This window comes from Salipiger marinus (assembly GCF_035481585.1).
GTDB lineage: Bacteria > Pseudomonadota > Alphaproteobacteria > Rhodobacterales > Rhodobacteraceae > Salipiger > Salipiger marinus.
This window is the reverse complement of the sequence record NZ_JAYKSL010000011.1, coordinates 1-50,501: the sequence shown is the minus strand read 5'-3', so window position 1 is coordinate 50,501 and position 50,501 is coordinate 1. Positions and strand designations below refer to the sequence as shown.

Annotated in this window: 79 protein-coding genes and 1 tRNA gene (1 of these 80 running past the window's edge); 52 read left to right on the top strand and 28 right to left on the bottom strand. The window is 65.6% G+C overall.

Going from position 1 to position 50,501, the window contains the following annotated elements; genetic code table 11:
* A protein-coding gene (gene coaD / locus VK682_RS15365) for a pantetheine-phosphate adenylyltransferase (RefSeq protein ID WP_089851346.1) crosses the window boundary here: on the top strand, nt 1–244 show its 3' portion. 254 nt of this gene lie to the left of the window's left edge; only the last 244 of its 498 coding nucleotides appear in the window; the start codon falls outside the window, past its left edge; it ends in the stop codon at nt 242–244.
* Nucleotides 245–247: 3 nt separating this feature from the next.
* Here coaD and VK682_RS15360 read toward each other — a convergent pair whose 3' ends face one another.
* A complete protein-coding gene (locus tag VK682_RS15360) occupies nt 248–397 on the bottom strand; it encodes a glyceraldehyde-3-phosphate dehydrogenase (protein ID WP_089851344.1) in 150 nt (49 codons plus the stop codon).
* 190 nt (nt 398–587) lie between these two features.
* Between VK682_RS15360 and VK682_RS15355 the strand changes: the two genes are divergently transcribed.
* Entirely contained in the window at nt 588–809 is a 222-nt protein-coding gene (locus VK682_RS15355) for a hypothetical protein (RefSeq protein WP_230794580.1), read from the top strand.
* Nucleotides 810–865: 56 nt separating this feature from the next.
* On the opposite strand, the gene gap is transcribed toward VK682_RS15355, so the two are convergent.
* From gap to VK682_RS15335, 4 genes are all read right to left on the bottom strand, one after another.
* Nucleotides 866–1,867, bottom strand: coding sequence for a type I glyceraldehyde-3-phosphate dehydrogenase (gap, locus tag VK682_RS15350; protein WP_089851341.1), 1,002 nt, complete (start codon nt 1,865–1,867; stop codon nt 866–868).
* Nucleotides 1,868–1,952: 85 nt separating this feature from the next.
* A complete protein-coding gene (locus tag VK682_RS15345) occupies nt 1,953–2,096 on the bottom strand; it encodes a hypothetical protein (protein ID WP_230794581.1) in 144 nt (47 codons plus the stop codon).
* 99 nt (nt 2,097–2,195) lie between these two features.
* Nucleotides 2,196–2,660: a disulfide bond formation protein B gene (locus VK682_RS15340; RefSeq protein ID WP_089851339.1), complete on the bottom strand. Its 465-nt coding sequence runs from the start codon at nt 2,658–2,660 to the stop codon at nt 2,196–2,198.
* A 2-nt stretch (nt 2,661–2,662) separates the two neighbouring features.
* Nucleotides 2,663–3,241, bottom strand: a complete 579-nt coding sequence (locus VK682_RS15335) for a YqaA family protein (protein WP_230794582.1) — start codon at nt 3,239–3,241, stop codon at nt 2,663–2,665.
* A gap of 187 nt (nt 3,242–3,428) precedes the next feature.
* Between VK682_RS15335 and VK682_RS15330 the strand changes: the two genes are divergently transcribed.
* A tRNA-Leu gene (locus tag VK682_RS15330) sits at nt 3,429–3,512 on the top strand.
* Between the two features lie 656 nt (nt 3,513–4,168).
* Here the strand turns inward: VK682_RS15330 and VK682_RS15325 are convergent.
* From VK682_RS15325 to VK682_RS15245, 17 genes are all read right to left on the bottom strand, one after another.
* Nucleotides 4,169–5,530 (bottom strand): PRC-barrel domain-containing protein, encoded by a 1,362-nt coding sequence (locus VK682_RS15325; RefSeq protein WP_230794583.1) that lies wholly within the window; start codon nt 5,528–5,530, stop codon nt 4,169–4,171.
* A 475-nt stretch (nt 5,531–6,005) separates the two neighbouring features.
* Nucleotides 6,006–7,118, bottom strand: a complete 1,113-nt coding sequence (locus VK682_RS15320; RefSeq protein ID WP_165616846.1) for a site-specific integrase — start codon at nt 7,116–7,118, stop codon at nt 6,006–6,008.
* Complete coding sequence (locus tag VK682_RS15315) at nt 7,105–7,308, bottom strand: DNA-binding protein (RefSeq protein WP_324782197.1); 204 nt, start codon at nt 7,306–7,308, stop codon at nt 7,105–7,107. The genes VK682_RS15320 and VK682_RS15315 overlap by 14 nt, the downstream gene beginning before the upstream one ends.
* A gap of 84 nt (nt 7,309–7,392) precedes the next feature.
* A complete protein-coding gene (locus VK682_RS15310) occupies nt 7,393–7,641 on the bottom strand; it encodes a hypothetical protein (RefSeq protein WP_324782196.1) in 249 nt (82 codons plus the stop codon).
* Nucleotides 7,638–7,991, bottom strand: a complete 354-nt coding sequence (locus VK682_RS15305; protein ID WP_324782195.1) for a hypothetical protein — start codon at nt 7,989–7,991, stop codon at nt 7,638–7,640. Before VK682_RS15305 ends, VK682_RS15310 begins: the two co-directional genes overlap by 4 nt.
* A complete protein-coding gene (locus tag VK682_RS15300) occupies nt 7,988–8,500 on the bottom strand; it encodes a hypothetical protein (protein ID WP_324782194.1) in 513 nt (170 codons plus the stop codon). The genes VK682_RS15305 and VK682_RS15300 overlap by 4 nt, the downstream gene beginning before the upstream one ends.
* 14 nt (nt 8,501–8,514) lie before the next feature.
* A complete protein-coding gene (locus VK682_RS15295; protein ID WP_324782193.1) occupies nt 8,515–8,913 on the bottom strand; it encodes an ASCH domain-containing protein in 399 nt (132 codons plus the stop codon).
* Nucleotides 8,910–9,047: a hypothetical protein gene (locus VK682_RS15290; protein WP_324782192.1), complete on the bottom strand. Its 138-nt coding sequence runs from the start codon at nt 9,045–9,047 to the stop codon at nt 8,910–8,912. Before VK682_RS15290 ends, VK682_RS15295 begins: the two co-directional genes overlap by 4 nt.
* A 95-nt stretch (nt 9,048–9,142) precedes the next feature.
* Nucleotides 9,143–9,364, bottom strand: coding sequence for a hypothetical protein (locus VK682_RS15285; RefSeq protein WP_324782191.1), 222 nt, complete (start codon nt 9,362–9,364; stop codon nt 9,143–9,145).
* A complete protein-coding gene (locus VK682_RS15280) occupies nt 9,361–10,464 on the bottom strand; it encodes an AAA family ATPase (RefSeq protein ID WP_324782190.1) in 1,104 nt (367 codons plus the stop codon). The genes VK682_RS15285 and VK682_RS15280 overlap by 4 nt, the downstream gene beginning before the upstream one ends.
* An 11-nt stretch (nt 10,465–10,475) precedes the next feature.
* Nucleotides 10,476–11,426: a PD-(D/E)XK nuclease-like domain-containing protein gene (locus tag VK682_RS15275; protein ID WP_324782189.1), complete on the bottom strand. Its 951-nt coding sequence runs from the start codon at nt 11,424–11,426 to the stop codon at nt 10,476–10,478.
* 4 nt (nt 11,427–11,430) lie between these two features.
* Nucleotides 11,431–11,568: a hypothetical protein gene (locus VK682_RS15270; RefSeq protein WP_324782188.1), complete on the bottom strand. Its 138-nt coding sequence runs from the start codon at nt 11,566–11,568 to the stop codon at nt 11,431–11,433.
* Nucleotides 11,565–12,824, bottom strand: coding sequence for a hypothetical protein (locus VK682_RS15265; RefSeq protein ID WP_324782187.1), 1,260 nt, complete (start codon nt 12,822–12,824; stop codon nt 11,565–11,567). Before VK682_RS15265 ends, VK682_RS15270 begins: the two co-directional genes overlap by 4 nt.
* The gene (locus VK682_RS15260) at nt 12,824–13,144 is read right to left on the bottom strand and encodes a hypothetical protein (RefSeq protein WP_324782186.1); all 321 of its coding nucleotides are present in this window, start codon (nt 13,142–13,144) and stop codon (nt 12,824–12,826) included. The genes VK682_RS15265 and VK682_RS15260 overlap by 1 nt, the downstream gene beginning before the upstream one ends.
* The gene (locus VK682_RS15255) at nt 13,141–13,296 is read right to left on the bottom strand and encodes a hypothetical protein (protein WP_324782185.1); all 156 of its coding nucleotides are present in this window, start codon (nt 13,294–13,296) and stop codon (nt 13,141–13,143) included. Before VK682_RS15255 ends, VK682_RS15260 begins: the two co-directional genes overlap by 4 nt.
* A gap of 3 nt (nt 13,297–13,299) precedes the next feature.
* The gene (locus tag VK682_RS15250) at nt 13,300–13,629 is read right to left on the bottom strand and encodes a hypothetical protein (protein WP_230796797.1); all 330 of its coding nucleotides are present in this window, start codon (nt 13,627–13,629) and stop codon (nt 13,300–13,302) included.
* Entirely contained in the window at nt 13,629–13,847 is a 219-nt protein-coding gene (locus tag VK682_RS15245) for a hypothetical protein (RefSeq protein WP_230796795.1), read from the bottom strand. The genes VK682_RS15250 and VK682_RS15245 overlap by 1 nt, the downstream gene beginning before the upstream one ends.
* A gap of 181 nt (nt 13,848–14,028) precedes the next feature.
* On the opposite strand from VK682_RS15245, the gene VK682_RS15240 reads away from it, so the two are divergent.
* A complete protein-coding gene (locus tag VK682_RS15240; RefSeq protein ID WP_324782184.1) occupies nt 14,029–14,343 on the top strand; it encodes a hypothetical protein in 315 nt (104 codons plus the stop codon).
* Nucleotides 14,344–14,797: 454 nt separating this feature from the next.
* On the opposite strand, the gene VK682_RS15235 is transcribed toward VK682_RS15240, so the two are convergent.
* A complete protein-coding gene (locus tag VK682_RS15235; RefSeq protein ID WP_324782183.1) occupies nt 14,798–15,073 on the bottom strand; it encodes a helix-turn-helix domain-containing protein in 276 nt (91 codons plus the stop codon).
* A gap of 89 nt (nt 15,074–15,162) precedes the next feature.
* Between VK682_RS15235 and VK682_RS15230 the strand changes: the two genes are divergently transcribed.
* From VK682_RS15230 to VK682_RS27370, 33 genes are all read left to right on the top strand, one after another.
* A complete protein-coding gene (locus VK682_RS15230; protein ID WP_324782182.1) occupies nt 15,163–15,426 on the top strand; it encodes a helix-turn-helix domain-containing protein in 264 nt (87 codons plus the stop codon).
* Nucleotides 15,427–16,136: 710 nt separating this feature from the next.
* The gene (locus tag VK682_RS15225) at nt 16,137–16,595 is read left to right on the top strand and encodes an Lrp/AsnC family transcriptional regulator (RefSeq protein ID WP_324782181.1); all 459 of its coding nucleotides are present in this window, start codon (nt 16,137–16,139) and stop codon (nt 16,593–16,595) included.
* On the top strand, nt 16,592–16,855 hold the full coding sequence (locus tag VK682_RS15220) for a hypothetical protein (protein WP_324782180.1): 264 nt from the start codon (nt 16,592–16,594) through the stop codon (nt 16,853–16,855). The genes VK682_RS15225 and VK682_RS15220 overlap by 4 nt, the downstream gene beginning before the upstream one ends.
* A complete protein-coding gene (locus VK682_RS15215; protein WP_324782179.1) occupies nt 16,852–17,313 on the top strand; it encodes a crossover junction endodeoxyribonuclease RuvC in 462 nt (153 codons plus the stop codon). The genes VK682_RS15220 and VK682_RS15215 overlap by 4 nt, the downstream gene beginning before the upstream one ends.
* Entirely contained in the window at nt 17,310–17,567 is a 258-nt protein-coding gene (locus VK682_RS15210; protein ID WP_324782178.1) for a hypothetical protein, read from the top strand. The genes VK682_RS15215 and VK682_RS15210 overlap by 4 nt, the downstream gene beginning before the upstream one ends.
* Nucleotides 17,564–17,725, top strand: a complete 162-nt coding sequence (locus VK682_RS15205) for a hypothetical protein (RefSeq protein ID WP_324782177.1) — start codon at nt 17,564–17,566, stop codon at nt 17,723–17,725. The genes VK682_RS15210 and VK682_RS15205 overlap by 4 nt, the downstream gene beginning before the upstream one ends.
* A gap of 66 nt (nt 17,726–17,791) precedes the next feature.
* Nucleotides 17,792–19,192 (top strand): replicative DNA helicase, encoded by a 1,401-nt coding sequence (locus VK682_RS15200; protein WP_324782176.1) that lies wholly within the window; start codon nt 17,792–17,794, stop codon nt 19,190–19,192.
* Complete coding sequence (locus VK682_RS15195; protein ID WP_324782175.1) at nt 19,189–20,010, top strand: helix-turn-helix domain-containing protein; 822 nt, start codon at nt 19,189–19,191, stop codon at nt 20,008–20,010. Before VK682_RS15200 ends, VK682_RS15195 begins: the two co-directional genes overlap by 4 nt.
* Before the next feature lie 130 nt (nt 20,011–20,140).
* The gene (locus VK682_RS15190; protein WP_324782174.1) at nt 20,141–20,347 is read left to right on the top strand and encodes a hypothetical protein; all 207 of its coding nucleotides are present in this window, start codon (nt 20,141–20,143) and stop codon (nt 20,345–20,347) included.
* Nucleotides 20,344–20,835 (top strand): hypothetical protein, encoded by a 492-nt coding sequence (locus VK682_RS15185; protein WP_324782173.1) that lies wholly within the window; start codon nt 20,344–20,346, stop codon nt 20,833–20,835. Before VK682_RS15190 ends, VK682_RS15185 begins: the two co-directional genes overlap by 4 nt.
* The gene (locus tag VK682_RS15180; RefSeq protein ID WP_324782172.1) at nt 20,832–21,050 is read left to right on the top strand and encodes a hypothetical protein; all 219 of its coding nucleotides are present in this window, start codon (nt 20,832–20,834) and stop codon (nt 21,048–21,050) included. The genes VK682_RS15185 and VK682_RS15180 overlap by 4 nt, the downstream gene beginning before the upstream one ends.
* Nucleotides 21,047–21,394: a hypothetical protein gene (locus VK682_RS15175; RefSeq protein ID WP_324782171.1), complete on the top strand. Its 348-nt coding sequence runs from the start codon at nt 21,047–21,049 to the stop codon at nt 21,392–21,394. The genes VK682_RS15180 and VK682_RS15175 overlap by 4 nt, the downstream gene beginning before the upstream one ends.
* Entirely contained in the window at nt 21,391–21,732 is a 342-nt protein-coding gene (locus tag VK682_RS15170; RefSeq protein WP_324782170.1) for a hypothetical protein, read from the top strand. The genes VK682_RS15175 and VK682_RS15170 overlap by 4 nt, the downstream gene beginning before the upstream one ends.
* Nucleotides 21,729–21,977 carry a hypothetical protein gene (locus VK682_RS15165; RefSeq protein WP_324782169.1) on the top strand — a complete coding sequence of 83 codons (249 nt, stop codon included), beginning with the start codon at nt 21,729–21,731 and terminating at the stop codon, nt 21,975–21,977. The genes VK682_RS15170 and VK682_RS15165 overlap by 4 nt, the downstream gene beginning before the upstream one ends.
* Entirely contained in the window at nt 21,974–22,273 is a 300-nt protein-coding gene (locus VK682_RS15160; RefSeq protein WP_324782168.1) for a hypothetical protein, read from the top strand. Before VK682_RS15165 ends, VK682_RS15160 begins: the two co-directional genes overlap by 4 nt.
* Nucleotides 22,270–22,866, top strand: a complete 597-nt coding sequence (gene nusG, locus VK682_RS15155; protein WP_324782167.1) for a transcription termination/antitermination protein NusG — start codon at nt 22,270–22,272, stop codon at nt 22,864–22,866. Before VK682_RS15160 ends, nusG begins: the two co-directional genes overlap by 4 nt.
* A gap of 155 nt (nt 22,867–23,021) precedes the next feature.
* Complete coding sequence (locus VK682_RS15150) at nt 23,022–23,534, top strand: terminase small subunit (RefSeq protein WP_324782166.1); 513 nt, start codon at nt 23,022–23,024, stop codon at nt 23,532–23,534.
* Nucleotides 23,521–24,915, top strand: a complete 1,395-nt coding sequence (terL, locus tag VK682_RS15145; protein ID WP_324782165.1) for a phage terminase large subunit — start codon at nt 23,521–23,523, stop codon at nt 24,913–24,915. The genes VK682_RS15150 and terL overlap by 14 nt, the downstream gene beginning before the upstream one ends.
* Before the next feature lie 37 nt (nt 24,916–24,952).
* Nucleotides 24,953–26,359, top strand: a complete 1,407-nt coding sequence (locus VK682_RS15140; protein WP_324782164.1) for a DUF4055 domain-containing protein — start codon at nt 24,953–24,955, stop codon at nt 26,357–26,359.
* Between the two features lie 90 nt (nt 26,360–26,449).
* Nucleotides 26,450–27,214, top strand: coding sequence for a DUF6651 domain-containing protein (locus VK682_RS15135; RefSeq protein WP_324782163.1), 765 nt, complete (start codon nt 26,450–26,452; stop codon nt 27,212–27,214).
* 105 nt (nt 27,215–27,319) lie between these two features.
* Nucleotides 27,320–28,477: a major capsid protein gene (locus VK682_RS15130; RefSeq protein ID WP_324782162.1), complete on the top strand. Its 1,158-nt coding sequence runs from the start codon at nt 27,320–27,322 to the stop codon at nt 28,475–28,477.
* 67 nt (nt 28,478–28,544) lie between these two features.
* Nucleotides 28,545–28,787, top strand: coding sequence for a hypothetical protein (locus tag VK682_RS15125; protein WP_324782161.1), 243 nt, complete (start codon nt 28,545–28,547; stop codon nt 28,785–28,787).
* Nucleotide 28,788: 1 nt separating this feature from the next.
* Nucleotides 28,789–29,340 (top strand): DnaT-like ssDNA-binding protein, encoded by a 552-nt coding sequence (locus VK682_RS15120; RefSeq protein ID WP_324782160.1) that lies wholly within the window; start codon nt 28,789–28,791, stop codon nt 29,338–29,340.
* Complete coding sequence (locus VK682_RS15115; RefSeq protein WP_324782159.1) at nt 29,337–29,585, top strand: hypothetical protein; 249 nt, start codon at nt 29,337–29,339, stop codon at nt 29,583–29,585. Before VK682_RS15120 ends, VK682_RS15115 begins: the two co-directional genes overlap by 4 nt.
* Nucleotides 29,582–29,941: a hypothetical protein gene (locus VK682_RS15110; protein ID WP_324782158.1), complete on the top strand. Its 360-nt coding sequence runs from the start codon at nt 29,582–29,584 to the stop codon at nt 29,939–29,941. Before VK682_RS15115 ends, VK682_RS15110 begins: the two co-directional genes overlap by 4 nt.
* Nucleotides 29,938–30,102, top strand: a complete 165-nt coding sequence (locus VK682_RS15105) for a hypothetical protein (protein ID WP_230796758.1) — start codon at nt 29,938–29,940, stop codon at nt 30,100–30,102. Before VK682_RS15110 ends, VK682_RS15105 begins: the two co-directional genes overlap by 4 nt.
* Nucleotides 30,103–30,120: 18 nt before the next feature.
* A complete protein-coding gene (locus VK682_RS15100; protein WP_324782157.1) occupies nt 30,121–31,167 on the top strand; it encodes a phage minor head protein in 1,047 nt (348 codons plus the stop codon).
* Nucleotides 31,164–31,571: a hypothetical protein gene (locus tag VK682_RS15095; RefSeq protein WP_324782156.1), complete on the top strand. Its 408-nt coding sequence runs from the start codon at nt 31,164–31,166 to the stop codon at nt 31,569–31,571. Before VK682_RS15100 ends, VK682_RS15095 begins: the two co-directional genes overlap by 4 nt.
* Nucleotides 31,568–32,020 (top strand): phage tail terminator-like protein, encoded by a 453-nt coding sequence (locus VK682_RS15090; protein ID WP_324782155.1) that lies wholly within the window; start codon nt 31,568–31,570, stop codon nt 32,018–32,020. Before VK682_RS15095 ends, VK682_RS15090 begins: the two co-directional genes overlap by 4 nt.
* 9 nt (nt 32,021–32,029) lie before the next feature.
* The gene (locus VK682_RS15085) at nt 32,030–32,968 is read left to right on the top strand and encodes a phage tail tube protein (RefSeq protein ID WP_324782154.1); all 939 of its coding nucleotides are present in this window, start codon (nt 32,030–32,032) and stop codon (nt 32,966–32,968) included.
* Nucleotides 32,968–33,147 (top strand): hypothetical protein, encoded by a 180-nt coding sequence (locus VK682_RS15080; protein ID WP_324782153.1) that lies wholly within the window; start codon nt 32,968–32,970, stop codon nt 33,145–33,147. The genes VK682_RS15085 and VK682_RS15080 overlap by 1 nt, the downstream gene beginning before the upstream one ends.
* Nucleotides 33,122–33,610, top strand: coding sequence for a hypothetical protein (locus VK682_RS15075; protein ID WP_324782152.1), 489 nt, complete (start codon nt 33,122–33,124; stop codon nt 33,608–33,610). The genes VK682_RS15080 and VK682_RS15075 overlap by 26 nt, the downstream gene beginning before the upstream one ends.
* Nucleotides 33,607–33,912 carry a phage tail assembly chaperone gene (locus VK682_RS27370; RefSeq protein WP_425262619.1) on the top strand — a complete coding sequence of 102 codons (306 nt, stop codon included), beginning with the start codon at nt 33,607–33,609 and terminating at the stop codon, nt 33,910–33,912. The genes VK682_RS15075 and VK682_RS27370 overlap by 4 nt, the downstream gene beginning before the upstream one ends.
* Here VK682_RS27370 and VK682_RS15065 read toward each other — a convergent pair.
* The 4 genes from VK682_RS15065 to VK682_RS15050 form a co-directional block, all read right to left on the bottom strand.
* Nucleotides 33,909–34,121, bottom strand: a complete 213-nt coding sequence (locus VK682_RS15065) for a hypothetical protein (RefSeq protein ID WP_324782150.1) — start codon at nt 34,119–34,121, stop codon at nt 33,909–33,911. The genes VK682_RS27370 and VK682_RS15065 overlap by 4 nt on opposite strands.
* On the bottom strand, nt 34,118–34,495 hold the full coding sequence (locus VK682_RS15060) for a helix-turn-helix domain-containing protein (protein ID WP_324782149.1): 378 nt from the start codon (nt 34,493–34,495) through the stop codon (nt 34,118–34,120). Before VK682_RS15060 ends, VK682_RS15065 begins: the two co-directional genes overlap by 4 nt.
* Complete coding sequence (locus tag VK682_RS15055; protein WP_324782148.1) at nt 34,495–34,791, bottom strand: type II toxin-antitoxin system HigB family toxin; 297 nt, start codon at nt 34,789–34,791, stop codon at nt 34,495–34,497. Before VK682_RS15055 ends, VK682_RS15060 begins: the two co-directional genes overlap by 1 nt.
* A gap of 114 nt (nt 34,792–34,905) precedes the next feature.
* Nucleotides 34,906–35,301: an Arc family DNA-binding protein gene (locus tag VK682_RS15050; protein WP_324782147.1), complete on the bottom strand. Its 396-nt coding sequence runs from the start codon at nt 35,299–35,301 to the stop codon at nt 34,906–34,908.
* A 155-nt stretch (nt 35,302–35,456) separates the two neighbouring features.
* Between VK682_RS15050 and VK682_RS15045 the strand changes: the two genes are divergently transcribed.
* The 6 genes from VK682_RS15045 (at nt 35,457) to VK682_RS15020 (ending at nt 37,578) form a co-directional block, all read left to right on the top strand.
* Entirely contained in the window at nt 35,457–35,576 is a 120-nt protein-coding gene (locus VK682_RS15045) for an Arc family DNA-binding protein (RefSeq protein ID WP_324782146.1), read from the top strand.
* Nucleotides 35,576–35,755, top strand: a complete 180-nt coding sequence (locus VK682_RS15040; protein WP_324782145.1) for an Arc family DNA-binding protein — start codon at nt 35,576–35,578, stop codon at nt 35,753–35,755. Before VK682_RS15045 ends, VK682_RS15040 begins: the two co-directional genes overlap by 1 nt.
* A gap of 63 nt (nt 35,756–35,818) precedes the next feature.
* Entirely contained in the window at nt 35,819–36,220 is a 402-nt protein-coding gene (locus VK682_RS15035) for a hypothetical protein (protein WP_324782144.1), read from the top strand.
* Nucleotides 36,221–36,359: 139 nt separating this feature from the next.
* The gene (locus VK682_RS15030) at nt 36,360–37,136 is read left to right on the top strand and encodes a KilA-N domain-containing protein (protein ID WP_324782143.1); all 777 of its coding nucleotides are present in this window, start codon (nt 36,360–36,362) and stop codon (nt 37,134–37,136) included.
* Nucleotides 37,133–37,291: a hypothetical protein gene (locus VK682_RS15025; RefSeq protein ID WP_324782142.1), complete on the top strand. Its 159-nt coding sequence runs from the start codon at nt 37,133–37,135 to the stop codon at nt 37,289–37,291. The genes VK682_RS15030 and VK682_RS15025 overlap by 4 nt, the downstream gene beginning before the upstream one ends.
* Complete coding sequence (locus VK682_RS15020) at nt 37,288–37,578, top strand: hypothetical protein (protein ID WP_324782141.1); 291 nt, start codon at nt 37,288–37,290, stop codon at nt 37,576–37,578. The genes VK682_RS15025 and VK682_RS15020 overlap by 4 nt, the downstream gene beginning before the upstream one ends.
* 148 nt (nt 37,579–37,726) lie before the next feature.
* On the opposite strand, the gene VK682_RS15015 is transcribed toward VK682_RS15020, so the two are convergent.
* Complete coding sequence (locus VK682_RS15015; RefSeq protein WP_324782140.1) at nt 37,727–38,212, bottom strand: hypothetical protein; 486 nt, start codon at nt 38,210–38,212, stop codon at nt 37,727–37,729.
* A 66-nt stretch (nt 38,213–38,278) separates the two neighbouring features.
* On the opposite strand from VK682_RS15015, the gene VK682_RS15010 reads away from it, so the two are divergent.
* The 9 genes from VK682_RS15010 to VK682_RS14970 form a co-directional block, all read left to right on the top strand.
* Nucleotides 38,279–41,404 carry a phage tail tape measure protein gene (locus VK682_RS15010; RefSeq protein WP_324782139.1) on the top strand — a complete coding sequence of 1,042 codons (3,126 nt, stop codon included), beginning with the start codon at nt 38,279–38,281 and terminating at the stop codon, nt 41,402–41,404.
* On the top strand, nt 41,404–42,105 hold the full coding sequence (locus tag VK682_RS15005) for a hypothetical protein (RefSeq protein WP_324782138.1): 702 nt from the start codon (nt 41,404–41,406) through the stop codon (nt 42,103–42,105). Before VK682_RS15010 ends, VK682_RS15005 begins: the two co-directional genes overlap by 1 nt.
* A complete protein-coding gene (locus tag VK682_RS15000) occupies nt 42,102–42,782 on the top strand; it encodes a hypothetical protein (protein ID WP_324782137.1) in 681 nt (226 codons plus the stop codon). The genes VK682_RS15005 and VK682_RS15000 overlap by 4 nt, the downstream gene beginning before the upstream one ends.
* Nucleotides 42,775–43,173 (top strand): DUF6950 family protein, encoded by a 399-nt coding sequence (locus VK682_RS14995; RefSeq protein WP_324782136.1) that lies wholly within the window; start codon nt 42,775–42,777, stop codon nt 43,171–43,173. The genes VK682_RS15000 and VK682_RS14995 overlap by 8 nt, the downstream gene beginning before the upstream one ends.
* The gene (locus tag VK682_RS14990) at nt 43,164–45,785 is read left to right on the top strand and encodes a phage tail protein (RefSeq protein WP_324782135.1); all 2,622 of its coding nucleotides are present in this window, start codon (nt 43,164–43,166) and stop codon (nt 45,783–45,785) included. The genes VK682_RS14995 and VK682_RS14990 overlap by 10 nt, the downstream gene beginning before the upstream one ends.
* 25 nt (nt 45,786–45,810) lie before the next feature.
* Nucleotides 45,811–49,083 (top strand): hypothetical protein, encoded by a 3,273-nt coding sequence (locus VK682_RS14985; protein ID WP_324782134.1) that lies wholly within the window; start codon nt 45,811–45,813, stop codon nt 49,081–49,083.
* 4 nt (nt 49,084–49,087) lie between these two features.
* Nucleotides 49,088–49,273: a hypothetical protein gene (locus tag VK682_RS14980; protein ID WP_324782133.1), complete on the top strand. Its 186-nt coding sequence runs from the start codon at nt 49,088–49,090 to the stop codon at nt 49,271–49,273.
* A complete protein-coding gene (locus VK682_RS14975; protein ID WP_324782132.1) occupies nt 49,270–49,503 on the top strand; it encodes a hypothetical protein in 234 nt (77 codons plus the stop codon). Before VK682_RS14980 ends, VK682_RS14975 begins: the two co-directional genes overlap by 4 nt.
* Before the next feature lie 298 nt (nt 49,504–49,801).
* Nucleotides 49,802–50,501: N-acetylmuramoyl-L-alanine amidase (locus VK682_RS14970; RefSeq protein WP_324782131.1), on the top strand; the 700-nt coding region annotated here is incomplete at its 3' end.

Below are 50,501 nucleotides of genomic sequence, written 5' to 3'. Positions count from 1 at the left end.
GGGGGCGCAGATCATCATCCGCGGCCTGCGGGCCGTGGCGGATTTCGAGTATGAATTCCAGATGGTCGGCATGAACCGCGCGCTGGATACCAGCATCGAGACCGTGTTCCTGATGGCAGAAGCCCGGCATCAGGCCATCGCGTCAAAGCTGGTCAAGGAGATCGCGCGGCTTGGCGGCGATGTCAGCAAGTTTGTCACCCCCACGGTCAACGACGCGCTGAAGGTCCGCTTCGGCACCGCCTGAGGGTCAGGCGCCGTAAACCGCGCGATGGGCCAGCGCGTCTTCGCGACCATCCAGATTGCAGTCCATGCGGGTGCGCAGGGGCAGGGCGCGCAGCGTGCTGCGGGTGCGCAGATAGGCGAAGTGACGGGCGAGGCTTTGGAAGGCATGGGTCATTTTAGGTTTCCTTTGTGATCTGATCTGTGGTGTTGGCGCTAACCTAAGCCTCGCTGCGGTGCAGCACAATTGTCGGAACGGTCGTCCCGGGATGCGCTCTCTGCATGGCGGCGGCGGATTGGCGGGTTCTGGAAAGGGTTTGTCAACCACAGCGCGCTAGGCTCCGGTCAGTAGCAACAGGAGCCGGATCATGGAGATCACCGAAACCCCCGCCGCCGCGCGGCGGCTGACGCTGGGCGCGCCCAGACCCGCAGGCCGGACCGGCCCGGATATGATGCTGGTGGAGCGGGCGATGCCCGCGCCGGTGCCGGTGCAGACGCAGGTGCTGCCGGTCTTCACCAGCCGCCGCAGCCCCGCCGGGGCAGAGGTGCAGCAGGGCTATGCCGCCGCCCGGCAGATGGTGTCAGACTGAAACGGAAAACGGGGCCTTGCGGCCCCGTTCCGGTCACGTCTCCCGTCCGTTCGGGATCAGATCAGCTTGCCCATCGCCACGGCGGTGTCGGCCATGCGGTTGGAGAAGCCCCATTCGTTGTCATACCATGTCAGGATGCGCACCATGGTTCCGTCCATGACCTTGGTCTGATCCATATGGAAGATCGACGAATGCGGATCGTGGTTGAAGTCGATCGACACGTTGGGCTTGTCGGTGAACCCCAGAATGCCCTTCAGCGGCCCGTTGGCGGCGGCGCGGATGGCCTCGTTCACCTCCTCGACCGTGGTGCTGCGCTTGGCTTCGAACACCAGATCCACCACCGACACGTTCGGCGTGGGCACCCGGATCGCGACGCCGTCCAGCTTGCCGTTCAGTTCCGGCAGCACCAGACCCACGGCCTTGGCGGCCCCGGTGCTGGTCGGGATCATCGACAGCGCGGCGGCGCGGCCGCGATACAGATCCTTGTGCATGGTATCCAGCGTCGGCTGGTCGCCGGTATAGCTGTGGATGGTGGTCATGAAGCCCTTTTCGATGCCGATGGCATCGTTCAGCACCTTGGCCACCGGCGACAGGCAGTTGGTGGTGCAGGAGGCGTTGGACACCACCAGATCATCCTTGGTCAGCGTGTCATGGTTCACACCGTAAACGATGGTCTTGTCCGCCCCGGTCGCGGGGGCAGAGACCAGCACGCGGCTCGCGCCATTGGCCAGATGCTGCGCCGCCTTTTCGCGGGCGGTAAAGATGCCGGTGCATTCCAGCACCACATCCACATCGCCCCAGGGCAGGTCGGCGGGGTTGCGTTCGGCGCTGACCTTGATCGGCCCGCGGCCCACGTCGATGGTATCGCCCGCGACCTTGACCTCGACCGGAAAGCGGCCGTGGACGCTGTCGAACTGCAGCAGATGGGCGTTGGTCTCGACCGGGCCCAGATCGTTGATGGCAACGACCTCGATATCGGTGCGGCCCGATTCGATGATGGCACGGAGCACGTTGCGCCCGATGCGCCCGAAGCCGTTGATGGCTACCTTGACGGTCATGGAAATCTCCTCGTTGTCCGAGAGTTGGCAGGCGTGGTGAAGTCAACAGGATCGCAGGGGCAAGTCAACCGCAACATGTTAGCGCTCACCTCCAGAACGCGATCCAGTCCAGAAGCACGAAGAACCTGCGGCCAAGAAACAGCAGATGCCCCGCGTCGTAAAGCAGGATGTCCGCCATGATGGCGGCCAGCAGCGCGGCTCCGATCCAGAGGGCGAGGCGGTTGGTCATGACAGTGTGATGGCGGAGTTTGCGCGCGCTGTCACGGGGCATGTGGCCGCAGCGCGCGGTGCAAGGCGGGGTCCCGCCTGCGCAGGGCAGGGCTGCGGTTCAGGCCCGGCGGGCCGCCGCGATCCACAGACCCAGCAGCAGCAGCGACGCAATGGCATTCCAGCCCGCCATGGAAATGCCCATCAGCTGCCACGGAATGTCGTCACAGCGCACCAGCGGCGCCGCCATGATCTGGTTCAGCAGCTCGTCGGTGGACAGCCCCCCGACCGGACCCGAGGTGCAGGTGGTGGGACCGGGCCACCAGCCCTGTTCCACCCCGGCGTGATAGATCCCGACCCCCGCCGTGGCCGCCGCGGCCAGCGCCCCGGCCCATGCCAGCGCGCGCTGCCCGAAGGCAAGGCAGGCCGCGCCGATCAGCACCGCCGCCGCATGCGGCCAGCGCTGCCACAGGCAGAGCTTGCAGGGCGCCATGCCCCCCAGATGCTGGAAGCCGAAGGCGGCAAGCAGCAGGGCGGCGGACCCGCCTGCGGCCAAAATGACAAGGGTTCTGTGCGACAGCCTCATGCTCAGAGGTATTTCACCAGAAAGAACCCGCCTGCAAGCAGCAGGACAAAAAGCGTGAACACAAGTCCGAGACGGCGCTCGATGAACTCGCGCACCGGCGCGCCGAAGGTCCGCAGCAGGGCCGCCACCACGAAGAACCGGAAGGCCCGCGCGATCACCGAGGTGACGACGAAGGTGGCCAGCGGCATCGCCGTCCAGCCCGACATGATGGTGATGACCTTGAACGGGAAGGGTGTGATCCCGGCGATCAGCACGGCCCAGAAGCCCACGCCGTTGAAGCGGCTGTTGAAGGCCTCCATGGAGTCCGCCTTGCCCAGCGATTCGAGAATGGGCTGGCCGAGGCTTTCGAAGAAGAAGGCGCCGATGCCATAGCCCAGAACACCCCCCAGCACCGAGGCCAGCGTCGCCACCAGCGCGATCAGCCACGCGCGATGCGGTGCGGCCAGAATCATCGGGATCATCAGCACGTCGGGCGGGATGGGAAAGACCGAGGCCTCGATGAAGGACACCGCAGCCAGCGCCCAAAGCGCGTGGCGGTGTTCGGCCAGAGACATGGTCCAGTCATAAAGGCGGCGCAGCATGCGGGAAGATCTCCGTCTGGGTCAGCGCGCACGAAGCATGGCGGCGGCAGCGGCGCAACCCGCAAGTGCGAAAATGGCGCAAGTCACCGCCCCTGCGTGCGCCCGCCGCCGCAGCTGCCTGTGCTGCAGGCAGCGCCGCCCATTTGGCACTTTACGAGCCCGGAGGCTGCGGCTAGATCAGGGTCAGGCCCAAGTGGCGGAATGGTAGACGCAGGGGATTCAAAATCCCCCGCCGCAAGGCGTGCCGGTTCGAGTCCGGCCTTGGGTACCAAGGGCTTGTCCGGTCAGGCGGGTGTGTGACCGCTTTGCGCGCTCCTCAGCGCTCTGGCAGGTCATCGCCGGGTGCCCGCATCTGACGAAAAGCTCTCCGCCGCAGCTGGTCATGCAGGCAGATCCGAAGTCCCTGTCATGTCGTGCAGAAGGCCCGGAGCCGCGCCGCGATCTCGGATTCGGAACTGAGCACGAAAATGCTGCGCGGGCTGTAGGCGCGGGGCCGCACGGCAAGCCACGGCAACCCGTTCTCGCGCAGCCGGTGATCGGCCTCGGCAGCATGGCCGGCACGGCGCCGGCTGGTGTGGTGACAGATCACGGCGCATCGCCCATGCGCCAGCCCCGGACAGGACAGGTGCTGCCCGTCGTCCTTGTGGCGTTCATCGGGAAAGCGATGTCATGCCACGCCCAGACGTCGCCCCGGTGACCGCACCCGCAGCAGCCGAAGCTTCACGAAATCGCCGACCTCCCCGGCGCAGCGAGCCTGCGTGCCGCCTCTGCGCAGCTATCTTCTGCGCGGCGGCATGCCGGATCCCCGGTCCGCTGCCAGAAGCATGGTATCTTGCCCCGCATGCGAAAAGGGCCGCCGCGGCGGCCCTTCCTTCCTGTGTATCATCAGCCTTCGGACCGCGTCAGCAGTCGGTCGGTCAGGGGTGCTCAGCTTCCCAGGCGGATCTGCTGGTCATCGGCGAGGCGGCGGTTCTCGTCATAGGTGAAGTTGTTGGCCGCCTCGATTTCCTGTTCGGTCATCTCATCAAGCAGCAGCTGATCCCCGTCGATGGAGACGCGCTGCATCGGCACGGGAACTTCCTTGCCGCCGATCCCGAGGAAGCCGCCGTTCTCCACGACCAGATGCGTCCGGCCCTGCAATTCGACAAAGGCTGCGGGCGCGCCAAGCTCGGCGCCATCGGCAGTGACCACCTCCATCACCATCAGATCGCTGACGGGCATTGTGGCGCCGCCTTCGGCCTCGGCCTGAGCCGTCTGCTGCGCCTGACCTTCGGGACGCTCGGCTGCCGCCTGCTGCTGCTGGCGACGCTCCTGCCGCTGCTGCTCGGTCTCGACCACCACCGTGGCCTCGCCGCTCTGCTGGACGCGAATGGTCGGCTGCTCTGCCATGGTCACCGAAATGGCCGGCTCAAGCTGCTCAAAGGACAGGTTCGGCTCGCCCGCAGTGTAGGTCAGCTCGGGGCCACCTTCGGCCTGCACGATCTCGACCTGCGGCTCGTTCTCCGCCACATCGACATCGCCGCTGACCTGCTCCGGCTGGCCGCCTTCCGCGGTGTCGCTGGCCTCGGCCTCGGCCATGGCCTCGTCGCCTTCGCCCGCCTCGACATCCAGATCGACATTCAGCTCGGGATCGGCCTGGCTCACGCGGATCTGCGGCTCGCCCTGCATGACCTCGACCTGCGGGTCGTCTTCGGAATATTCCACCTGCGGCTCCTGCTGGAGCACGTAGAGCTTGGGCGCCGGGATATCGACGCTCACGATGATCTCGGGGATCTCGACCGCGATGCGGGGACGCTCCTGTTCAAGCTCGATCTGGGCCGACTGGTCGGTGATCGCGACGCGCGGCTGCTGTTCGGTGACCCGCACGCGGGGGGCAGGGGTGCGGACATCCACCTCGGGTTCCGGCACGGTCACCACCGCCTCGCCCTCGATGGTTGCTTCTTCGGACAGATCGACCTCTTCCGTCACGCGCTCGCTGTCTTCTTCCGTCACGCGCGCGCTGTCTTCGCCGTTCTGCACGTCGCGCAGGACGGTTTCGAATTCGGTCTGGATGGCGGTGCAGTCTGCGGCGGCGTCAGTGTTGATCGCGTCAACGATGTCTTCGCGCGGAGTGTCGATCATCGAAGGATCGCGGTCTTTCACCAGCTGCGCCAGCTGCTGGCACTCCTCGGTCAGGCCGGTCAGCGCGCTGTCATTGATCTGAATCTGCTGGGCGCCTGCGGTGACCGCAAAAGGCGCGGACAGCACGGTGCCCAAAAGCACGCTGCGGAGGCTCGTGAACGTCTTCATATCGGATACTCCTTCCGTTTCTGCAGTGCCGGATCCGACGTGATGCAAGCCGGACCGCTGAGCGGCACATTTTTCTGCGTTGCCGGGGATCCGCTGGACGTCCGGGGCGCCTCTTGCACCCGCTCTGCGCCAGACCACTGTGACCACTTCCGCACAACGACGGCACCACCATGCTCATAGGGCGGTGCTCGCGGACGCCTCTGCGGCGCCCACTCTCCCAACCGGTGCTCCTCGACAATGTTCCGACATCGGCAAAGTTTAAGCGATGGACGTTTTGGGCAAGGTAAGGTCTGCAGTCCGCGCAGGCCCGTGCCGGCAGCTGTTCAGCGACGCGGCGGGCGGGAGGACGTGCAAGCATCTGTGTGACAGAAAGGCTGCACTGGTAGGCCCGGAGGGACTCGCAGCGCAGACATAAGCAATTGAAATTCCTTCTTTTTATGGCCTGCGTTTCAATCCGGATGTGCCGTGGTCCACTTTACCACTCCATCCCGGCCAATTTCGACACCGCCATCTCGCCCAACCGCATGCGCTCGACGGTCTCGGTATAGACCTGCGATGTCGCCGCGTTGGCGTGTCCATGCACGGCCATGATCTCGTATTGCGTCGCCCCGTGAAGGGCCAAGAGGTGCCCCGCCGCCTTGCGGATTCCGTGTGAGGATCGATCGGCGGGCAGGCCTGCCTCCAGCACCCATTGCTTCATCTTGTTGCGCAGCGCCTCCGGACTGGCGAAGGGCTTTCCGTGGGCGGTCAGCAGGTAGGCAGGGCCCACTACGGTCTGCGCCCGTATCGCGCGCTCCAGCGGCGCCAGCACCGGGATCCGGACATGCCGCGATCCTTTCTTGCGGGGCTGCCATGCGAGCCACAGCGTGCCGCCGTGCCGCTCTTCCTGATCCCGCCCAAGCCAACAGGCATCGCCGATCCGGCACGCGCTGAACATGAACAGCGTGAGCGCCAGATGGGCCGTGCTGCCCGGCTGGTGCCGTTCCCGGAACCGTTCGAGATCCTTCACCGTCCACGGGGTCGCGCCGCCCTGACTGCGATAGGCCGGGGCGGCCACTGCGCGGGCGGGGTTCACGCCGCAGTGCCCGCGCTCCACGCCGAAATCAAAGGCAGCGGTCAGCAGCTTCCAAACGTTGCGCGCCTTGCCGGGGGTCGCGGCCATGCGATCCTTGAACGCGGTCAGCTCGGATGCCGGGATGGTCATCGGCAGACCGCCATAGGCCTTGCCCTTCGAGGCGCGCTGTTCGCTCTTCTGCGAAAGGACATAGGCCACCAGATTGCGGCGCTCCTTGAAGGTCAGGGGTGACGCCTGCCCCGCAGCCACCTGCCGCTCCAGATGCGCGAGATAGGATTTCAGCAGCCAGCCCAAGGTGCCGCGATCGGGGGCGGCGTCCTGCGGCGCGGCGATCTTCACCCCGGCACGGGCGGCGCGGTAATGGGTGTGGAAGTCGGGGTGATCCGGCCCGACCGGCAGCGTGATCTTCCGGTTCACGTCGCCGTCGACCCGGACCCGCCAGCTGGTCGGCTTGCCCTTGACCCTGCGCGGCACCAGCCCGGGATATTTCAGCCGCATGTCACCACCCCCCATTTTCGACTTCCCCTTCTGTAGCGAGGCCATCGGCGTAGGTGTCAAGGTCGAGGCGGTCATAGAGGCGCTTGCCGTCGAGGATTTTGCGGGGGATGGGCAGCTCGCGCAGTTTGGTCACCGACACGCCGATGTAATGCGCCGCCTGCGGTGCGGGCATCAGCCGGGGCGCAAAATCCTTGGCGAGCGCCATGGTGTCAGTCCTCCTCGTTCGCAATTCGCAGCAGCACGTCCGCGCGCCACGGGCGGGCACGGGTCATCTGGATGCGGTGCGGGGTCATCGCTGATCCTCCCGCCGGGCGTGCAGCCACGCGAACAGCCCAGCGGTGAACGGCGGGATGATCACTTCTCCCGCGCCTATTACCCCCAGCGTGGTCGCGACGCATATGAGCCAGCGCGGGCTGGTGCCGTCGAAACTGGACATGTCGCCCAGCCACCAGACCAGCCCGCACATGGCCGGGAATGCGACGACGCGGAACAGGGCGGCCTTGGCAAAGGCGACAAGGCCAGCGCGAAGGGCGGTCATGCGTCACCGCCTTCCTGCGCGCCGCTAGGCGCGACGAGAGTCAGCGGCGCAGGCGCTTTGTCAGCTGCTTCCAAGAGCAGCCGCGCAATCTTACGCGCAAGATTAGCTGGCATCCGCAGCTCTGCATCCGGCTGCCCCGGCGCTCTAACTGTGATGCAAACGAGTCGATCTTTGATCGCGACAGTAGCGCTTGATTTTTGACGTTGATGCACAGCCCGGACCTTAGCCAGCGCCTCGGCGCAGCCCTCGAATTCATCACTCGGGCCAATGAGCGCCGCCTCGGCTTCACGGAGCGCGTCCAAGGTTGCAGCAAGGAGCGCATGCTGGTCATTGGTGTGATGCGTGGTCATGTGCGGGGCTCCTCGGCGGATGGCCATGGAAAATCGGTGCGGTGCGCCACGTAAAACCGCGCCCACTCCTGCGTGTCTTTGAGGCGCTGATCGTGGCGGGTCGAAACCCACGCGCCGTGCTGCACGATGACGCTAACGCCCTCGACTATCTCGATCAGGGCCTCTCCTGCCTCCCGCAGCCTCTGCACCTCGGCTTCCAGCGCGTCGGCGCGGGCTTGCTCGCCTTCCAGTATCGCAATGAGCGCCTTGGACTTGGCTAGGTCAGCCTCTGCCGCTCTGGCCCGGCGGTGCGCGCCGTCAGTCAGGGCGCGCTCAAGTCCAAGCTGGTCGCGCAGGTTGTCGTGTTCGGCTTCCAGCGCGGCAATCTGATCCTCAAAAACCTTGGTCAGGCTGTTTGGATAATGCCCACAGCCGGGAGTGTGGCGCACTTCCTCGCCGTGGTAATGGCTGCATCCGGCTTCGCATGGCCCCTCGTAAAGAGCCTCTGTGCTGGTGTCAGGTGTGGTCATGGGTGGCTCCGGGCTCAAAGAAGCGCGCCCTGCACGGGCGGCTCCGGTGTGATGATGCTGGGGGTGAAGAAACCGAGCGCGCCTCGGCACGGCTGGAAGGGCAGCGCCTCCGCGTTCCGCAGGACGAAGCCGTAGGGGCCGAAGAACCACCGGCTGTCCATGGCCTCGACGCAGTCCACGATCTCGGCGCGCCCGATGATGCCGCCCAAGAGGGGCCGGTCGGTGTCTTCGAGCTTGGTGGCTGTCATGTCTTCGACGAAAGCGAGGTCTGCCCGCTCCGCCTTGCCCCAAGCCTTGGCGGCATGGATCAGCACCGGGCCGCGGTATCTTGTCGGCCAGCTCCGGTTCTCGACGTCTTTGCCGTGCCAGATGATGGCGTCGGCCCATGGCTGGCGGATTGAAAGCGCCTTCATGCCAGCACCCCCGCCATCCACCGCACCGCCGCCGAGATGCCCCAGCCGATGAAGGCCCACAGCGCGAGGCCGCAGGTGACGTAGAGGATCAGCCGCCACGGCGACCAGCCGGTGTGTGGGGTGTCGTGGGTCATGGTGTGGCTCCGGTGGGCTGTTATTGGAGGTTGCCCCCGCCGTGGCGCCCTCATGCCAGCGGCGGGGGATGCGGGCGGCATGCCCGGCATGGGGGTTAGGGGGTGACGAGGACCGCCAGCGCCGTTGCCAGCGCCACCATGGCGGCGGCGATCAGCCAGAGTGCGGCGGTGCGGCGCCCGTGCCAGCGGTCCAGCACCGCGCCCTGATGCAGGCCAGCATGGCGACCGGCAGCGATGTTGCAGACCCGCTCGGCATGGTTCAGGTGCTCGACGTCATCGGCCATGGCGCGGCCTGTGGCATGGTGGTCGAGCGTCATTCCTCATCCTCCCGCTGCTGATCCAGCACCGCGCGCTCGGCTGCCTCGAGCTCGGCGCGCTGCTCCGGCGTCAGGTCGCTGTCCACCGGGGGCAGGCCGAACGGGTCGTCATCGTTCTGGGCTGCTGCCGCGTCGGCCTCCTGCGCGAGCGCTTGGCACTCGTCGAGGATGGTGCGGAGAAGGGCGCGGTGCTCCTTGCCCTCGTCGCTGTTCCAGAAGGTGCGGAACGCCTCGGCGCCCTTGCGCGCTTCGGAGCGGGCGCGGTCGAGGATCTCTTTCTGGCGCTGCGCGTTGCCCTGACCTTTGGCCCATTCCGCCATGGCGCGCCCGGTCTCCACGCCCATCGGGCGGCGCGCGTCGAGAAGGCCCTTGAACTGGTCGGCGACCTTGATCTGGTGGACCGGGCAGCCCGGGGCCTTCGGATCGAGAATGACCATGGTCGTCATCTCGAACATGAGATCGCCGTCGCTGGCCGGATCCCACGGCACATCCTCGCGGCGGGTCTTGGTCGGGCGCGCATTCGTGGCGTTGCTGCCAAAGCCCTTCTGCATCACCGGCTTGGCCCGGGTGCAGATGATCATCGAGCATTTTGCCCGCACGATACGGTCGATCAGGCGGCGATACCGTGGCTTGACCTCCGCCCAAGCCAGTTGCGACCGCCGGTCCTTCAGGTCATCCTTGCCGCCCGTCAGCCGGTCCAGCGTCTGCGCGTGCAGTTCCAGAACCCCGCCGACGCCCTCCCACGCGTGACTGAAGCTGTCGATCACCACCACCGGCAGCTGAGCAGCCTCGGCAGCGTCGATGACTTGGATCCACCGCTCAGGGCCGAAACCTATCATGTTGCCGGCGTCGTCCACGGCCTGCATGTCGAAGTGCATCATCTCGGGGAAGGCCTGCTTGTAGTGCAGGGCCCGGCGGTTTTCGGTGTCGACATAGCCGATGGGCGCCCCCGGCCTGCCGGTCATGGTTTCGGCGATGCCACGTGCCATCAGCAGCGCCGAATAGGTCTTGCCGGTGCCGGAGCCGCCGGACAGGCCAATGGCCAGCGTCAGCGGGTCATTGAGCTCGGCAACGGACAAAAAGCGAATATGTGCGGTCACGGGGTGGATCCTTATTCTGCTGCGATGTTGAGGGGGGCCTGCCAGCGGCGCGCCTGATCGAGCACGTCGTGGCCATGGCGGCGGCGGAAATCGCTCTCGGCGCTCTCCCGCTCCAGCCAGCGTTCCGTGAACCAGCCGGGTAGCTCGATGCGATGCACGCCCGCAGGATAGCCGGGCCAGCGGCCGGAGGTGAGGCACTGCTGCCAGATCTCGCGGGCGCGGCGGGTCTTCTTGCGCGCAATGTCCAGATCGTCGCCGGACAGCTCCACGATGCAGACCTCGAAGGGGGCTTCCTTCTCTTGGAAGATGAATCGGAAGGCCCGGTCCTCGCCCGTCGTTGCCTTCCACGCGTCGAGGTAGAAGGCCGCCTGCACGTCATAGCCGTAGTTCATCACCGCCCGGGTGCAGTGCTCGGGGCTCGCGTCGGTGGTGGTCTTGAAATCGTAGAGGGCCTGCGCGGGATCCCGCGGGGCGTTGTCGATCATCACCCGACAGGTGGTGCCCGAGATATCGGCCAGCACCACCGCTTCGGAACAGGCGCTGTCCAGCACGATGCCCATTTCATCGAGGCGCTGATGGACCTTCACGCGCATTTCGCCGATCTGATCCACCTCAGCCGCCTTGAGCGGGGTCAGGCCGGAGGCACGGGCCTGCTCGATGAACTCCTTGGCGGCCTTGGTGCTGGCCGCGCCGTTGCTGGCCAGAATCTCATGCGGGATGGCCACGTAATCGCTACCAGCGCCCAGCACCGCCCGGTGCGCGGCGCGGCCGATGTCGAAGGTCTTGCGTTCGACCGGCTCAAAATCAGGATTCAGCCGGGGGTGCGCCCACCACGCGTGAAGCGGCGAACGGTCGAGGATCAGGCGCGCCAGCGTCGAGCTAAGGCTGGGCACCGGCGCTGGGTCAGCGTGGTAGGTGTCGTCGGCGATGCCGTAATGCAGGCCAAGGGGAAGGGGTGCCATATCGTCATTCTCCGATGGTGGTTGCGGGATGGCGGGGCTCGATCTGATAGTCGGTCCAGCCTTTGCTCCGTGCGGCGCTATGGCCTTCGGCTTCGGACTGGACCGGGATCCATGCCCCGGTTTTGGTGTTGCTGAGGATCACAGCATCACCTTCACATGCGGGATCCGGCCCTCGATCAGCGCCTCGGCGATAGCGGCGGGCGTGGCCGCGCCTGCCATGGTGCTCAGCGCCTCGGCGATCTCCGCCTTGATCCGGTCGCGGTGGGCCTGATCTGCGGCGCGCTTGGCTGCGGCGTCCTCAGCGGCCTTGCGCTCCGCCGCGATGCGGTCACGTTCGGCCTGCGCCGCGGCGTCCAGTTCGCGCTGGTGGCGCGCAGCGGCACGCTCCTCCGCTTCCTTGGCGGCAGCCTCGGCGGCCTCTTTGCGCTGAGCCTCGGCAGCAGCCTCTTCCTCGGCGCGCTGGCGCTCCATCTTCTCCTTGACGGTGGCATGGGTCGCGATGCGCAGCTTCTGCAGGTCGGCGGCGTGCTCGCCCAGATCATCGATCAGAGACGGCAGCTTGCTCTCCAGCTCGTAGATCAGGATCCCGAACGGCTGCGGCTTCCCACCGATCAGGCCGAGGCCGATCTGGTTGATGTAGGCGCGGGCATTGGCGGCACGCTCTGCCAGCCGCTTGGCAGCGGCCTCGGCCTCTTCCTTTGCCCGGCGCTCGGCTTCCTCGGCTGCGAGGCGCTCAGCTTCGGCAGCCTCCCGCGCGGCCCGCTCTTCGGCCTCGCGGCGCTGGCGATCTTCTTCGGCGGCGCGGAGCCGTGCCAGCTCCTCGCGCTCCGCCTCGCTCCGCTCCGCCGCCGCCAGATCGGCGCGCAGCTTCGTCAGGGCCTGCGCGCGCTGCGCCTCCGCAATGGGCTGGTATTCGTCCCATTCCTCGCCCGTGGTGGTCTGTTCGACCTCGGCAAGCACCTCGCGGATTTCGGCGGAGGGCGACAGGGCCGTGGTGCGGTCGAGGCCGAACACCAGCAGGGCGGACTTGTGGCGCGCGATCCGGGCTTCTTCCGCAGCCTCCCAATCGTCCAGAGGCTGCCGGACTTCGGTTTTCAGTGTGTCCATCCGTTCCCGGATCTTGCGCCGCTCAGCATCGACCACCGCGATCTGTTTGCGAGCATTGTCGGTCAGGTCTTTGCCAGCGCCGTCCAGGGCGGTCTTGCTGCGCGCCACGGTGTGCGCCAGAGAGGCGATGGCCTTCCGCCCCTTCGCTGTGGTCAAGTCAGGCACATGGCTGCGCACTGTCGCTTCGATCTGCGACAGCAGGTCGTCAACCTGTTGCGGCTCGGCGAAGATCTTGGCGAGCATGACGGGCTCAGGAAGCGCCAGCGCGGTGGACGGGGTCTGGTCGGTCATCACATCATTCCCTTGGGGTTCAGCGCATCACGGATGGACGCGGGCAACTCGACGTTGGCTTGAAAGGGGCGCAGGTCGGCGGTCATCTGGCGGATGAAGTGCTCTGCGGCATCGTCCGGCACCGCGTCTGCGATGGCCCGGGCGGACTGAACCTGCGCAAAGGTGGCGGGCACGTCGGCCTTGGCATCGAGGCAGGCATTCTCCGCCACCGGCAGCGGTGTTTCGGGGTGTTCTTGCAGGAACAGCGCCACCGCGTCGTTCAGGCGCTGGTTCAGCATGGTCTGCAGGATGCACATGGAAGTTGCGCTCATGTTGGTCATGGCCAGATCCTCGCAAGCAGCATCATGGATTCCGTCGGAGCCAGCGCCACGCCCGTCAGCAGGACGGCAATGGCGGCAAGCGTGGCGATCAGCAGGCAGGCGCTGGCCCGGTCTGCGATCTGTTCGAGGCGGGAGAGGGGGCGCGGGTCCATGGTTCACTCCGCCGCGATCTGCCGGTCAGCGACCCAGCCCTCATAGGCTTCGTCGCAGATGCAGGCATCCCGGCCGCAGTCCGGGCACGGCTCGGGCTCATTGGTGATCCCGCGCTCCCAGAGCATGAGGGCGGTCACGTCGCTGATGCCGATTGCCCCGCCGGTCTCGGGATTGCGCTGGACCATTTCCACGCGCACGTCGCACCCATCCTGCAGGATCGCGTCGGCGGCGTGGTCGAAGGCCCGTTCACGGTCGAGGCTGTGCTCAGCGGCCAGCACGTCGCCATCCGGCCAGCGGACCGTGACGTGATAGGTGAAGGGCGGCAGGAGCATCACGCCACCGCCTCGAACAGCAGGGCCACGGGGGGCGGTGCGGGCATGGCCGGGGCACCGCTGGGCGGGGTGTCGTGGTCGGCCAGCGCGATCAGGTGATCGGTCATGGCCTCGGTCAGATCGTCCTGCAGGAACTGGATCACCCCGGCGCGCATCTGGGCGCGGCTCATGCCGGTTGCCCGGCGCATGGCGATCAGGTGAAGGGCTGCGTGGTTCATGGGGGTCTCTCCATCGTGTCCCGCGTTCAGCTGCCAGGTGGCAGGGTCAGCGGCGGTATGGGGAGAGTTAACTACGCAATATGCGTAGCGTCAAGACGTAAAATAAACAAAATGCGTATTCTGCATTCGAGCAGACCGACTCAGCGTGCTACAGTGGCCCGGTCAGCGATGGGCTGGCGGCATGAAAAAGCCCGGCGCGATGGCCGGGCGGAAAGGGTTGCTGATGGATGCTACTCAGGTAGACGCGATCATCGTCGCCGTTTCGATCTTTGCGAGCGGCGTCTCCACTGGGATGGGGATTGTTCTCCTGCGTATCGGCCAGCGGATCGACATGATTGAGGAGTCGATGCGCAGCGGGATGCCTCTTCCGGGGACTCGTTTCGGGAGCAGGCCGATTATGACCTCCCGAGATTTGTATCCGTCCGGCGGCACCGTCTCGTCGATTGCGACAGATTTTACCATCAGCGGAGAGGATGGCAGGGGCCTCGGAGGATAGACGCTCTCATCCGCTTGAGGGGAGTCGAGAGATATCCTGAAATCACCCCTCGACCGCAGCTCCTCGACCACAATGGGTCGGTTGCTGCGGTTGCGAATGTGGAGGCGGATTGTCAGCCCTGCGGGCGTGGAGGTGATGACCTCAGCCCATATGTCGGGCCAGACGGCAGGGCTGGATCGCCTGTATGCAAGGCCTGAAATAATCAGGGATCCGAGCGAGAACAGCAGCGCAACCCATTTTGGCACAGCGTCCAGAATCTCGACCGCAGTCACAAGCGCCCCACCCTTGACCCGCGCCGCGTCAGCGTTTTAATGTGAACACACAGGGAACGGAGGGAAGAGAAAGTGACGGACAGCTCAGCAAACAACGACGACATTTTGCCGCTCCTCAAGGAGGCAAGGACTAAGTCTGGGTTGCCGCTGGATTTCTGGGCCGACTTCACGGACGGGCTCCCCTACAGCTCGATAGCCATTCTGTGCGGCAGGTCCGACTTGATCCCGAAGTATGTGAACTCCAAAGGCACCGAATAGGCCTTCCTGAGCTTCTTTGCGACCGACAGCGGCAGGTCTCTCTTGCCGTTTTCATACTCGCCCCAAGCCTGAGCTGACATGTCGAGCTTAGAGGCGAAGTCCTTCTTGTTGAGGCCTGAGAGTTCCCTGATGCGCGTCAGTCTGGCGCACACAGCCTCTCTTGCGTCACCCTGATCTTCAAGCATGGAAAGCCCCGTCATGTTTGGGGCAATCCTAGATAAACACCCTGCGAACCGCACCGAACAATGTGCGTATTGACCATGATACGCAATATGCGTAGTGTTCCGCCATGGATCACATCACGCACATCTGGCCGACCATGGCCGACCTGGCTTCCGACCTTGGCAAGCCCTACTCCACAGTAGCGGCGTGGAAGCAGCGCGGGAGCATCCCCGCCAAATATGACATGTCGCTCATCCGCGCCGCAAAAGCGCGGGGGGCTTGCCTCACTCTGGAGCATCTGGCCGAGGCGCGAGCGGAAACCGCTGACGCGCCGTCGCGTGTCGATCATGGAACCTCGCAGGATGCTGTCTCGCCCGAGGCCGCAGAATGATCGCGTGCCCCGGTCATGCAAATGTGAGCGGCACCGGCGCCGCGCAACCTATCCGGTTGGAGGGGGTGCGCGGTTCGCGGTTTGGCTGCAACACAGTGCGCCGGGGTGCCGCATGAAGAATCCGACCGGGATCCCCACGGTCGGCCAGCGCGGGCAGGGTTTCCCCTCCCTCCCGGCTCTGCCCGCGCGCACAGAATCCCAAGCGAAAGAACCAGTCGCGATCCAGCCGGGAAAGCACCACCCGTTCCCGCGCCCGGCTGGCGGTTCAAGTAGGTCGAGCACGGGCGGCGGCCCCCGTGCCAATAGCTGTTCGGCAGATACGGCAGCAGAGGCCCATGGCCGCAGCGGGTGGAAGCCCCGCACCTATCCGCTTTCTGGTGGTGCCTTGGAGGGTGACATCTATCCCGCCCTTGCTCCGGCTTGGCCGAGGCACCTCCTGAGCGCGGCGGCGTGGAAGTCAGACACGCTTGAGAGAACGGACGGGAAAAATCCCCACGGGAAAGACGCATCCGCTGGAGTTCGAAGCCAGAGCAACGGAAGGCAGCGCACCGAAGAATGCCGAGCCGACGCCGGAGTTACGCCCGGCCCGCGCTCACCTCACAGCCGCTCCGCACTCACGGCACGCGGCAGGCCTGCGCCGATCATCCCGGCGCTTGGGACGCGATCCGGGCCGCGTGGCCAAAGCCCGGCTCTTTTCTGAGGAGATTTGCATGAGCGACCGAGAATATGCCCCGCTCCGCCGCGTTACGCGGGGCCTCCTTGAGCCCCTGTGGATCAACAGGAAGATCCCGGTCTCCAAGATCGCAGCGCGGCTCGGAGTCACTCCTAACGCCGTCCATAATCGCGCCCGCGCCCTTGGACTGCAGCCAAGAGGAAATGCCAAGCCGCACAAGAAGAAGGTCGATGACGAAACCTTTTCCCGGATGTGGATTGCTGGCGTCAACGTCTACGAAATCTCCAAATTCTGCGGCTATGCAAAGGCCGCCAGCGTCTCAAAGCGCGCCCGGATGATGGGGTTGCCGCCGAGAAAGAGGGTTCCCGGCGCATCGGAGCGAAATGGCCTTGGCGCCAAGGGCTGGGGCGGGACGATTACAATGGAGGCCTTTCAGGAGGCCGAACTTGGCCGCCGCATGGCGCAGGCCGCCAGCACCGCAGGGGCAGGGGTATGACTGCACCCAGATACCCCGTGCCGACCAAGTGGCACGAGATCAGCCAGATCAAGGTGCGGATGCAGGTGGACATGCTCACAGCAGCCGCCCGTGGCGCCGCCAACGCCGGGCAGGCTGCCGCCCGGATTGGCATGAACCGAAACCTCTATGTCACCACCTGCCGCCGCCTTGGCATTGAGATCGCGCACCTTCTGGAAAGGGATCACCCGCGATGGGGCGAAGGCATCCGGGACCGCGTGCGGCAGGAGGCCCGGCCATGAGTGCCTCCGCCATCCTTGCCCTCGATCTGGGCACCGCGACCGGCTGGGCCATGCGCGACGCCTCTGGCCTGATCGTCAGCGGCACAGCCAGCTTCAAGCCGGGCCGATACGACGGCGGCGGCATGCGCTATCTGCGCTTCTCTCGCTGGCTGGAGGAACTGGCAGGCCAAGCCGGATCGTTCGGCGGCATCTGGTTCGAGGAGGTGCGCCGCCACGCTGGAACTGACGCCGCGCATGTCTATGGCGGCCTCATGGCCACGCTCACCGCATGGGCAGAGCTTCGCGGCATCCCCTACGCCGGGATCCCGGTCGGCACGATCAAGAAGCACGCCACCGGAAAGGGAAACGCCAACAAGGATGCGATGATCGCCGCCGCCGAAGCGCGCGGGTTCAAGCCTGCCGACGACAACGAGGCCGATGCCATCGCGCTGCTGCATTACGTGCTGGAGGCCACATGACCTGCCGCACCACCCTAGCCATCCTCATGGCGCACAGAGCGCCAGAGACGCTGCTGCGACGCATGACAGCCTCGCGCCGCATGGGCCGGGGCGGATCAGCGGATCACCGCATCGTCATCGGCTACGGCGTCGAGGGGCGCGGGGCCACATGGGCGGAGGCGTGCCACCAGTGGGCCGCAGGGGCGCGGCATCTGGAAGACCACCCGACCGCGCCGCAGGCCGCGGGGCTGGCGCTATGGGAGCAGGCGGCATGACCCCCGAGCAGCAATCACTGAAGCTGGAGATGATCGCCAGCCTCACGCGACCCGAGATCGTCGGGTGGCGCCGCGAGATCGCGCAGCAGGATGACAGGCCCTTTCAGGGAGAAATCGCCGCGCTGGCGGCGCGGGAGAGGATTTTGGGGCGCGAATGACCTTCAAGCACATCGGAACGATCGCGCAGGGCCTCGTCGCCCGCGCGCAAGAACAGAGGATCACCCATGGCGGAAATCATCAGGCTCAATCCGGAGCAGGAAGTCCCGGCGGTCTTCAGCCCGGAGGCGGAGCAGCAGGTGCTGGGCGCGCTGCTGCTGGACAATCGGCGCGTGTCGATGGTGGCGCAAATCGGTGGCGTGACCCTGTTTCATGACCCGGTTCATGCCCTGATCTATTCCCGCATCGCTGACATGGAGCGCGACGGCATCCTTGCCTCGCCGGTCACGCTGCGGGAATGGGCGGATCAGCAGCCCGGGATCCATTCCCTTGGCGGGCCGGGCTATCTCGTCCGGCTGGCCGGGGCCGCGATCACGCCCGGCCTCATCAAGAATTACTGCGAGCACCTGCGCGAACTTGCGTCGCGCCGTCACATCGTCGGCGCCGCCGAGACCGCGATCAAGGATCTGGTTATGGGCGATCAGGTGGCCAGCCACGTTGCGGGCCGTCTGGAGGCCGCGCTGGCCGCCGTGGAGCCAGCAGAGGGCCGGGGCCTCGTGTCCATGATGACCGCCGTCACCAAGGCCGCAGGCGAAGCGTGGGCCGCCAAGCGCGGCGAGCCAAGCGCCAAGGTGCCGACCGGGATACACGCGCTGGACCGGCTTGTTGGAGGCTTCTACCCCGGGGATCTGGTGCTGCTGGGGGGGCGCCCCTCGATGGGCAAGACCGCCGTTGCGGTTAACCTCGCGCTGAACGCGGCGCGGCGCGGCGAGGGCGTGGCCTTCTGTTCGCTGGAAATGCAGCCCGAGGCCATTGCCCTGCGCGCCATGTCGGAAGCTATGGCGGAGCGCGGGCAGGCCGTGGCCTATCGCGACCTTCGCGACGGGAAATGGAACGACCTGAACCAGCAGGCTTTCGAGGAAGCGGCGAAGGAGGTGGCCGAGCTGCCCATCTTCATGATGCCGCGCGACTATGCCGATGTGGGCGCGCTGATGTCCGGCGCCAAGCAGGCCAAGGCCCGGCTCGACGGCAACCTGAAAATGGTCGTTGTGGACTACGTCCAGCTGATGCGCTCCAGCCGGGCCGCCAGCCGCTACGAGGTCATCACCGAGATCTCGACCGCGCTGAAGCGCCTCGCCGGTCAGTTGGAGGTGCCCGTGGTGGCCCTGTCGCAGTTGAGCAGGCAGGTGGAAAGCCGCGACGACAAGCGCCCCATGATGTCCGATCTGCGCGAGTCCGGGCAGCTGGAGCAGGACGCGGACACGGTGCTGTTTTGCTACCGCGACGAATACTATCTGGAGCGGGAAAAGCCGCAGGACGTGGCCGATCTGGAAGCCTACGAGGCTGCCATGCGCGCCGCCCGAAACCGGCTGGAAATCATCGTCGCCAAGCAGCGCCAAGGCCCCATCGGCACGGCGAACGTGCTCTGCAACGTCGCGCTTAACCGAATTTGGGAGCCGGGATCGTGAGCATCAAAATCATGTCTCAGGTCTGGGAAACAGGCCCAGAAGATCGCAGCGAATTGCTCGTGATGCTGGCTCTGGCCGACTTCTCGAACGACGCCGGGGAGTGCTGGCCGTCGATGAAATCGATCGCCGCAAAGGCGCGGATGACCGAGCGCGGCGTGCAGAAAATCCTCTCCAGACTGGAGGCATCGGGGCGCATTTCAGTCCAGACGGGGGGCGGGCGCCATGGGTGCAACGTCTACAAAATTCATCCCGGAAACCCCGAACGCGGGCGCGGAAACCCCGAACCGCATTCACCGAATACCAGTGCAGAAACCCCGAATACCGTTCACCCCGAACGCGGTTCACCCCGAACGCCAGTGCAGAAACCCCGAACGGGAGTGCAAAAAACCCCGAACGGCGGTTCACCCGAACCGTCAAGAACCGTCATAGAACCGTCAAGTAGTAGCAGCAGCGCGCGCGAGGCGCTGACCGACGATCAACTCTACGACGAGGTCATGGCTGCAGCCGGGATCCGCAATGGGCAGATGCCGTCGCACTGGCTGCCACCCGCCGCAACGATCCACGTCAGCCGATGGCGGTCACAGCTCGGACTGTCCGACGCCGAGATCCTAGCCACGGTCCGCGAGAGCCGGAGGCGACACGACACGCCACCGAACGGGCCGAAGGGGCTGGACGGCGCCATGCAGCGCACCGCCGGGGCCAAGGTCGTGCCGCTCAAGCCAGCAGTCCCCTATCAGTTTTCCAAGCCAGACGACCGCGCCAAGCGCCGGGCTTTCTACGAAGACGTGACCCGCCGGTACGGAGGATCGACCGAATGACCGTCGCCCCAACCCCCGCCCCCCGTGGCGCCCACATCCACGAGACCGGATCCGAGGTCACAGCCTACCGCCGGATGCTGGCCGAGGGCGCCCGGCAATCATTGCAATCTACACGCGAGGAGGACGCGCGATGACCGACTGGAAGGATTTTGAGGCTGGCATGGCTGCCGCCCGCCGCGTTCCCGATGTGGCGCTGCAGGCAACAAGCCAAGAGGCTCTTGCTGCTGGAGGCCCTGATTTTGGCGGAGCCGACGCGGGCGACCGTTCGGAGTCATGGCACAAGGGCTTTGACCATGCCGTGATGCTCGCGCGCCGGTCCAGCGTGGTGCCGTCATGAGCGGGCTCAACCAGACCCCGGAGCCTTTGCCCCTTGTATGCGCCGTCATCGACGCGCTGGCGGCAGCCGAGGCCGCGCTCATTGGCCCGAGCGATGAATACGAGGGCTGCGCCGAGGCCTTGGCCAAGGTCCGCGCCGTGCTCCATGGAGTAGACCGCACGGCGCCGATCAGCGCCGCGCTGGCGCTGGCGCGGCGGGATGCGCTGGAGGAGGCATTGCGCGCGGCTCATGACGCCACGACGCACCCCAGCGCATATGCCTGCCGTGAGGCCATCCGCGCCCTGATTGACGCTCCGGCGCCTGCTGCATCCGTGGCGGCGGCAATGCTCCCGAAATGCTGCATCTGCGGTAGGATCGTTGACCCTCGCGAGGAAAGCGAGGGCGGAGATATGTTCGGCGCGCGGCTGACATCTGGGTCGTGGGCTTGCTCATCCAAGTGCTGGGAGCAGGCGGCAGGTGTTGGTCATTCGGCGGAGGCCCACAAATGAGCCGCCTCGAATGCCGCAGCCGTTGCACCGGCCCCAGCGATTGCATCTGCCACCTTCGCCGCCGCGGCTTGTGGAGGCCGACCCGCAACAACGTCGCATACTGGCTTCTGCGTCTCGCCATGCGCCTGACCACATGGGGCGAGGCCTACGACAAAATGGACGCTGCCGCCATCGTGCAGCGCGACTGGTGCGAATACTCGGGAGGTGACGCATGACCCGCCTCGACGCACTACGCGCCCTGCTGGCCAAGGTGGAGGCGGGGGAGTTGGACTTCCGAGATGACATAGCCCTGAACGACAACTGGCCTGCCAAACTGTGCTTGGACAAGACTTGGCAAGCCTACCAAGGCTCTCTCGACGCAGCCAAGGCGCTGCATGAGGCGCTGCTGCCGGGGTGGCGTATTACAGCCATTCAGCACGCATCAGGCCGTTGGCGTGTTGCTATCAGCGATCCAATCCCGCCTCACAAAGAGACATGGGCGCTAAGCGAAGATCCGGCCCTCGCCCTTCTGTCCTGCGACCTCCGCGCCCTGATCGCCCAAGAGGAGGCCAAGGCATGACGGCCCGCCCCTACATCACCGCCGACACAGCCACGCCCGGCGCCGTAGAGGCGGCTCTGGACGCCGCGTTCCTCGCCGTCGGCAGGCCCGCGCCAGTGCCAGAAGTCCAGCCCGTCGATCCCACAGCCCTGTCGCCCCTCATGCAGCGCATCATCGCCGCCATGCCGCTCGGCGAGGCCGTCACGGCGCGGGAAATCGCAGCGCGGGCGGGCACCACCACTGTCACGGTGCGCGAGTCCATCGCGATGCAGCGCGGCAAGTTGCCCGGCCACGGTCTCGTCATCACCAGCAAGCGCGGCTCGGGCTACACCCTGCGCCGGATCGGCGGTGACGCATGATCAGCCGCCGCAAGCCCCGCGCCGGGCTTAGGATCGTGATGAAGGGCGGTCAAAAGCCGATTTTCTTCGAGACCGAGAGCGTCGAAGTGGCCAGCGCAATGATGGCCGATCTTCACCAACACGTTGCTGAGCACGGCCCAATGGGGTGGCTCATAACCGACGGCCTGTATCTGAACGTCACCGAAATTCAGGCGGCCCATGCGACCGGTTTCGACGTAATGCCCAGCCCCCGGAGCGACACATGACCGCCGCCCCCGGCTACAGCGCCGACTGCAAGCGCATCGCCAACCACGCCCGGGCGCTCAGGAAGGCATGGCTCCGCACCGGCGACGCCCAGACCGCCATGCTCGCGCTGGACGCGATGATTGCGGACGTGGACCGGCAACGCAAGGCCCGCGCGGCGGCAGAGCCCGAAATCCCGCCCGCTGGCGCGCAAGTCGGGCCTATCGGCGCCAAGGCCAGCCCAGACCAAAGCACGCCCACCAGAGGCGCGGAAAACCGCCTCTCCGTCGACCATCACAATCAGGAGCGAAGCCAGTGACCTACCACATCGGCCAGATCGAAGCCTGCGACCTTGAGACGTCGGCGCGCCGCCCGATCACGCTGACCGGCCCGCTCGCTGGCCCGCCGCGCTGGCACGCTCTGACCGTCAGGCCGCAGCGCGAGGCCGCAGCCGAGGCGTGGCTGGAGCTGCGCGGCTGCTACGCGTTCCACCCCGTCACCAGAACCCGCGTCGTTCGGCACGGCAAGGTGATCGAGCGCGAGCGGAGATACCTCCCCGGCTACGTGTTCTGCCGCTTCCCGTCTCAGGTGATCATTTCGCGCGTTCTGGCGTGCCCGGTCATCGCCGGGGCAATCACGCTGCAGTCCGGGCAATGGGGCATCATCACCCCGGAGGACATCCGCAAGCTGCACGCCATGCGGTCCGTCGACGATGCGCAGCGCGCCGCCCGCGACGATGCCAAGCGCATCCGCAAGGGCGACCGGGTGCGCGTTCTGGCTGGTGTGCTGGGCGAAGGCATGGAGGTCGAGGTGGTCGCCATCGTCGCTGGAAAGGCCCGGTTCACCCTCCACATGTTCGGCACCGATGTGCGCGCGGAGGCAGATGTTGACCACCTGCACAAGCTGGAGTAGTTTCGGCGGCATAGGCCCCGACCCCCGACCCCCGCGCAGCGGGCACCACCGGGGGCAGCAAGGGCGGCGAGCCTCGCGTTTTCACTCGCGAAGCCCAAGCCAGCCCCATGTCCAGAGATCCCCAGCAAGAGGCGCGCCACCCGGCGTGACAGCGCATGACTGACCGCGACGAGGCGGGCCGCTTCCTGCCGGGGAACCGGATCTGGGAGGCAAACCCAAATCCGGGCCGCCAGCCCACATTCGCGGACGGTGACGAGCTCTGGACGGCGGCTGTCGAGTATTTCGAGTGGTGCCATGAGAACCCGCTGCTGGAAGACCAGCTGGTGACGTTCCAAGGCATCGCCACCCACGAGCCAGTGGCGAAGGTCCGGGCGCTCACCCAGCGCGGGCTGTGCCTGTTTCTGGGCATCTCGATGGAGACGTGGCGCGGCTGGCGGACGCCCGACCACGATCTATACCGTCCGGATCTCGCGGACACCATCGACCGCATCGAGGGCGTGATCTGGGAGCAGAAATTCACCCACGCGGCGGCGGGGCTGCTGGTGCATGGCCTGATCGCGCGGGAGCTGGGGCTGGCGGACAAGCAGCAGCACGCGAACGATCCCGACAATCCGATGCCCGGCGCCCAGGTCACGGTCTTCGCGCTGCCGGACAATGGCCGCGGGTAAGGAGATCCGGCCACAGGAGGGGCCACAGACCAGCTTTCTGGCGTCACCAGCCGACATCGCGATTTACGGGGGTGGCGCTGGGGGCGGCAAGACGTGGGCGCTTCTGATGGAGCCGCTGCGGCACATCGCGAACCCCGGGTTTGGCGCGGTGTTCTTTCGCCGGACCACTGTCCAGATCAGGAACGAGGGCGGCCTCTGGGACGAAAGCACATCGCTTTATCCGCTGGTCGGGGCATCGCCTAAAGAGGTCACGCTGGAATGGAAGTTCCCCAGCGGCGCCTCTATCTCGATGGCGCATCTGGAGCATGAAAAGACCGTCGCCAACTGGCAGGGCTCGCAGATCGCGCTGCTGCTGTTCGACGAGCTGACGCATTTCAGCGAAAAGCAGTTCTTCTACATGCTGTCGCGGAACCGGTCCATGTGCGGCGTCCGGCCCTATGTCCGGGCCAGCTGCAACCCGGACGCCGACAGCTGGGTGGCCCGGTTCATCGCATGGTGGATCGATCAGGAGACGGGGCTGCCGATCAACGAACGCTCCGGCGCGCTGCGGTGGTTCGTCCGGATAGGCGATGCGATCCACTGGGCCGACCGCCCCGAGGATCTCGCGGAACACACGATGCTGGACGAGGCGGGGCAGCGAGTGCCGATCCCGCCGAAGTCCGTGACCTTCATCCCGGCCAAGCTGACCGACAACAAAGCGCTGATGGCCGCCGACCCGGGCTACATGGCCAACCTGCTTGCGCTGTCCACCGTGGAGCGCGAGCGCCTGCTGGGCGGTAACTGGAAAATCCGGCCCGCTGCCGGGATCCTGTTCAAGCGGCAATGGTGCGAGGTGGTCGACGCGGTGCCCGCCGGGGTCCGATGGGTCCGCGGCTGGGACTTGGCCGCCACGCCAAAGACCGATGCCGCGCCAGACCCGGACGGCACATCGGGGACGCGCATTGGCCAGCTGCCGGACGGAACGTTCATCGTCGCCCATCACGTCAAGGACTGGCTCTCCCCGAACGGGGTGCGGGCGCTGATCAAGAACACCGCCTCGCAAGACCCGCCGGGCACCACGATCAGCCTTCCCCAAGACCCGGGGCAGGCGGGTAAGGACCAAAAAGGCAACCTCGCGCAGCACATGGTCGGGTTCAACGTTCGGTTCTCGCCGGAGACCGGAGACAAGGTCACCCGCTTCTCGCCCTTCTCCGCACAGGCCGAGGCCGGAAACGTCAAGGTTCTGCGCGGCCCGTGGAATGAGGGCTGGTTCTCCGCGCTGGAGGGCTTCCCCGAAGCAAAGCACGACGACGAAGCGGACAGCACGAGCCGGGCATTCAACGAGCTATCGAAGCCCACGCCGACCGCAATCTTCGCAACCTACGGGGCGCACGATGACTGACCATAAGCCCATCGACACCTCAGCGGATCACGACGCAATGGCGCCTTACTGGCGCATGGTCAGCACCATCCTCGGCGGTGCCAAGGCCATGCGCGATGCGGCGCAGACCTACCTGCCGAAGTTCCCGCAGGAACGCGACAAAGATTACCAATACCGCCGGTCCAACGCCAAATTCACGAACATCTATCGCGACATCGTCGAAAATCTCGCGCAGCGCCCCTTCTCCAAGGAGGTCTCCATCGCTGATGGCGCCCCGAAGCCGATCAAGGATTTCGTGGAGGACGTCGACGGGCAAGGCAACCACCTGCACGTTTTCGCCGGGGAGCTGTTCTTCGGCGGGATCAACAACGCGGTGGAATGGCTGCTGATCGACTACAGCAAGGACGTGCCGGCCAACGCCACGCGGGCAGACGAAGCGCGCATCGGCGCGCGGCCCTACTGGGTGCACATTCCGGCCCCGGCCATGCTGGCGGTCTACAGCGATATGGTCGACGGCAAGGAACAGTTCGTCCATGCCCGGATCCACGAGCCCGCGCTGGAGCGGGACGGCTTCGGAGAGAAGACCTACAACCGGGTGCGCGTCCTGAACCGCGACCCTCTGGACGGCGGCGGATATGCCCCGGCCACCTATCAGGTCTTCGAGGAACAGAAGGGCAAGGACGGCGCGCTGCAGTGGGTCAGCATTGATGGCCCGAAGCCGATCAGCATCGGGATCATCCCGCTGGTGCCGTTCATCACGGGCCGCCGCATTGGTCGCTCGTGGCGGTTCCATCCGCCGATGCAGGACGCAGCCTTCCTGCAGGTCGAGCATTTCCAGCAGGAAAGCGCGCTGAAGCATGCCAAGGCGCTGACCGCGTTCCCGATGCTGGCAGGCAATGGCGTCACTCCGCCCATGGGCGACAACGGCAAGCCCGCGCCGGTGGCGGTCGGACCCGCCTCTGTTCTGTGGGCTCCGGCCAACCCCAACGGCGGCTCCGCCGGGTCATGGGCCTTCGTCGAGCCGAGCGCCACCTCGCTGCGGTTCTTGGCCGATGACATCAAGGAGACCGGGCAGGCGCTGCGCGAATTGGGGCGCCAGCCGCTCACGGCGCAGTCCGGCAACCTGACTGTCGTCACCACGGCATTCGCGGCGCAGAAGGGCAACGCGGCGATTCAGGCATGGGCCCTGAACCTCAAGGACGCGCTGGAGCAGGCCTTCGTCATCACGGGCCGCTGGCTGAAGATCGACGCTGACGTCGAGGTCATGATCAGCACCGATTTCGACCTTGGTATGGGCGATGACGAGACCTTTGTGCACGTGCTTGCCATGGGCACCGGCGAAGCCCCGATCATCAGCCGAGAGGCCACGATTTCCGAGGCCAAGCGCCGCAACATCCTTTCGCCGGAATACGACGGCGACAAGGATCTGGCCGTCATCATCCGCGAAGGCGGGGAAGACGAGTAACCACCCCTCACGGCCTTTCGCGCGGATGCGCGGGGGCGAACCGGGCCGGATGGCCCACAGCAACCGGGCGGATGCCCGAAAGGACTGACCATGAAGCTGAAGACGATTGAGCAGGACGGCAAGACCTATGCCGAGGTGCTGGACGGGAAGCCGGTCTATGTCGATGACAGCGGCAAAGAGGTCGCGTTTGACGCGCCCGGCACCATTGCCACCATCAGCCGCCTGAACGGCGAGGCCAAGACCAACCGGGAGCGCGCCGAGGCCGCAGAGAAGGCCGCCAAGGCCTTCGAGGGCATCAGCGATCCGGCAGCCGCCATGAAGGCGCTGGAGACCATTCGCAACCTCGACGACAAGAAGCTGATCGACGCGGGCGAGGTCGAGAAGGTCAAGGCCGAGACGATCAAGGCGCTGGAAGAGAAATACAAGCCGACCGTCGAAAAGGCCGCCGCGCTGGAGCAGCAACTGCGCGCCGAAAAGATCGGCGGCAGCTTCGCCCGGTCCAAATTCATCGCCGACAAGCTGGCCGTGCCGGTTCCGATGATCGAGGCAACCTTCGGAAAGCACTTTGATCTGGACGGCGGCAAGATCGTCGCCAAGGATCAGAACGGCAACGCGATCTACTCCAAGGCTCGCCCCGGCGAGGTCGCAGATTTCGACGAGGCGCTGGAGACGCTGGTGGAGGCTTTCCCCTACCGCGACAGCATCATGAAGGGCCTGCAGCAGTCCGGCGGCGGCGCCAAGCCGGGCGCGGGCGGCACAGGCGGGGCCAAGACGATGACCCGCGCCGAGTTCGATGCCATGCCCATGCCTGACCGGCAGGCCAAGCTGGGCGAAGGCTTCACCGTCTCAGAATAACGAACCTGCCGCCACCTCGGATGAGGCGCGGCGTTTGGGCTGGATGGCCCGTCACCCCGGCGAACTGTCCGGCTTCAACACAACGCCAGCAAAAGGAACATCCCGATGGCGAACACCCTGACTGGGCTTATCCCCACCATCTACAACTCGCTGGACGTGGTTTCCCGCGAGCTGATCGGCTTCATCCCGAACGTGATGCGTGATGCGACCGCACAAAGCGGCGCAGTCGGACAGACCGTCCGCTCCCCCGTCGTTCCGGCTGCGTCGCTGGAAGACATCACGCCCGGCAACGACCCCGCCGACAGCGGTGACCAGACCATCGGCTACACCGACCTGTCGATCACCAAGAGCAAGGCCTATCCGATCCGCTGGACCGGCGAGGAACAGCTTTCGGTGACCAAGGACGGCGTCATCAACACCATCCTGCGCGATCAGTTCTCGCAGGCGTTCCGGACCCTCGCGAACGCCGTTGAGACCGATCTTGGTGCGCTCTATGCCGGCGCGTCTCGCGCCTATGGTACGGCAGGGACCACGCCCTTTGCCACCGCCGACGACATGACCGACCTTGCTGAGGTCAACCGCATCCTTGATGACAACGGCGCCCCGCAATCGGGCCGCGTCATGGTGGTGGGCTCGGCGGCCCGCGCCAAGCTGGAGGGCAAGCAGTCGCAGCTCTTCAAGGTCAACGAGGCTGGCGACGCCGGGGCCATGCTGCGCGAGCGCCAGATGCGCATGCTCCACGGTTTCGTCATGGGCACCTCCGCTGGCGTCGCTTCGCACGTCGCTGGCACGGGCACGCTCTATGATGCGGCTGGCGGCGAGCCTGTCGGCGAAACCACCATCGCGCTGGACGGCGGCACGGCTGGCGCCACCGGGATCAAGGCGGGCGACGTGGTGACATTCGCGGGCGACACCAACAAGTACGTCGTGACGACCGGCATTTCCGGTGTTTCCGGGGATATCGTTCTGGGCGCGCCGGGCCTGCGCCTCGCGCTTGCCGATACGGTGGAGATGACCATCGGCGCCGGATATACCGCCAACATGGCGTTCAGCCAGAACGCGATGCTACTGGCCGCCCGCGTCCCGGCAATGCCCATCGGCGGCGACGAGGCCACCGATGTGACCACCGTTCAGGATCCGGTGTCTGGGCTGGTGTTCCAGATCGCCATGTACAAGCAGTACCGCCGCATCAAGTATGAGGTCGGCCTTGCGTGGGGCGTCAAGATGGTGAAGCCCGAGCACTGCGCCATTCTGCTGGGCTGATCTTCGCAGCGGGGCCGGTTCGCTGGCCCCGTCACCAAGATCAGCTTCACCCTGAAGGAGACAGACCATGTCGCGCATCCCCACTGCTGAAATCGTCGTGAATGGCCGCCGGAAGATCGTCAATGCAGACGATCCTCGCGCTCAGGCCGTCCCGGAGCGGAAGGCGCCTGAAGATCGCGCCGCAATCGCCACCATGCCCAAGGGTGAGGTGCGCGAATGGCTGGAGGAGCTCAACATCGAGGTGGCGAAGGGCGCGACCGTCGAAGAGATGCGCGCCGCCCTGACCGGTGCCATGTTCCCGGACGCGTGACATGCCCATCGTGGTCGAGGATGGAACCGGAAAGACCGACGCCACGGCCTTCATCAGCTTGGCCTATTTCAAGGCGTATTGCGACGCCCGAGGCCACACCTACGGCGCCGACGATACGCTGATCGAACAGGCCATCGTCCGCGCAACGGCCTACCTTTCCGACAGCTATCGATGGGCGGGTGAGAGGATCCGGGGGCGCAGCGCCATCGGCGGCGGTCAGGCGCTGGCATGGCCCCGTTCCGATGTGGTCGATGATGACGGGTATTCAGTCCCGGCAGACAGCGTCCCTGATGAAATCCAGCGCGCAACGGCGGAGGTGGCGCGGCGCGAGCTGTCCACCCCGGGCGCCATGACGCCGGATTACACCCCGTCCGAGCGGGTCAAGAGCAAGACGGTTAAGGCCGGCCCGGTTTCCAGCGCCACGGAATACGACCTGTCGCGCACCGATGCGGACAGCGTGCGCCCGGTCCTGCTGGTGGTGCGCGACCTGATCGGGCCGCTGCTGGCGCGCGGTGGCGGGTCTATGATCCAAGGATCGGCGGTGCGGGTATGAACGGGAAGGTTCAATCCATCTATGGCGGCCCCGCGGGGGTGCCGGAGGTCAGTCAGGCCTGCGTCGAGACGCTGGAGGAGTGGCTGGAAATGGCGCGGGCCGGGGAAATCACCGGCGTCGCCATGGCTGGCCTCTGTCATGACAGGGCGGCGCGCTACGCCATCGGCGGCATGGTCGGCGGCTATTCCATGATCGGCGCGCTGGAAATGGCCCGCGCCGACCTGATCGACTTGGCCCGCGAATGACGACCGTTGCCGAGATCTCCCGCGAGGCATTCGACGCGGTCGCGGCGGAGATCCCGGATGCGATTCACGCCGCCACGCTGACCCGCACGACGCAGGGCGCCTACGACGTCGCGACAGGCACCTATGCGACCACCACCGCCACGCAGACGGGCCGCGCCGTGGTCGACACCGTGCGCCCCGTGGCTGACGTGTTCCCGGCCTATGTCGTCGGGCCGGGTGACGAGCTGATCCTGCTGGAGGGTTTCACCAGCGCCAAGGAGAACGACAGCCTGACCTTCGCCGGGCGGACGCGGATCGTTCGGCAGGCACAAGACATTGTGGCCGCTGGTGCTCTGTTCTATGTCATTGCGCGATGAGCTTCGCGCAGGCCACCTTTTTCCAGATCCACATCGCCAACGGTCGCCCCGATCTGGCGCTGATCGTGATGCTTTTCCCGGCCTCTGCCTTCGCTGAAATGGACGCGCTGCTGGAAGCCGCTTGGCTCGCTGGCGCTGCCGACGCAGCGCGCAAAGACTGATCCACCACAGGAGGCCGCATGGCCCGTCGCCCGACCGCACAGGAGCGCCAGATCGCGGCGCTGCTGCAGCAATTCCAGCCGCAGGTGCGCAAGGCCTTCATCGACGCGATGCGCACCGCCGCGACGGCAGTTGACCGGGCGGCGCTGATCCGGGCGCTGGAGGCGCGTGACATCAGCCTCGCCATGGAGATCCTGCGCATGAACCAGCAGGCGCTGTTCCCGATGGGCGAGGCGGTGCGGGCGGCATACCTGCAAGGCGGCGCGTCGGTCGCGGCATCCCTGCCCGTGGCGATCCGGGGACAGTTCGGGTTCGGCGGCAACCCGAGGGCAGTGGAGGCGGTTCAGCGCATCGTCGGGCAGGCCATCGAGGGCGTCACAGCGGAATCGCTGGAGGCAACGCGGGGCTACATCACGCAGGCGGTGGCGGACGGCGTTCCGCCTCGCCGCATGGCTCTGGAGATCACCGGCAGGTCGGGCCGATCTGGCGCGCCACGCACCGGCGGGATCATGGGCCTGAACAGCAACCAGACCGACGCGGTGATCCGCGCCCGGGCCGAGCTGCTGACCGGAGACTTCGCCGCCTACAAGCGGCGCGAGGGCCGTGTCGGGGGGCGCAACAGGTCTCTGGACCGGCTGATCACGCGGGCACAGAAGGAGGGCCGGCCCCTGACCGCGGCAGAGGTCGACGCCATGGTCGACGCCTACAAATCCCGGCTTCTGAACCTGCGCGGCGAGATGATCGCGCGCACCGAGACGCTGAACGCCCTGCGCGCGGGGCAGCACGACGGCTTCGCCACCCTCATCGACAGCGGCGCGGTGACGGCTGATCGGCTGACGGTGACATGGCAGGCCACCGCCGACGCCCGGACCCGGGATGCGCACACGGCGCTCGGCGGCACCACGATCCGGTTCGGCGAGCTGTTCCAGAGCCCGGCGGGCGGGCTGCTGGCCCATCCCGGCGACACGGCGCACGGCGCGGGCCCGGCTGATCTGGTCGCGTGCCGGTGCGCGGCGGTCTACCGGATCCTCACGCCGCAGCAGCTTGCGGAGCGGGCCGCGCAATGACCGCAGGGCAGGCCACCCGCGACTTCATCAGCGAGCTGGACGCGGAATGGCTCGAGATGATGGGCGGGATCCGGGATGCCGTGATCTACATCGCCACCGAGGGGCTGGCCCGGGTCACCGAGAAAAGCCCGGTCGATGTGGGCACCTTCCAGAACAATTGGCTGGTCAGCATCGGGGCGCCGAGCGAGGCGACCACAATGACGCTGGGCGAATTTGCAAGGCTCTCGGCGCAGGCCATCGCCAGCTATGCCACGGCTGACGGCTTCCCGATGATCTACCTGCAGAACAACCTGCCATATGCTCTGCGGCTGGAAAACGGCTGGTCTGCGCAGGCGCCGTCCGGCGTGCTGGCCATGACGGTAGCCGAACTGGAACAGATTTGGCAGGGGATGCCGTCGCCATGACCTACCAGCTCGAACGGGCGGCCATCGAAGCCTATTTCCGCGCGCAGTGGGGCAGCACAACCCCGATCGGCTTCGACGGCCACACCTTCACCCCGGTGAACAACAGCGTGCGCCTGACCATCACCAGCGGCGCCACCCGGCAGGGCAGCATAGGGCGCACCGCGAACCGGATCGACCATCTTGGGCTGGCGACGCTCCAAATCATCACCGAGGGCGGCAAGGGCAGCGCGGCATGGCGCGGCTATGCCGAGACCATCATGGGGCTGTTCTTCGAGAAGACCCTGACCAGCACCGGCGCGGTCATCACTTCGGGCGCCGACGCCTTCGTGCGGTTCAGCCCGCCGGAGCTGGGTGAAAACCGCCACCCCTACATCGCCGCCGATTTCCCGGATCCACCCTTCCACCTCACCAACGTGATCGCGCCGTTTGTGCGCTACGCATTTCGATAGGAGGCCGTCATGGCTGGCACTGCATCATCGCAACTGCGCTCCGCGCACATTCTGGAGGCCACGCCGGGCACCATCCCGGCCACGCCCGCTTTCACCACGCTTCACGCCCCGGCGCGACTGACCGGCACGCCGCAGACGCTCGAGGGCCGGTCCCTCGTCGCCAAGGGCGGGCGGCTCGGTCGCGGCATCAACGGGATCGACGTCACCGGCACGCTGGAAGACAGCCTGAAATATGGCGTTTACGATCATTTCCTGGCCACGCTGCTGCAGGGCACATGGTCGTCCGACGTTCTGAAGGACGGCAAGGCGCAGACCACCGTCGCGGTCGAGAATGCGCTGCCCGCAGGCGTCGGCGGCACCAGCACCATGATGCGGTTCCGCGGCGTCGAGGCCGTGAGCGGCACCCTGAACCTGACCGCGCGGCAGGCTGCCGCGCTGAACCTGACGCTGGCCGGTCTCGGCTCGGACGATGCGACCACGACGGCGATCACCGGGGCGACCTATACCGACCCGACGGTGGTGGATCCGCTGTCCTCGGGCGCTGACGTGGGCACCATCGTGTTCGAGGATATCACGCTGGACTGCATGCAGTCGCTGGAGATCAACTTTGCGTTCGAGGGCCGTGATCTGCAGCCGAAAATCTCCAGCAACGACCTGTGCGGCATCACCCGGGGCGACTTCCTGCCGGTGCTGACCGCCAACATCTATCTGGAGGCCAACTTCCTCGAAATCTACAACGCGGCGCGGGCGCGGCACGATCCGTTCAGCGTGACCATCCCGCTCGGCTCGGTCACCGGGGAAAAATACACCATCGAGTTCCCCCGTTGCCACTTCGCCAGCACCAGCATCGACACCACCGGCACGGCAGCCATGCAGAACGTGACGATCCACCCCGAATACAGCACGTCGGACAGCGCGACCGTCATCATCACTCGGGCCGTCGCCTGATGTGGACGGCTGATTGCTCGTTTGTCGGCGTCGTCGCGGGGGCGGAGAAGGTCTTCGCGGCGGGCGACGACATCACCGAGGCCGAAGCCAAGGAGCTCGGCCTCAAAGGCAAGCCCGGCCTTGCGACACCTCAGACCAAAAAGGACGCCAAGGATGGCTCTGCGACTGCCCAAGCGTGAATTGCCCGCCGTCGAGTTTCGGTGCGTGCTGCCCGAGGCGTTCGGCCCCGGCGGCGAATGCTTCATCGAGATCGACGCCCGGGCAGCCGGTGCGATCAATGCGCCGTTCGTCGCGGCAATCGAGCGGGCGATGCAGCAGCACCGCATCGGCATGCGCAAGCTGGGCAAGCTGGAGGATGACGCGGCCTATGTCGAAGCGGATGCCAAGCTGGCCGCCGAGAGCACCCGGAACCGTCTGCTGGCGATCTATGACCACTGCGTGATCGCGTGGCGGTCGAACATTCAGGTGCTGGACGAGCGCGACAACGTGGTGCCGATCACCTGCGACCGCGACAGCTTTGCCGAACTGGCGGAAATGCGCGGCGTGCCCGAGATCGCGAAGGCGCTGGCGAAGTTCGAGGCGGCCTGCGTCGACGCGGGAAAGCTGCAGGCTGAGGATGACGAGGCCACGGTAAAAAACTGACCGAGGCGCTGCTGTGGTCGCTGCGATATTCGCCTGACGAGGTCGAATACCTGGAGCACAAGCAGGCGCCGGAGTTAGCCAATCGGGTTCAGCCGGAGAGCTGGTTTTTCTGGCAGGCCTACCACCACCTTCGCGGGTCGCGCCCCATGGGTTTCGGGGTTGGGCCGATCCCGTTCGACGCCATCGCCCGGTATTCCGAATGGTTGCAGCAAACCTGCCCGGTGGATCGCGCCCGGCTGGTCAAGGTCATCATGGCGCTGGACAATGCCGAGCGGGAGTATCTTGGGCGGAAGACGGTTTAGGGCGCCCGCCAGATGGACTGATACAGTTCCGCCATCTGTTCCTCAATCCGGGCTGCTTGCGCCGCCAAATCCGGACTGGACTGGATGAAGGGATGATCTCGAACGAAGTCGGTGAAGTGCTGCGAAGCCACAAAAGCGCGATCTCCGGCTTCGTGCTGCAGGTCGGCGCGGCTACCGGACTCAGCGGCGTCGAAGGTGGTGTCGTTCATGCCGCCACCAGATGATAGGGCTTCACGAGGCAGCCCGCCGGAACATGCCATTCGCTGGTGATTTTATAGATCATGTCCACCGTCAGCGCGCGCTTGCGGTTCAGCACTTCGGAGGCGCGCGGGCGGGACCCAAGAAGATTGGCGAGATCGGCTTGGGTCCGCCCGGTGGCTTCCATGTGTGCTTTGAGCAGGTCCACAGGCTCCACCTCCGGCATGGGGAAGTGGCGGTCCTCATAAGCCTCGATCAGGTCAGCGAGAACATCAAAGCGGTCGGCCTCTGGCGTTCCCGGCTCGGGCTGGTTGTCGAAATAAGGGGAGATTTCAGCCAGAGCCCAATTGAGATCGTCTTGGCTGCGGATCGGTCGAATGTCCATCAGATCGCCTCCGGGTTGATCCTGTCATACTCTTTGTGGGTGCCGATGAACTTGATCAGCACCCGGCGATACGGGTAGGCGAAGTGGACGATCAGGCGATACTTGTTGCCGCCGATGTCGAAGATGACGCGGTTGTCGCCCACGAAATCTACAGTGGTTCCGAAGTCTCTCTTCACGTCAGCCGGTCCCGCCCAGTCGGCCTTGTCTGCAATGGCGTACCACGTCTGCAAAGGAGCTTCGGCCCGTGGCTCGCGCAGCCAGAATGTTCGAAGGGTCGACTTGGCGATGACCTGCATTTCCGCTCCGTTGTTCCCGTATTGGGAATATGGCGCGCCAAGCTCCGTTAGTCAACTTGACGTTGACAAAAATCGTGGAGAGCTGCGGAGGAATTTCGGTGGGGGGCGGGCGGCTTAGGCCGGTTCGAAATCCGGGTCGTCTTCATCGAATAGGTCAAATTTCGGCGGCATCTCCCAACCGTGAAGAGCCGTCCGCACGTCGGCGGGGTCCATGCGGGCTACAAGCTCGCGCATCAATTCTCTGGTGACGCTCAGGTGTGCCCGCTTCACTTCGAGAGAAAAACTGTCAGAATCCATCGCATTGTCGATCATCTCGGTTAGCAACTTCAGGCGCTGCACATCGGTCTTCGGGGGTTCGGGGGCGGGATATTTTTCTTCGAGAGTGGCACTCAATTCACTGTTCACAGAGCGATTGTTCTCCGTGGCGGCTGCCTTGATCCTGTTCCGCAGGCTCGGTGAAATTCTGAGCGCGATCTGCACTGTGGGCATCTGAGCGCGATCGGTTGGCATCTTGATCCCCTTTTTGTGCAATCAATCTGATTTTCGCGGTTGACAGTCAATGCAATCAAAACGATTGTAATCGTATTGATGCTACAGAGGAGAGGACAGTGTCCACCAGTATCCAGCCGAGGACGGGCGAAAACGTGGCTGCAGTGACGCTTCGCATGCCCCGTGATCTGCGCGATGACCTGAAAATTCAGGCCATCCGGGCAGGCCGGTCGTTCAACACCCATATGGTGATGATCCTGAATGCCGCGATCAAGGAAGAGGCAGAGGAATCCTGATGGATTATCCCAGCCGCCAAGCTGACCAGTTCGTGATCCGGTTTCCGGACGGTTGGCGCGACGCGATCAAGGCCGAGGCGGCGAAGTCCCGCCGGTCGATGAACGCAGAAATCCTGTCCGCGATTGAGTTCGCGATGAAGGAGAGGGGGGTGCAGCTTGATGCGCCCGCACAAAAGTAAAGGCCGCCGGGGATCTCACACACCCAGCGGCCTTAGTTGAAACCCAAGCAACGAGGTTCAGAAATGAATATGCTTGACCGACGCTCTTTTTTCAAGAGCGCATCCACAGCGGCGCTTGCCGCGACCGCAACCCCGGCGCTGGCCTTCCAGATGCCGATCACCGAAACCCCGGATCCGCTGCCGGAATGGTTCCGCAAGTGGCAGACGCTTCAAGTCCGCTGGTTCGATGAAGGCCATGATGAGGACGGCGAGCAGAACGCCCTCGGCGCCATCCTCGAAGATGAGCGCGACGAAATCGAACAGCGCATCATGAATGCGCGGGCCACCAGCATCCAAGGCGCCGTTGCCCAGCTTGATCTTGCGATCCACCCGGACAGCTTCATCGGGCGGGTCATTGGCGAAGATCCCCGTGACCGGGTGGTGTTCGAGAACATCCGCGCGGCGCTGGTTGGAGGGCTGGTGTGAACAAGAATGCTGCAGCGCAGTGCGCGCGGCTCGTGGCGGCAGGGAAAAAGTCTTGGCGGACCCCCTGCCGCCACGCTCATCGGTCGCTGTTGACGCAGCGGCCCGAAACCACCTCTGACAAAACATGAAAGGATCAGAGATGACGGGATACGAAGTAGCGGGTGGCAGCCCCCTTGTCTACGGGCAGGTGGCGATCCGCGAAAAGGGCGAAATGCTTTCGCTCACCGACATGTGGAAGGCGGCGGGGGCGCCGGAGAACCGCGAGCCGAAGTTCTGGGTGCGGCAAGAATCCGTGCAAAGCTTCATCGAGGTTCTGGCTGCTGCGGAAAACGTGACTGTGGATCACCTTTTGCGGATACGCCAAGGCCGGAACGGCGGCACCTTCGCTCACTGGCAGATCGGCCTCGCCTATGCAAAATACCTCAGCCCCGAGTTTCACATGTGGTGCAACAGCGTCGTGCGCGAGCGGATGCACGGCCACGACAGCCAGCACCTTCCCGCCGAGGTGCTGGAACAGATCGAGCGCACCAACGGAATCGTTCGCGCGCTGATGGCGCGGATGACGAAGATCCATGAGACGCTTCCGCAGATTATGGCGGCAATGTCTCAGGCAGCGGTCGCGCAGCAGATGGCGGAGCACAACCTCGCCTATCGGCGCGGCAGGACGGCAAAGGACATCTGGGACGCAGCCGGTCTGCCGCCGAAGCTGCGCGGGTCCACTGTCTGGCTGGGCAACCGGCTGAGCGAAATGGGCTGCGGCCTGATGAAGGCGGATGTGGGCGCGAAGGCGGTTCGCATCTTCGATCCGGACAAGGCGGAGATTTGCCTCAAGAACGGGCTGCGGCACCGGGCGCGGGTCTATGCGTCCGAGCGCATGGGGCAGGGTAAGTTCAAGCTGGTCGGGGCTACCGAATGAAGCCGTTCAGCGAATGGACCCCTGCAGAGATGCAGCTGAACACGGCGATGGTCACGGAATGCCGCGCGATCTTTGGCATCGTTGCCGCGCGGCAGCTTTCTGAATCCTGGGTTTTCCGGCACCGCCTGATGGCATTGGCGAGGCGCCCGGAATGAAGAAGATCGCTTGGGCGGTTCAGATCGCGGATCTGGCGATCCAACTTCGCAGCGCTGAAATCGTGGCCGCAAATGAAAGCCAGATGCTCACCGACGCATACCGCGATTTTCGCCGGATGAACGGTCTGGAAAGCATCGCGGAAGGCACGCCCGAATATGACCGGATGATGCAGGCCACCAAGGGCGAATACGATGCCAAGGTGAAAGCGCGGGCGGCCATGTATTCGATCCGGCGGAAACTGCGCGCAGCAATTGATCGCCACCAGCGGGAAATCGGCGCGGCATAAGCGAAACCCCCGGCGCGTGTCGGGGTGGCAGGGGCGGTCAGCTGCCCTTGCTGGTCACGGAAAGGCGGTCGAGGCGTGGCGTGTCAGGGATCGGCGCGTTGAGTTATGGCAAGGCCGGTCAAGGCGGGGCGGCTCCTTCGGGGGCCGCCTAATTCCACCCTGTGACGAGCATTCCGCTAGACGTTCCATCGCCGTGAAAATAAACAAACTGTTGGGGCAAGACGGCCTGCCATCTGTGCCCGCCGCCGACGGAAAATGATTTGTTCAGCCTCACGGGTCTGCGTAGTTCGCAAACCAATCCCGCGAACGACTGCCCGATAGCGAATGTGCTCCCTCGCCGCTCTTCAAGAATGCTCATGTCGAGATCAGACAACCCACGATTTCTGAGTTCATCTGCAACTATCTTCGTATCGGCGGCGGAAAACGGCACAATCTCCACCCCAGGAGAATAGCCATTTCGATAATACAGGCCACAAAGGGACAAGAAACCGCTTGTCCCCGTGAAGCTGCCTCTTTCCTCAGATGACCATTCTGAGGGTGCCTTTATCATCGCTCTATCGTTCGCGTTTTGACCGGCGCCCGCCCCGAAAGCGGAGAAAACGCCGAGAAACACACCGAGAAAAACTGCCCTCATCTTCAATCTCCTTCACCTCGCAGCGGCGACGCTACGGGGCCGAAGCCGCACTGACAAGGATTCACCATGGCCGGACTTCGCCTTGCCATTGACCCGACCGGCGTGGAGACGGGCGCCAAGCGTGCCGAGGACGCGCTCGACGATGTGAAGCGCAAGGCGGGCGAGACCGAGCAGGCGACGGATCGCGTCGGCAAGAAAATGCGGGAGACGGGTGACGCGGCCAGCGCCACCGCGCCCAAGGTCCGGACGGTCGGCACCGAGATGGGCACGCTCGGCGGGAAGGCTGACAAGGCCGGGCAGGCGCTGGGGGCGACGGTGGACCGCGCGAGGGCGGTCGGGACCGAGCTTGGCGCCGTCACTGGCGCGGCGAATGGTGCAGGCTCGGCCATTGGCCAGACCGGCACGGCGGCTGGCAAGACCCGTGATGAATTCGGGCGCTTCGTGAAGGCTGGCGACGATGTGGCGCGGTCTGCGAAGGGCGCAGGCGAACAGGTCGGTAAGACCGGTCGAAAATTCTTCGACCTGAGCAGCCTTGCCGCGAAAGCAGGGGCTGCACTGGGCGCTCTGGCTGCCGGTTACGTTGGCTTTGCCGGGGCATCTGCTGCCGTTCGTGGGATAGCGCAGTTCGACAGCAGCATGTCGCAGCTTGCCGCAGTATCGCGCGCCACTTCTTCCGACCTTGAATCCATGCGCGATATCGCCAAGGAACTCGGCGCCGCCACTGAATATTCAGCCACACAGGCGGCGGATGCCTTGGGATATTTGGCACTCGCAGGGTTGAGTGCGCAGCAATCTATCGCGGCAATCCCGCAAGTTCTGGATTTCGCCACAGCAGCGGGCATTGGGTTGGCGCTGGCGTCGGATCTTGCGACGGACGCTGTTTCGGCGCTAGGTCTGCAGTCCACTGACATGGCCCGAGTTATGGATACTCTCGCCAATCAGGCTGCGTCGTCCAACACATCTGTTGAGCAGGCCGCGTCTGCTATGATCAAATTCGGCGGGATCGCTAAGACCGCCGGCGTTCAGGTTGAGTTTGCCAGCGCCGCGCTCGGGGTTCTAGGTGATAGTGGCCTAAAGGGAGCTGAGGCCGGAACCGCCATGCGGTCAATGCTGGCAAGCCTTTTGGCGCCCACATCGGCAGCTCAAGCAGCACTGAAAGACGCTGGCGTCGCACTGACGGATATCGACATTTCAGCGCGCGGTTTGGTGCCGGTCTTGGAAACTCTGGCTGGCGCAAATCTGACTACAGCGCAGATGGCGGAACTATTTGGAAGGGAGTATCTCGTTGCGGCTAGCTATCTGATCGACGGTCGGGAAAAGCTGGGAGCCTACGCGGCTGCGAACGAGAAGGCCGCCGGGTCCACCAAAGAGATGGCGGAAACGATCCGCGATAACCTTGGGGGCGATCTGAAATCGGCAATGTCGGCGCTTGAGGGGCTTATCCTCGCGCTGGGTGACGCTGGATTAACTGCGGCTTTGCGTGGTGCAGTTCAGGGCGCGACAGGGTTGGTGCGCGGGCTGTCTGAGTTGACCGAATATTCCGACATCCTCGGCGCATCGCTGGGGCTGATTGCCCTCCGCAGCCTGCCCAGTGCCGTTTCCGCGCTCTATGCCTTGGCGACCAGCGCAGGGGTTGCGACAGCCGCCGCTGGCGCGCTGGCCTTCGCCGTGAACGCAATCCCGCTGGTGGCCCTCGGGACGGCGGCTGCCTTCGCCTATCGGGCCTTCCAGACCCACAGCCGCGCACAGGGCGAGGCAGCACACGCGGCAGACATCCACACGGCGGCGGCGGACAGCCTGCGCACTGCAATCGGGAACCTGAACCTCGCGACAGAGGACGGCGTGGAGTATGCCCGCGCCATCGCCAAGGCCCGGCTGGAGGAAGCCGCGGCAAACCTGTCCGCAGCAGAGGCCGCGCTGGCGCTGTTCCGGGCGGAAAGCACGCTGTCCGGGCGCAACCGTCGCCCCACCGAACTCCGGCTTGAGCAATCGGTCGCAGATCAGGAGGCCACGCTCGCGGCAATCAGAGCCGAGGCAGAGCGGCTTGGCATATCGCTTGAGAATGCCGGAGACAGCGCCAAAGGCATCGCGACGGGCGTGCGCGGCGCCGCAAATGAATCGGACCGCTTTCGTGGCATCATCTACCAGACAAGCCTCGCAGGCCTGACCGGAGAGGCTGCGCTCCTCGCCGAACAGATGGGCGTCGCTGCGGATGAGGCGCTGCGCTACAACGCCGCGCTGAACCAAAGCGCGGGCATCGAGACGCCGAACGTCGGGCTCGGGTTTGGCGGCCTCGGTAGCATCGAGGACACGATCACTGGCACCGGGTTCAGCAATCTGGGGTTCGGCAATCTCGACAACCTGCCGCCGCGTCGCCGGACGCCTATCGCTAGCAGCCAAGGCCGTGCATCTGGCGGTGGTTCCCGGCGTGGCCGCATCGACGGCGGAGGTGGCGGAGGTGCTGCCGAGATCGACCGCACCAAGGAGGCCTATGACGCGCTCGTTGCGTCGCTAGATCCTGCCGTGGCCGCCTCTCAGGACTTCGCGCAGGCGCAGGAGACGATCAACGCCGCGCTGGACAAGGGCCATATCAGCGCCACCGAGGCCGCTGGGGCCTATGACCTCGCGCAGGAAGCCTTCGACAAGGCCACGGCGTCGATCAGCGACGGCACCGACATCTGGAAGTCCTTCCAAGACGCGGGTGCCTCGGCCATCGACCGGCTGATCGACGGCACCGGCACGCTCAAGGATGCACTGCTGGACGTCCTCAAGCAGATGGCCCTAGCCATCGCCAACAAGCAGATCCTCGCGCAGGGCGGCACCGCCGTCACTTCGCTTGGCGGGCTGGTCATGAGCACATTCGCGGGCCTGTTCGACAGCGGCGGCACCATCGGCATGGGACAATACGGCATCGTCGGGGAATACGGCCCGGAGCTGGTCAGGTCGACCGGCACCGGCGCGGTGGTCACCTCGCGCGTCGACACGGCGCGGATGCTGCAGCCGCAGGGCGGCCAGACCTTCAACATCGACGCGCGCGGCGCGCAGCAAGGTGTGGGCGAGGAGATCGCCGCGGCGCTGAGGAGTGTGTTGCCGAACGCGATGGCACAGACGCGAGAGGAGACTCTGACCGAGGTGCGCCAGAACCTGCCCGGCTGGCAGCAGCAGATAAACATCAAGGGTGGTCTCGTCTGATGCCATATGCCCCAACGATCTATGACTGGCGCACCAACTGCGTGCCTCTCAATCAGGTGTTTCGCGCGGGCGGGCAGTCCGGAGATTCCGGGCTGACCCTTGGCGGGGTCCGCGTGGGCAACCCTGAGCCCGGCGGGCGGGCAGAGCTTCGCATGGGCTTCGCCGCCTTTGTGACGGAGGAGGCCAACATCGACGCCAGCTGGACCATCAGCAGGATTATGAACGGCGCGGTGATGCGCGTGCCGGTGCATGACAGCGTGCAGCTGGTATCGGCGGCGGCCCTGTCCGGTCCCGAAAGCGGCGGCCTGCCTTGGGATAACGGCGAGCCGTGGGCCACCGGCGCCTATTGGGAATGGAACCCGACAGCGCCGGTGACCGCCGCCGCTGCCCGGGGCGCGACCAGTGTCTCCGCCGATCTTGGCGATTATGGACAGGTGCTGAAGATCGGCCATGTGGTGGGCTTCACGGTCGGCGCCTATGACTTCGCGCATGCGGTCATGGATATCTCCTATGACGCCGACGATGTGGCGACGATCACTGTCAGCCCGCCACTGCGCCGCCCGCTGACCACGGATCACGCGCTGAAATTCCGGCCCAGGATGCTGGCTGTCTGCGCCAACGCGGCGTCGGTGATGACCACCTTCGTCAGTGGGCGCCACATGACGTTCGGCGATGCCGTTTTCGTGGAGGCGTTGGTATGAGCTTCGAAAGCGAACTGCTGGCGCACCTCGGCGGCGCCGACGACGCATGGGACATTCAGGCCACGGTCCGCCGGTGCTTCTTCTTCGACTTCGACGGCGCCCCGACCCGGCTCTGGGATGGCGTGGGGCTGCTGACCACCACGACGGGCGTGGGCGATCCGCTTGACATGGGTGGGCGTGTGCTGGCGGCAAACGAATGGCTCGGCACGCGCGACGGCTTTGGCCTGAACGCGATGAGCGCGCCGGAGATCCGCGACGACAGAGATGGAGTAGCCCCGGATTATGTGTTCGGCATCCCCAAAATGGACCGCGACACCTTCGACGCGCTCAAGGCGGATCAGACCAAGGTCAAAGGCCGCCAGCTGGTCATCTATGACGTGATCATCCCCGAAGGCGAGGGCCTTCTGCCGCAGCAGCCGATCCGCTTCAATGCCCGGCTGACGATGCGCGGCGCCGACTTTCGCGAGATGGCCCGGCCCGGAGACGGTGGCGAAATCATCATGACCTATGCCGCGTCAGTGACGTGCCGTTCTGGCGAGGCGGGACGGTCCCGCTATCCTGGAGGCACCTATACCGACACCAGCCAGCGCGACCGCGCGCGGCTGCTGGGGCTGGAAAGCGACTCGGGCTGCGTGTTCGTGGCCAAGAACAGCCAGAGGACGTTCCGTGTTGGATAATCACCCGGCTGTCGAACGGGCCCGGGCGCGCTGGCGGTCGGAGCCGTTCGCATGGGGCCCCGCCGACTGCATCATCAGCGTCTGCGATTACCTGCTGGACCGCACGGGCATCGATCCGGCGGCCCCGTGGCGGGGCAGCTACTGCACGCCCGAGGGCGCCGAGGCGATCTGCCTGCGCCACGGCGGCGCGCTGGGGCTGATGCGGCACGGCATGGCGCGGGCCGGGTTCGTGCCGGGCGAGCCGGTGCCGGGCGCGGCGGTGGTGGTCGACATGTTCGGCCACGAGATCACGGGCATATTTCTAGGGGGACGACAGACGATGCTCAGACTGGAGGGGCGTGGGCTGGTCGATTGGCCGGCGCCGGTGCTGGAGGCGTGGCCATGCGCGTGATGCGGTTCATCCTGCTGACCACCTCGGCCATCATCACGCCCACGCTGGCGGCGGCTGACCCGGTAAGCGCCTTCATCGCGGGGTTCACGAGCTCCGGTGCGGCGGGTGTCGCAGCGGCTACGGCAAGCGCCATCGGTGGCCTGACCGCCGTCGGCTATGCCTTGGGCGCATTTCTGGGGCAAAATATCCTCGGAACTCTGCTCCTTAACGTCGGCATCGCGTATCTGCTGCGCCCGGATCAGCCCGAGCCGCCGCGCATCGAACAGGCGCAGGTCAACACGCGCATCGCGCAGGCGGAGCGCTATCAGCTGGGCGGCAGGGTCAAGATCGGCGGCGCGGCGGGCGCCTTTGCCGAATACGATTCCGGCGGGAACTTTTGGTATGTGGTGATCCACGGCGACGCTGAGCTGGTCGGCGAGCCGCAGTATTACCTCGATGGCATCCCGGTCCAGCTGCAGCAGTATGACCAGCGCATCGGCGACGCGGTGAACCGCGTTTTTACCGCCCCCGTTGATCTGAGCGGCCTCGTCGCGAGTGACGAGCTGGTGGATGAGGACAGGGTGCTGCTGACGGCCCAGACCGACGCGCGCGAAAATGGCACCTATGACGCGGAGGCCACGGGCGGCACCACTGGATCAGGCACGCCCTTGTTCTCGCTCTCCCGGGCGTCGGACATGGCCAGCGGCGCAAGCGTGGCGCGGGGCCTGCTGTTCGAGACGGTATCGGTCGGCTTTGGCAGTGACCTATCTCCGGGCCGCTGGGAACTGACGGATGATGTGGTAGTCGGGGCCGATGAGGCGGTCTTCAGCTTCACCGAGCCGTGGTCGGATGCCTTGCGCAAAGGGTCTGTTATCACTGACGAATTTTGTTGGAACAACGACGCCGAGATCTGGGACAACAACGGCGAAAAGCGCATCGCCTATGACGTCTACACGGTCACCCCGACCGCCGATCAGCCCTACGGCGATCTGCCCGCGCGCTTCACCGACGCTTTCCCGGCGCTGCCCGAGGATTTCTTCCTTGCCGGGGTATGCTATTCGATCGTGCGCTGCGCCTCGATCAGACAGCCCGCGCTGGCCCGCATGCGGCGATTCCGCGGCCCCATCGGCATCGGAGAGCCTGCGGTGCAGCTGGTCGCGAATTTCAGCCGCGTCCCGGATCCTCGCGTCGAGGGTGTCGACGTCTCCGACCCGGCCACATGGCTGCCGGGCGACGGCAATCCGGCAATCCTATGGGCATGGTGGCGCCTCAACCGATGGGGGCGCGCGCAGGATCACACACTCATCAACTGGGACATGGTGGCGGCGGCTGCCGACGATTGCGACGACCTGCTTACTGACCGCAACGGCGATCCGGTGCCCCGCTACCGCGCCGGGGTGGCGATCCCTGACACCCAGACGCGGCAGGCGGCTGAGCAAGAGATCCTGAAGGCGATGGACGCCTTTGTCGCCTATGACGATCAGGGCCGCGCCTATCCCGTCATCGGAAAATATGTGGCCCCGACGCTGAGCTTCACTGCCTCCCGCGACATTTTCACCGCTGCGACGCAGATCATGGACGACGGTGATCAGCCCATGGATGGCGTCGTGGTGAACTACATCAGCCCGGATCACAGCTACACCAAGCAGCCCTGCGCACCTTGGAAGAACCCGCAGTTCTATGATCCTGCGCGCGAGCCGAATTTTCTCTTTGTCGACGTGCTGGCCTGCCAGAACCATAATCAGGCGGTGCGTCTGGCCAAGGCCTGCGGCGGGCGGCAGCAGGCGTCGCAGAAAGCCGCGCTCGGCACCACCGTCAAGGGCATCCTCGCACAGCGCGAGCGGGCCATCAACCTGACCTATGACAGCCAGTTTACCGGGGTCTGCGAAATCGCGTCGCCGGTCCGGCGGCAGCCTGACGGTATGGCCTGCGCTTTTGCCGTGGTGCCGCTGGCTCCCGACCGCTGGACGCTGAATGCTGGCGAAGAGGGCGCGCCCCCGGCGCCCACGCCCGAGCTGGAGATTGACGAGGGGCTGCCGGACGCCACCGGCGTGGTGCTGACCTCGCAGGCCATCCAGACCGACACAGGGCAGGCGGTGCGCATGCGGGCGGTGTTTGATGCTCCGGCGCGTGACGATCTGTTTTTCCGGTTCCGGTATGCCCCGACGGGCACCTTCGCCCACGAGTATTTCACCGTCGATATGGACGAGCTGCAGGCCTATTCCGCGCTGGTCGCGGACGGCACGACCTACGACGTGCAGTGGAAAACGGTGACGTCCAGCGGCAGCAAGGGCACCGAATGGTCGGACGTCGAGACGATCACCGTCACGGCCAACGCCACGCCGCCTGCGGCACTCGTCAGCGCCTCGGCCACCGGCGGCACGGGCGAGGCCGATCTTGCGTGGACAGCGGCCAATGATGGGAACATGCGCGCCGTCGAGATCCGGCGCGGCCTGACCACCACCTATGCCGACGCCAGCCTTGTCGGCACTGTCATCACCCCGGCCAATGCCAACGGCACGCTGACCGAAACAGGGCTGGCCCCCGGGACCGTCTATTACTGGCTGACGCCGATCAACGGCTCCGGGATCCCGGGCACCGCGTCTGGCCCCATCACCACCACCATCTCCTGACACAAATCACCGCACGAGGTAGCACATGGCTCTGAGCAAGACGCCGCAAGAGGTCATTCAGGGTAGTCCGATTGACCCCAACAAGCAGCCGTCCCCGGCGGAGATGACCACTCTCCTGACGGAGATGCGCGAGGAATATATCGGGCTGGAGGATGCAGTTGCCTATGCAAGCCTGCTGCGCCAGAGCTGGGTCGGGCTGACCTCGCTCGCGCCCAGTGGGATCGGTCAGCGGGCAGAGGTGTCAGACAATGACACCGGCAGCCATACCGACCCGCAGACCGGCCTCACCGTGCCCAATGCTGGACAGTATACCGCATTCGGGACTGGAGCGGGTGACTGGACCTGGGTGCAGGCGACCGGTCTCGGGGGGAAGCTGTCTGCCTCGGCCAACCTCTCAGACGTGCCCGCCCCCGGAACCGCTCGCACCAACATCGGCGCGGCCTCGCAGGCGGATATGTCCACAGCGCTGGCCGCGATTGCGCTTAGGGCGCCGCTGGATTCCCCAGCGCTGGCCGGCACACCGACCGCGCCCACCCCAGCGGCTGGCAACAACACCGCGCGGATCGCGACCACTGAATACGTGGTCACGGCGATTACTCCGAAGGCCAATGCCGATGCGGTGGTCGCTCTGACCGGGGCGCAGACCGTGGCCGGGGTCAAGACCTTCTCCAGTGCCCCTGTGGTTCCGGACGGGGCATTCTCTGTGGCCAAAACGACCGGCCTGCAGGCGGCGCTTGACGGCAAGGCGGCGCTGTCTCACGCGCACGCAATTTCGGGCGTCACCGGGCTGGAGGCGGCGCTGGAGGGAAAGGCAGAGGCTGATGACCTCGCTGCCACCGACGCGCGGACGATCCACGCTCCCGACCGGCCCGGCGACAACCCCGAGGCCTTCTCGACCACGCTCACCGGCGCGGGCGCCGATAAGGCGGCGCTGTCGGGCACCGGCGTTGCCAGCGTCTCCGGCTCCGGCCTGTGCTACGCGCTGACCGGGGCGGGGGCCATCGCCGTCCGGAATCCCATCGCCCTCGGGCGCGACGTGTGGGAGATCACCGCCCGATTCCGGCGGACGCTGAACCCGGCAGACCCGAACAACCACGCGGTCGGGCTGCGCGTGGCGTGGCTCGACGCAGGCAAAGCGCAGATCAGCCTCCAGACGCTGGAGACCCGATCGGATGCGCTCACGTCCTCCGGGCTGATCCAGCTCTCGGCGCGCCTGTCCGCACTCGACGTGGAGGGCGTGATCGCGCCGCCCCCCGGCGCGGTCTACGCCTGCCCCTATATCCAGACCTATGGCGAAGATGGCGCCACCGCAGTGGAGACGCTGCGCGTGGCCGAGATCACCGATCTGGCACTGGCGGATATCGGTGACCTGTCGGGGATGGTGGCCGAGGCTCAAGCCGCAATTGACGCTGCCAATGCGGCGTCTCTGGTGGCCACCGAGACGCTCGACACCATGGCCGATGTTGCGACCTATTCGCGGCCCAGCGACGTGACCGTGATCACCCTGAAGGGCGGCTATGCGGCGCATGACGGCCTCGGCGGGCAATGGGCCTATGACCCGACCGACACCATGTCCGCCTCGGCACCGCCTGACGTTCTAGTTGGCGCGGATGGCGCGCGCTACAAGCGGGTGCAGGGCGTGCCGGTCAAAGCGCCCTCTGTCGCCGCCCTGCGCGCCACCGGGCCGCTGTGGTCGCCGGTATATCTGCAAGAGTTTGGGCGACAGGGCCTCTATGAGTGGTCTGCGCTGATCCAGCCAGAGGAGCATCAGGTCGATACTGAGCGATTTGTTGCGCCCGTCGACGATCAGGCGGGCGCTTGGGTCAGGACCACTGGTGGCAACCCGCTCGCCGTCCAAACGGCAGATGTCATCGACCTTCGCCCGCGCGTGGCGGGCCGTGGGCGACGTTTGGAGCGCGTCTGGCAGCTACCAGATCCAACCGAGGCCGGGCAGTATGATCGGGAGGTGCTACTGGTCGGCCAGCCTCCGATCCGGGCATGGTGCGACGGGGCGCAATGGTGGGATCTGGGTGCGGGCACGGTGATTGACCCGTGGTGGCTGCCACGTAATGCGCAGGTGCACGTCGATTTTGACAATGCTCGGTTTTATTGGGACGGGGCGGTGAAATCACTATCTGACCTGACCGACAATGGCGACGGCAGCTATCTGCTGACGCCAGCTACGCCGATTGACTCGGCAGACGGCTATCAGGTCATCGTATTTGATACCACGATGGACATGACCGATGAGGGTAAGTCGGGCTCTTTTTGGCAGGTCCGCGAAAGCACGGGAAATACGGGGAATCTGCGCGCTCAGCCGCCGGTCGGCACCAATACGCCAATCCGCATCATCGGCAACTACTACGACACCTCTGGCCAGACCATCAATCTGTCGCTTGTATCCATAGACGGCGAAACCGCGACATATCCAGCGACTGGCCGCCACCGTCAGATGCTGTGGTTACACAATGGTGAGCAGGTCAAATACCAGCCCGACAATGGTGATTTCCGCGATGCTGGCCCGGCTGGCGCGCGCGTCGTCACCACGATCCCTGACATCGCGGTAATCTGTCTCGGGTGCAGCTATACCGCTGCGGTAGGCCCCGCTGGGCCTCTGTCTGGTGGCACACTGCATACGCTCACGATCTACAATCGCGATGTGAGCGCGGCGGAGATTGAGGCTATCGGGCGCGACGGCATTGGCCCGCCCGTGCATATCCTAGGCGACTCTTTTATGACGCTCTATCGCCCGCAGCATAACATCAACAAGCTGCTCGCGGACGAGGACATATCCGGATATCTGGCTCTCTCGTCCGATGCAGTCGGGGGAACCACGCTGGAGGAGCAGGCTATTCGCTACGCGGCGGCAAACCGTAAATGGCGCAATTCGACTCTGATCATCGGAGAGATGGGGGCATCGTTTTTGATGCCCGCCGCGCTGAAGAGGATTCTGGGCACGATCCAGACTGATCGGTGGCTCGTGCTTGAGTCCGCACCCGCCAAAAACCAGATCTATGGCTCCGCCGCGCGGGCGGAGTGGGATCGGCGGCGAGACGAGCTGAGGGAGGTGTGTGGTCCAAACTGGGTGCCGACCCTTGAACTAGCATTTGCGCTGAGTGACGGCTCGCCAGAGGATGAGGCGGATGTGGCCAACGGCATTTGGCCCCGGTCTCTGACAAAGAGCGAGGAGGATTTCCACCCGTCCGCTCTGGGGGATGACTTTCTGGCGGCAGTGATCGTGGACGCCCTGCAGGCGCGTGGTTGGCTCCTGTGGGGCGCCGCATTGCTGGAGGGGTGATCAGATGATCCCCGCCATCCTCACCGCCATGTCGCGGCACTATCTCGACGCCTATGCCGGGCTTCTGCCGTTCGCGATTGTCACGCTGGCGGCCCTCACCACCGCCAGCGGCGGGCTCCAGTTCCTCGCCGTATGGTCGACCGTGCGCCTGATCCAGCGCGGTATCCGCAAGGCGTGCTGCCCGGCATGAGCAAAACAGAAAAGCGCGTCCGCTGGGCGCAGGTGCTGAGCCTCTTGGCGATCATCGCCCTTTTCGTGGCCGATATCGGCCTCGATATCCTCGCCAAGGAAGTGCCCGAGTGGGTCTATCCCATGCTGGGCCTGCTGGCGCTGGGGGTGGAGGCCCCCGCGCTGTCCCGCTTCGTCATGGGCCTGCTGCGCGCCGGGGCAGGCGGCGGAGGCGGTAGGAATGCAAAGTAGGGACATGGGCCGCGTGAGCGCAGCGGGCAAAGCATGCGGCCCGACTCGAGAAAACAGCAGGCTGCGCTCACAACTGAGGGCGCTACCTCAATCAGAGCCCGCAGCATAGTGTTCATTCTGTGTCAGGGTGAGCGCGGCAGTCTGGAGGTGGGGTATACCGCAGACGTTGAACATCAACTTGCCGCGCTCGCCTTAAAATATAGCGACAGCCAACGATTCTGGCAAATCCGGACTTAAATTTCACGATGTTCCTTCAAGCCCCGCCTCGCGCGGGGCTTTCTCATATCTGGAGACCACCATGAGACAGGAAATCCGCCTGCTGCAGGCGGCTGCGTCGGCGCTTGGCTTCACGGTCGGCCCGGCAGACGGGCTCTGGGGGCCGAAGACCCGCGCCGGGCTGCAGGCGCTGCGCGCGGGGCGTCAGGGGCGGTGGGGTGACCCGGTGCTGCAGATCGGGCGGGCGCTGATCGACCTGGGCTATCTGACCGAGGGGCCGCTGAGCCGCGCATGGACGCCGGAGCTGGACCGGACCCTTGGCGAGTTGATATCTGTTGAGGGCCTGCCGCGCTCTGGGGCCGTCATCGAGGCCACCACGCAGCCCGCCAGCCTGCCGCTGCGGCCCGGCCACGGCAACCGGCTGTTTCAGGGCAGGGCGGGGCATCTGGTGACGCTCTTCGCCCTGCACACCACCGCCACGCCGACCAGCTGGTGGCAGGGCAAAACCAACGCCGCCATGTTCGCCGAGATCCGGCGCTGGCACCTCGCCAAGGGCTGGCGCGACATCGGCTATCACGGCGTGATCTTCCCGGATGGCGAGGTCATCGAGGGCCGGGCGTGGGGCGAGATCGGCGCGCATGTGGTCGGGCACAATGCCGGGTCGCTGGGCTATTCAATGGTGCCGGTGCGCACCATCACCCGCATGGGCCGGGCGGAAGACTTCTACACCGACGCCACCCTGTCTGCGATGCGCGGCGTGATCGCCCGCGCCTGCGCCCGCA

Excerpts from the sequence above, each read along its gene's own strand:
- VK682_RS15360 (WP_089851344.1), bottom strand. The coding sequence starts at position 397 with ATGACCCATGCCTTCCAAAGCCTCGCCCGTCACTTCGCCTATCTGCGC.
- VK682_RS15355 (WP_230794580.1), top strand. The coding sequence starts at position 588 with ATGGAGATCACCGAAACCCCCGCCGCCGCGCGGCGGCTGACGCTGGGC.
- gap (WP_089851341.1), bottom strand. The coding sequence starts at position 1,867 with ATGACCGTCAAGGTAGCCATCAACGGCTTCGGGCGCATCGGGCGCAAC.
- VK682_RS15345 (WP_230794581.1), bottom strand. The coding sequence starts at position 2,096 with ATGACCAACCGCCTCGCCCTCTGGATCGGAGCCGCGCTGCTGGCCGCC.
- VK682_RS15340 (WP_089851339.1), bottom strand. The coding sequence starts at position 2,660 with ATGAGGCTGTCGCACAGAACCCTTGTCATTTTGGCCGCAGGCGGGTCC.
- VK682_RS15335 (WP_230794582.1), bottom strand. The coding sequence starts at position 3,241 with ATGCTGCGCCGCCTTTATGACTGGACCATGTCTCTGGCCGAACACCGC.
- VK682_RS15325 (WP_230794583.1), bottom strand. The coding sequence starts at position 5,530 with ATGAAGACGTTCACGAGCCTCCGCAGCGTGCTTTTGGGCACCGTGCTG.
- VK682_RS15320 (WP_165616846.1), bottom strand. The coding sequence starts at position 7,118 with ATGGGGGGTGGTGACATGCGGCTGAAATATCCCGGGCTGGTGCCGCGC.
- VK682_RS15315 (WP_324782197.1), bottom strand. The coding sequence starts at position 7,308 with ATGGCGCTCGCCAAGGATTTTGCGCCCCGGCTGATGCCCGCACCGCAG.
- VK682_RS15310 (WP_324782196.1), bottom strand. The coding sequence starts at position 7,641 with ATGACCGCCCTTCGCGCTGGCCTTGTCGCCTTTGCCAAGGCCGCCCTG.
- VK682_RS15305 (WP_324782195.1), bottom strand. The coding sequence starts at position 7,991 with ATGACCACGCATCACACCAATGACCAGCATGCGCTCCTTGCTGCAACC.
- VK682_RS15300 (WP_324782194.1), bottom strand. The coding sequence starts at position 8,500 with ATGACCACACCTGACACCAGCACAGAGGCTCTTTACGAGGGGCCATGC.
- VK682_RS15295 (WP_324782193.1), bottom strand. The coding sequence starts at position 8,913 with ATGAAGGCGCTTTCAATCCGCCAGCCATGGGCCGACGCCATCATCTGG.
- VK682_RS15290 (WP_324782192.1), bottom strand. The coding sequence starts at position 9,047 with ATGACCCACGACACCCCACACACCGGCTGGTCGCCGTGGCGGCTGATC.
- VK682_RS15285 (WP_324782191.1), bottom strand. The coding sequence starts at position 9,364 with ATGACGCTCGACCACCATGCCACAGGCCGCGCCATGGCCGATGACGTC.
- VK682_RS15275 (WP_324782189.1), bottom strand. The coding sequence starts at position 11,426 with ATGGCACCCCTTCCCCTTGGCCTGCATTACGGCATCGCCGACGACACC.
- VK682_RS15265 (WP_324782187.1), bottom strand. The coding sequence starts at position 12,824 with ATGACCGACCAGACCCCGTCCACCGCGCTGGCGCTTCCTGAGCCCGTC.
- VK682_RS15260 (WP_324782186.1), bottom strand. The coding sequence starts at position 13,144 with ATGACCAACATGAGCGCAACTTCCATGTGCATCCTGCAGACCATGCTG.
- VK682_RS15255 (WP_324782185.1), bottom strand. The coding sequence starts at position 13,296 with ATGGACCCGCGCCCCCTCTCCCGCCTCGAACAGATCGCAGACCGGGCC.
- VK682_RS15250 (WP_230796797.1), bottom strand. The coding sequence starts at position 13,629 with ATGCTCCTGCCGCCCTTCACCTATCACGTCACGGTCCGCTGGCCGGAT.
- VK682_RS15245 (WP_230796795.1), bottom strand. The coding sequence starts at position 13,847 with ATGAACCACGCAGCCCTTCACCTGATCGCCATGCGCCGGGCAACCGGC.
- VK682_RS15240 (WP_324782184.1), top strand. The coding sequence starts at position 14,029 with ATGAAAAAGCCCGGCGCGATGGCCGGGCGGAAAGGGTTGCTGATGGAT.
- VK682_RS15235 (WP_324782183.1), bottom strand. The coding sequence starts at position 15,073 with ATGACGGGGCTTTCCATGCTTGAAGATCAGGGTGACGCAAGAGAGGCT.
- VK682_RS15230 (WP_324782182.1), top strand. The coding sequence starts at position 15,163 with ATGGATCACATCACGCACATCTGGCCGACCATGGCCGACCTGGCTTCC.
- VK682_RS15225 (WP_324782181.1), top strand. The coding sequence starts at position 16,137 with ATGAGCGACCGAGAATATGCCCCGCTCCGCCGCGTTACGCGGGGCCTC.
- VK682_RS15220 (WP_324782180.1), top strand. The coding sequence starts at position 16,592 with ATGACTGCACCCAGATACCCCGTGCCGACCAAGTGGCACGAGATCAGC.
- VK682_RS15215 (WP_324782179.1), top strand. The coding sequence starts at position 16,852 with ATGAGTGCCTCCGCCATCCTTGCCCTCGATCTGGGCACCGCGACCGGC.
- VK682_RS15210 (WP_324782178.1), top strand. The coding sequence starts at position 17,310 with ATGACCTGCCGCACCACCCTAGCCATCCTCATGGCGCACAGAGCGCCA.
- VK682_RS15205 (WP_324782177.1), top strand. The coding sequence starts at position 17,564 with ATGACCCCCGAGCAGCAATCACTGAAGCTGGAGATGATCGCCAGCCTC.
- VK682_RS15200 (WP_324782176.1), top strand. The coding sequence starts at position 17,792 with ATGGCGGAAATCATCAGGCTCAATCCGGAGCAGGAAGTCCCGGCGGTC.
- VK682_RS15190 (WP_324782174.1), top strand. The coding sequence starts at position 20,141 with ATGACCGACTGGAAGGATTTTGAGGCTGGCATGGCTGCCGCCCGCCGC.
- VK682_RS15185 (WP_324782173.1), top strand. The coding sequence starts at position 20,344 with ATGAGCGGGCTCAACCAGACCCCGGAGCCTTTGCCCCTTGTATGCGCC.
- VK682_RS15180 (WP_324782172.1), top strand. The coding sequence starts at position 20,832 with ATGAGCCGCCTCGAATGCCGCAGCCGTTGCACCGGCCCCAGCGATTGC.
- VK682_RS15175 (WP_324782171.1), top strand. The coding sequence starts at position 21,047 with ATGACCCGCCTCGACGCACTACGCGCCCTGCTGGCCAAGGTGGAGGCG.
- VK682_RS15170 (WP_324782170.1), top strand. The coding sequence starts at position 21,391 with ATGACGGCCCGCCCCTACATCACCGCCGACACAGCCACGCCCGGCGCC.
- VK682_RS15165 (WP_324782169.1), top strand. The coding sequence starts at position 21,729 with ATGATCAGCCGCCGCAAGCCCCGCGCCGGGCTTAGGATCGTGATGAAG.
- VK682_RS15160 (WP_324782168.1), top strand. The coding sequence starts at position 21,974 with ATGACCGCCGCCCCCGGCTACAGCGCCGACTGCAAGCGCATCGCCAAC.
- VK682_RS15150 (WP_324782166.1), top strand. The coding sequence starts at position 23,022 with ATGACTGACCGCGACGAGGCGGGCCGCTTCCTGCCGGGGAACCGGATC.
- terL (WP_324782165.1), top strand. The coding sequence starts at position 23,521 with ATGGCCGCGGGTAAGGAGATCCGGCCACAGGAGGGGCCACAGACCAGC.
- VK682_RS15140 (WP_324782164.1), top strand. The coding sequence starts at position 24,953 with ATGGCGCCTTACTGGCGCATGGTCAGCACCATCCTCGGCGGTGCCAAG.
- VK682_RS15135 (WP_324782163.1), top strand. The coding sequence starts at position 26,450 with ATGAAGCTGAAGACGATTGAGCAGGACGGCAAGACCTATGCCGAGGTG.
- VK682_RS15130 (WP_324782162.1), top strand. The coding sequence starts at position 27,320 with ATGGCGAACACCCTGACTGGGCTTATCCCCACCATCTACAACTCGCTG.
- VK682_RS15125 (WP_324782161.1), top strand. The coding sequence starts at position 28,545 with ATGTCGCGCATCCCCACTGCTGAAATCGTCGTGAATGGCCGCCGGAAG.
- VK682_RS15120 (WP_324782160.1), top strand. The coding sequence starts at position 28,789 with ATGCCCATCGTGGTCGAGGATGGAACCGGAAAGACCGACGCCACGGCC.
- VK682_RS15115 (WP_324782159.1), top strand. The coding sequence starts at position 29,337 with ATGAACGGGAAGGTTCAATCCATCTATGGCGGCCCCGCGGGGGTGCCG.
- VK682_RS15110 (WP_324782158.1), top strand. The coding sequence starts at position 29,582 with ATGACGACCGTTGCCGAGATCTCCCGCGAGGCATTCGACGCGGTCGCG.
- VK682_RS15105 (WP_230796758.1), top strand. The coding sequence starts at position 29,938 with ATGAGCTTCGCGCAGGCCACCTTTTTCCAGATCCACATCGCCAACGGT.
- VK682_RS15100 (WP_324782157.1), top strand. The coding sequence starts at position 30,121 with ATGGCCCGTCGCCCGACCGCACAGGAGCGCCAGATCGCGGCGCTGCTG.
- VK682_RS15095 (WP_324782156.1), top strand. The coding sequence starts at position 31,164 with ATGACCGCAGGGCAGGCCACCCGCGACTTCATCAGCGAGCTGGACGCG.
- VK682_RS15090 (WP_324782155.1), top strand. The coding sequence starts at position 31,568 with ATGACCTACCAGCTCGAACGGGCGGCCATCGAAGCCTATTTCCGCGCG.
- VK682_RS15085 (WP_324782154.1), top strand. The coding sequence starts at position 32,030 with ATGGCTGGCACTGCATCATCGCAACTGCGCTCCGCGCACATTCTGGAG.
- VK682_RS15080 (WP_324782153.1), top strand. The coding sequence starts at position 32,968 with ATGTGGACGGCTGATTGCTCGTTTGTCGGCGTCGTCGCGGGGGCGGAG.
- VK682_RS15075 (WP_324782152.1), top strand. The coding sequence starts at position 33,122 with ATGGCTCTGCGACTGCCCAAGCGTGAATTGCCCGCCGTCGAGTTTCGG.
- VK682_RS15065 (WP_324782150.1), bottom strand. The coding sequence starts at position 34,121 with ATGAACGACACCACCTTCGACGCCGCTGAGTCCGGTAGCCGCGCCGAC.
- VK682_RS15060 (WP_324782149.1), bottom strand. The coding sequence starts at position 34,495 with ATGGACATTCGACCGATCCGCAGCCAAGACGATCTCAATTGGGCTCTG.
- VK682_RS15055 (WP_324782148.1), bottom strand. The coding sequence starts at position 34,791 with ATGCAGGTCATCGCCAAGTCGACCCTTCGAACATTCTGGCTGCGCGAG.
- VK682_RS15050 (WP_324782147.1), bottom strand. The coding sequence starts at position 35,301 with ATGCCAACCGATCGCGCTCAGATGCCCACAGTGCAGATCGCGCTCAGA.
- VK682_RS15045 (WP_324782146.1), top strand. The coding sequence starts at position 35,457 with ATGCCCCGTGATCTGCGCGATGACCTGAAAATTCAGGCCATCCGGGCA.
- VK682_RS15040 (WP_324782145.1), top strand. The coding sequence starts at position 35,576 with ATGGATTATCCCAGCCGCCAAGCTGACCAGTTCGTGATCCGGTTTCCG.
- VK682_RS15035 (WP_324782144.1), top strand. The coding sequence starts at position 35,819 with ATGAATATGCTTGACCGACGCTCTTTTTTCAAGAGCGCATCCACAGCG.
- VK682_RS15030 (WP_324782143.1), top strand. The coding sequence starts at position 36,360 with ATGACGGGATACGAAGTAGCGGGTGGCAGCCCCCTTGTCTACGGGCAG.
- VK682_RS15025 (WP_324782142.1), top strand. The coding sequence starts at position 37,133 with ATGAAGCCGTTCAGCGAATGGACCCCTGCAGAGATGCAGCTGAACACG.
- VK682_RS15020 (WP_324782141.1), top strand. The coding sequence starts at position 37,288 with ATGAAGAAGATCGCTTGGGCGGTTCAGATCGCGGATCTGGCGATCCAA.
- VK682_RS15015 (WP_324782140.1), bottom strand. The coding sequence starts at position 38,212 with ATGAGGGCAGTTTTTCTCGGTGTGTTTCTCGGCGTTTTCTCCGCTTTC.
- VK682_RS15010 (WP_324782139.1), top strand. The coding sequence starts at position 38,279 with ATGGCCGGACTTCGCCTTGCCATTGACCCGACCGGCGTGGAGACGGGC.
- VK682_RS15005 (WP_324782138.1), top strand. The coding sequence starts at position 41,404 with ATGCCATATGCCCCAACGATCTATGACTGGCGCACCAACTGCGTGCCT.
- VK682_RS15000 (WP_324782137.1), top strand. The coding sequence starts at position 42,102 with ATGAGCTTCGAAAGCGAACTGCTGGCGCACCTCGGCGGCGCCGACGAC.
- VK682_RS14990 (WP_324782135.1), top strand. The coding sequence starts at position 43,164 with ATGCGCGTGATGCGGTTCATCCTGCTGACCACCTCGGCCATCATCACG.
- VK682_RS14985 (WP_324782134.1), top strand. The coding sequence starts at position 45,811 with ATGGCTCTGAGCAAGACGCCGCAAGAGGTCATTCAGGGTAGTCCGATT.
- VK682_RS14980 (WP_324782133.1), top strand. The coding sequence starts at position 49,088 with ATGATCCCCGCCATCCTCACCGCCATGTCGCGGCACTATCTCGACGCC.
- VK682_RS14975 (WP_324782132.1), top strand. The coding sequence starts at position 49,270 with ATGAGCAAAACAGAAAAGCGCGTCCGCTGGGCGCAGGTGCTGAGCCTC.